Source organism: Sphingomonas sp. PvP018, from assembly GCF_017876865.1.
In the GTDB taxonomy this organism is placed as follows: domain Bacteria; phylum Pseudomonadota; class Alphaproteobacteria; order Sphingomonadales; family Sphingomonadaceae; genus Sphingomonas; species Sphingomonas aerolata.
On sequence record NZ_JAGIOU010000001.1, the window covers coordinates 175515 to 233185 of the forward strand.

At 66.4% G+C, this 57671-nt stretch carries 44 protein-coding genes (2 of these 44 cut by a window edge); 17 read left to right on the forward strand and 27 right to left on the reverse strand.

The annotated features are described in order from the left end of the window. The 3 genes in view from J3A66_RS00670 to J3A66_RS00680 are tightly spaced (at most 3 nt apart) and all read left to right on the forward strand, a layout consistent with a single transcriptional unit that may run on beyond the window. Window positions 1-1087: the 3' portion of a tryptophan 7-halogenase gene (locus J3A66_RS00670; RefSeq protein ID WP_209566545.1), read on the forward strand. The gene continues 410 nt to the left of window position 1, outside the view; the window shows 1087 of its 1497 coding nt (coding positions 411-1497); the start codon falls outside the window, past its left edge; its stop codon occupies window positions 1085-1087. Next, entirely contained in the window at window positions 1084-2595 is a 1512-nt protein-coding gene (locus J3A66_RS00675) for a tryptophan halogenase family protein (RefSeq protein ID WP_209566546.1), read from the forward strand. Before J3A66_RS00670 ends, J3A66_RS00675 begins: the two co-directional genes overlap by 4 nt. A gap of 3 nt (window positions 2596-2598) precedes the next feature. Beyond that, window positions 2599-4104: a tryptophan halogenase family protein gene (locus J3A66_RS00680; protein ID WP_209566547.1), complete on the forward strand. Its 1506-nt coding sequence runs from the start codon at window positions 2599-2601 to the stop codon at window positions 4102-4104. 32 nt (window positions 4105-4136) lie between these two features. Here the strand turns inward: J3A66_RS00680 and J3A66_RS00685 are convergent, their stop codons facing one another. The 3 genes from J3A66_RS00685 to J3A66_RS00695 all read right to left on the reverse strand — a co-directional run bounded on the left by J3A66_RS00685 (window position 4137) and on the right by J3A66_RS00695 (window position 9446). Further along, window positions 4137-5156: a cupin-like domain-containing protein gene (locus J3A66_RS00685; protein WP_348633962.1), complete on the reverse strand. Its 1020-nt coding sequence runs from the start codon at window positions 5154-5156 to the stop codon at window positions 4137-4139. Window positions 5157-5317: 161 nt separating this feature from the next. Next, window positions 5318-6949, reverse strand: a complete 1632-nt coding sequence (locus tag J3A66_RS00690) for an alpha-L-fucosidase (RefSeq protein WP_348634081.1) — start codon at window positions 6947-6949, stop codon at window positions 5318-5320. Between the two features lie 100 nt (window positions 6950-7049). Beyond that, on the reverse strand, window positions 7050-9446 hold the full coding sequence (locus tag J3A66_RS00695) for a TIM-barrel domain-containing protein (RefSeq protein WP_209566548.1): 2397 nt from the start codon (window positions 9444-9446) through the stop codon (window positions 7050-7052). Window positions 9447-9687: 241 nt separating this feature from the next. Here J3A66_RS00695 and J3A66_RS00700 point away from each other — a divergent pair, with 241 nt between their 5' ends. From J3A66_RS00700 to J3A66_RS00735, 8 genes are all read left to right on the forward strand, one after another. Next, window positions 9688-12507, forward strand: a complete 2820-nt coding sequence (locus J3A66_RS00700; RefSeq protein WP_209566549.1) for a TonB-dependent receptor — start codon at window positions 9688-9690, stop codon at window positions 12505-12507. 215 nt (window positions 12508-12722) lie between these two features. Next, the gene (gene galA / locus J3A66_RS00705) at window positions 12723-15647 is read left to right on the forward strand and encodes a beta-galactosidase GalA (RefSeq protein WP_209566550.1); all 2925 of its coding nucleotides are present in this window, start codon (window positions 12723-12725) and stop codon (window positions 15645-15647) included. A gap of 41 nt (window positions 15648-15688) precedes the next feature. Further along, complete coding sequence (locus J3A66_RS00710) at window positions 15689-17350, forward strand: DUF5597 domain-containing protein (RefSeq protein WP_209566551.1); 1662 nt, start codon at window positions 15689-15691, stop codon at window positions 17348-17350. 190 nt (window positions 17351-17540) lie between these two features. Beyond that, window positions 17541-18074, forward strand: coding sequence for a spore coat protein U domain-containing protein (locus tag J3A66_RS00715; RefSeq protein WP_209566552.1), 534 nt, complete (start codon window positions 17541-17543; stop codon window positions 18072-18074). Between the two features lie 5 nt (window positions 18075-18079). Then, the gene (locus J3A66_RS00720) at window positions 18080-18595 is read left to right on the forward strand and encodes a spore coat protein U domain-containing protein (RefSeq protein ID WP_209566553.1); all 516 of its coding nucleotides are present in this window, start codon (window positions 18080-18082) and stop codon (window positions 18593-18595) included. A 17-nt stretch (window positions 18596-18612) separates the two neighbouring features. Continuing rightward, window positions 18613-19350: a molecular chaperone gene (locus J3A66_RS00725; RefSeq protein ID WP_209566554.1), complete on the forward strand. Its 738-nt coding sequence runs from the start codon at window positions 18613-18615 to the stop codon at window positions 19348-19350. A gap of 15 nt (window positions 19351-19365) precedes the next feature. Then, window positions 19366-21645, forward strand: a complete 2280-nt coding sequence (locus tag J3A66_RS00730; RefSeq protein WP_209566555.1) for a fimbria/pilus outer membrane usher protein — start codon at window positions 19366-19368, stop codon at window positions 21643-21645. Further along, window positions 21645-22589 (forward strand): spore coat U domain-containing protein, encoded by a 945-nt coding sequence (locus J3A66_RS00735; protein WP_245336889.1) that lies wholly within the window; start codon window positions 21645-21647, stop codon window positions 22587-22589. Before J3A66_RS00730 ends, J3A66_RS00735 begins: the two co-directional genes overlap by 1 nt. Window positions 22590-22640: 51 nt before the next feature. Here J3A66_RS00735 and J3A66_RS00740 read toward each other — a convergent pair whose 3' ends face one another. The 5 genes from J3A66_RS00740 to J3A66_RS00760 form a co-directional block, all read right to left on the reverse strand. Next, the gene (locus J3A66_RS00740; RefSeq protein WP_209566557.1) at window positions 22641-23813 is read right to left on the reverse strand and encodes a crosslink repair DNA glycosylase YcaQ family protein; all 1173 of its coding nucleotides are present in this window, start codon (window positions 23811-23813) and stop codon (window positions 22641-22643) included. 136 nt (window positions 23814-23949) lie between these two features. Further along, window positions 23950-24228, reverse strand: coding sequence for a hypothetical protein (locus J3A66_RS00745; protein WP_192070941.1), 279 nt, complete (start codon window positions 24226-24228; stop codon window positions 23950-23952). A 66-nt stretch (window positions 24229-24294) separates the two neighbouring features. Beyond that, window positions 24295-24798, reverse strand: coding sequence for a ferritin-like domain-containing protein (locus tag J3A66_RS00750; protein ID WP_031439927.1), 504 nt, complete (start codon window positions 24796-24798; stop codon window positions 24295-24297). 83 nt (window positions 24799-24881) lie between these two features. Continuing rightward, a complete protein-coding gene (locus tag J3A66_RS00755; protein ID WP_042466707.1) occupies window positions 24882-25346 on the reverse strand; it encodes a hypothetical protein in 465 nt (154 codons plus the stop codon). A 77-nt stretch (window positions 25347-25423) separates the two neighbouring features. Next, entirely contained in the window at window positions 25424-26596 is a 1173-nt protein-coding gene (locus J3A66_RS00760) for a zinc-dependent alcohol dehydrogenase (protein WP_209566558.1), read from the reverse strand. 516 nt (window positions 26597-27112) lie between these two features. On the opposite strand from J3A66_RS00760, the gene J3A66_RS00765 reads away from it, so the two are divergent. After that, window positions 27113-27778, forward strand: a complete 666-nt coding sequence (locus J3A66_RS00765) for an HAD family hydrolase (protein WP_209566559.1) — start codon at window positions 27113-27115, stop codon at window positions 27776-27778. A gap of 5 nt (window positions 27779-27783) precedes the next feature. Then, a complete protein-coding gene (locus J3A66_RS00770) occupies window positions 27784-28797 on the forward strand; it encodes an SDR family oxidoreductase (RefSeq protein WP_209566560.1) in 1014 nt (337 codons plus the stop codon). Window positions 28798-28867: 70 nt separating this feature from the next. Here the strand turns inward: J3A66_RS00770 and J3A66_RS00775 are convergent, their stop codons facing one another. The 6 genes from J3A66_RS00775 to J3A66_RS00800 all read right to left on the reverse strand — a co-directional run bounded on the left by J3A66_RS00775 (window position 28868) and on the right by J3A66_RS00800 (window position 36099). Then, a complete protein-coding gene (locus J3A66_RS00775; RefSeq protein ID WP_245336647.1) occupies window positions 28868-29521 on the reverse strand; it encodes a nicotinamidase in 654 nt (217 codons plus the stop codon). A 72-nt stretch (window positions 29522-29593) separates the two neighbouring features. Continuing rightward, window positions 29594-31207 (reverse strand): alpha,alpha-trehalase TreF, encoded by a 1614-nt coding sequence (gene treF / locus J3A66_RS00780; RefSeq protein WP_245336648.1) that lies wholly within the window; start codon window positions 31205-31207, stop codon window positions 29594-29596. Between the two features lie 69 nt (window positions 31208-31276). Then, window positions 31277-33973: a TonB-dependent receptor gene (locus tag J3A66_RS00785; protein WP_245336649.1), complete on the reverse strand. Its 2697-nt coding sequence runs from the start codon at window positions 33971-33973 to the stop codon at window positions 31277-31279. A 99-nt stretch (window positions 33974-34072) separates the two neighbouring features. Continuing rightward, window positions 34073-35053 carry a FecR domain-containing protein gene (locus J3A66_RS19175; RefSeq protein WP_209566561.1) on the reverse strand — a complete coding sequence of 327 codons (981 nt, stop codon included), beginning with the start codon at window positions 35051-35053 and terminating at the stop codon, window positions 34073-34075. Next, window positions 35050-35571: a sigma-70 family RNA polymerase sigma factor gene (locus J3A66_RS00795; protein ID WP_348633963.1), complete on the reverse strand. Its 522-nt coding sequence runs from the start codon at window positions 35569-35571 to the stop codon at window positions 35050-35052. The genes J3A66_RS19175 and J3A66_RS00795 overlap by 4 nt, the downstream gene beginning before the upstream one ends. Before the next feature lie 186 nt (window positions 35572-35757). Further along, window positions 35758-36099, reverse strand: coding sequence for a hypothetical protein (locus J3A66_RS00800; RefSeq protein ID WP_192138802.1), 342 nt, complete (start codon window positions 36097-36099; stop codon window positions 35758-35760). 249 nt (window positions 36100-36348) lie between these two features. Here J3A66_RS00800 and J3A66_RS00805 point away from each other — a divergent pair, with 249 nt between their 5' ends. From J3A66_RS00805 to J3A66_RS00815, 3 genes are read left to right on the forward strand one after another with little or no spacing between them, the layout of a single operon-like run. Next, the gene (locus J3A66_RS00805; RefSeq protein WP_209566562.1) at window positions 36349-38106 is read left to right on the forward strand and encodes a type I secretion system permease/ATPase; all 1758 of its coding nucleotides are present in this window, start codon (window positions 36349-36351) and stop codon (window positions 38104-38106) included. After that, window positions 38103-39476 (forward strand): HlyD family type I secretion periplasmic adaptor subunit, encoded by a 1374-nt coding sequence (locus J3A66_RS00810; RefSeq protein WP_209566563.1) that lies wholly within the window; start codon window positions 38103-38105, stop codon window positions 39474-39476. Before J3A66_RS00805 ends, J3A66_RS00810 begins: the two co-directional genes overlap by 4 nt. Then, window positions 39466-41067: a TolC family outer membrane protein gene (locus tag J3A66_RS00815; protein WP_209566564.1), complete on the forward strand. Its 1602-nt coding sequence runs from the start codon at window positions 39466-39468 to the stop codon at window positions 41065-41067. Before J3A66_RS00810 ends, J3A66_RS00815 begins: the two co-directional genes overlap by 11 nt. Window positions 41068-41091: 24 nt before the next feature. Here the strand turns inward: J3A66_RS00815 and pelF are convergent, their stop codons facing one another. From pelF to J3A66_RS00880, 13 genes are all read right to left on the reverse strand, one after another. Then, window positions 41092-42603, reverse strand: a complete 1512-nt coding sequence (gene pelF / locus J3A66_RS00820) for a GT4 family glycosyltransferase PelF (RefSeq protein WP_245336650.1) — start codon at window positions 42601-42603, stop codon at window positions 41092-41094. Further along, window positions 42600-43514 (reverse strand): hypothetical protein, encoded by a 915-nt coding sequence (locus J3A66_RS00825; RefSeq protein WP_209566565.1) that lies wholly within the window; start codon window positions 43512-43514, stop codon window positions 42600-42602. Before J3A66_RS00825 ends, pelF begins: the two co-directional genes overlap by 4 nt. Next, entirely contained in the window at window positions 43511-44428 is a 918-nt protein-coding gene (locus J3A66_RS00830; protein ID WP_209566566.1) for a hypothetical protein, read from the reverse strand. The genes J3A66_RS00825 and J3A66_RS00830 overlap by 4 nt, the downstream gene beginning before the upstream one ends. A 47-nt stretch (window positions 44429-44475) precedes the next feature. Beyond that, window positions 44476-45948 carry a hypothetical protein gene (locus tag J3A66_RS00835; protein WP_209566567.1) on the reverse strand — a complete coding sequence of 491 codons (1473 nt, stop codon included), beginning with the start codon at window positions 45946-45948 and terminating at the stop codon, window positions 44476-44478. Beyond that, window positions 45945-47669: a hypothetical protein gene (locus J3A66_RS00840; protein WP_209566568.1), complete on the reverse strand. Its 1725-nt coding sequence runs from the start codon at window positions 47667-47669 to the stop codon at window positions 45945-45947. Before J3A66_RS00840 ends, J3A66_RS00835 begins: the two co-directional genes overlap by 4 nt. Beyond that, a complete protein-coding gene (locus J3A66_RS00845) occupies window positions 47666-48562 on the reverse strand; it encodes an endo alpha-1,4 polygalactosaminidase (protein WP_348633964.1) in 897 nt (298 codons plus the stop codon). Before J3A66_RS00845 ends, J3A66_RS00840 begins: the two co-directional genes overlap by 4 nt. Next, window positions 48559-49956 (reverse strand): exopolysaccharide Pel transporter PelG, encoded by a 1398-nt coding sequence (gene pelG, locus J3A66_RS00850; RefSeq protein ID WP_209566569.1) that lies wholly within the window; start codon window positions 49954-49956, stop codon window positions 48559-48561. The genes J3A66_RS00845 and pelG overlap by 4 nt, the downstream gene beginning before the upstream one ends. A gap of 24 nt (window positions 49957-49980) precedes the next feature. Continuing rightward, the gene (locus J3A66_RS00855) at window positions 49981-53376 is read right to left on the reverse strand and encodes a cadherin domain-containing protein (protein ID WP_209566570.1); all 3396 of its coding nucleotides are present in this window, start codon (window positions 53374-53376) and stop codon (window positions 49981-49983) included. A 259-nt stretch (window positions 53377-53635) separates the two neighbouring features. Continuing rightward, window positions 53636-54262 carry an energy transducer TonB gene (locus J3A66_RS00860; RefSeq protein ID WP_209566571.1) on the reverse strand — a complete coding sequence of 209 codons (627 nt, stop codon included), beginning with the start codon at window positions 54260-54262 and terminating at the stop codon, window positions 53636-53638. Between the two features lie 342 nt (window positions 54263-54604). Further along, entirely contained in the window at window positions 54605-55003 is a 399-nt protein-coding gene (locus J3A66_RS00865; protein WP_209566572.1) for a hypothetical protein, read from the reverse strand. A 244-nt stretch (window positions 55004-55247) separates the two neighbouring features. Beyond that, the gene (locus tag J3A66_RS00870) at window positions 55248-56117 is read right to left on the reverse strand and encodes a PHB depolymerase family esterase (protein ID WP_209566573.1); all 870 of its coding nucleotides are present in this window, start codon (window positions 56115-56117) and stop codon (window positions 55248-55250) included. Window positions 56118-56229: 112 nt separating this feature from the next. Then, the gene (locus tag J3A66_RS00875; protein WP_107933927.1) at window positions 56230-56511 is read right to left on the reverse strand and encodes a hypothetical protein; all 282 of its coding nucleotides are present in this window, start codon (window positions 56509-56511) and stop codon (window positions 56230-56232) included. A 187-nt stretch (window positions 56512-56698) separates the two neighbouring features. Continuing rightward, window positions 56699-57334 (reverse strand): TetR/AcrR family transcriptional regulator, encoded by a 636-nt coding sequence (locus J3A66_RS00880; RefSeq protein ID WP_209566574.1) that lies wholly within the window; start codon window positions 57332-57334, stop codon window positions 56699-56701. A 64-nt stretch (window positions 57335-57398) separates the two neighbouring features. On the opposite strand from J3A66_RS00880, the gene J3A66_RS19500 reads away from it, so the two are divergent. Further along, window positions 57399-57671 carry the beginning of an alpha/beta fold hydrolase gene (locus tag J3A66_RS19500; RefSeq protein ID WP_348633965.1) on the forward strand. Its footprint extends 2196 nt past the window's final position, so the window shows 273 of its 2469 coding nt (coding positions 1-273); it begins with the start codon at window positions 57399-57401; the stop codon falls past the right edge of the window.

The following is a 57671-nucleotide window of genomic DNA, read 5'->3' on the forward strand; positions in this document are numbered from 1 at the left end:
CCCGTTTCTTCTCGGTGCCGTCGCCGGAAGCCGGGGCACGTTTGCGCATCCCCCGCGATCACCTGGTGCTGCCGGTCAGCAGCCGCTGGCGCGTGCGGAATATGGCTACCATTTCGACCCGGCAAGCCACGCCCGGTGTTTCGCCGCCGCCGTACCGCCCGGCCGCATCCACCATCTGAAGGGGGCGCTGACCCGGGTCGCGGTGGGCGACGGAGCGATCACCGGCATCGCACTCGATGGTGCCGACATGGTGACGGCCGACCTGTATCTCGATTGCAGCGGACCGTCGGCCGAACTTCTATCCCGGCTCGATCCCGCGTGGCTGGGCGGGCGCGCGCTGCAGATCTCCGCAGACGACGTGGCCGAGGCCCGGCTTGGCCCGCCGGTTCGCAGCGTTTCGTTTCACGACCAGGGCTGGGCGGCACAGACCCCGCTGCGTGGGTCGACGCGATCGCTGACGGTCTCCGATGCAACTGCGTCGTGCAACGCGAGAGGCGGGCTGAGCGCGTCTGCGACGCTCGGGCGGCGCCGTCGGGCCTGGGCGGGGAACTGTGTCGGTATCGGGCACGCGGCCGGCATCGTCGAGCCCCTCACACCGGCGCCCATGATGCTGCTCGAACGCGACATCGAGCGGCTGATGACGCTGATCCCCGTTTCGACGGCGTCGATGACCGTCGAAGAACGCGAGTATAACCGCAGGCATGGCGAGGACCACCATCACGCGATGCGCTTCACCCGCGCGCTTCTCGAAACGTCCGCCTTGCCGGACAGCGATTTCTGGCGCGCGGCGCGCGACACGCCGGACGCGGAGCTCGAGCACAAGCTCGCGATGTTCGCCGAACGCGGGTTGCTCGTCTCCTACGATCTCGAGCCCTTTCATCCCGAGGACTGGCTGATCATGCACTTCGGTATCGGGCGACGTCCGCGACGCCATGATCGCCTGGCGGACCGCGCCGATGCCAGAAGGGTCCGCCGCTATCTCGACGATGCGGCACAGCAGGTCGCGAATGCCGCCGCCGCGTTGCCGTCGAACCACGTCTATATGACCCAGCTGGAACGCTATCTCCGCCAGGATCCACGAAAATGACGCAGGCCCCCCTAGGATCCATCGTCATCGTCGGCGGCGGCTCGGCCGGCTGGATGACCGCCGCCGCGCTTTCCAGCCTTGTCGAAAGCAAGGACGTGTCCATCACGGTCATCGAGTCCGATGCGATCGGCACCGTTGGTGTCGGAGAGGCCACCATTCCGGACATGCTGGTCTTCAACCAGATGCTCGGCATCAGCGAAGCCGAGTTCATGCGTGCCACCGAGGCGACGTTCAAACTCGGGATCGAGTTCGTCGACTGGGGTCACAAGGGCGACCGCTACATTCACCCCTTTGGTCAGCACGGTGTCGACATGGAGGGGATCGACTTCCACCAATACTGGCTGCGCCTGAACAGGGACGGCGGCACTGCACCGATCGAGGACTACAGCCTCTCCGCGGTGGCCGCCGGCGCCGGTCGCTTCGCGCTGCCCGACCCGAACCCGCGATCGGTGTTCTCGCACCTCCGCTACGCCTATCACTTCGATGCGACGCTCTACGCGCGATATCTGCGGCGTTACGCTGAAAAGCGGGGCGTCAAGCGCATCGAGGGCGTGGTGAAAGAGGTTCACCGGACCGCGCTGGGCGACGGCATCGCCGCCGTGACGATGGACTCGGGTGCGCAGGTCAAGGGCGACTTCTTCTTCGACTGCACGGGATTTCGCGCGCTGCTGACCGGGCAGACGCTCGACATCGATTTCGTCGACTGGAGCGCGTGGCTGCCGTGCGACAGCGCGCTGGCGGTGCCGAGCGCGCATGTCGGACCGCCCCCGGCCTATACCCGGTCCACGGCGCGCCCCGCCGGTTGGCAGTGGCGGATCCCGACGCAACGCCGCGTGGGCAATGGCCATATCTACAGTCGAAGCTTCATGGACGATGACGAAGCGGAGAGGGTCCTGCGCAAGGGGGTCGAGGGCGCGCTTCTCGCAGAGCCGCGCTCGATCCGTTTCAAGGCGGGGCACCGGCGGCAGTTCTGGCGCGGCAATTGTATCGCTATCGGGTTGGCGGCTGGTTTCCTGGAGCCCCTCGAGTCGACGTCGCTGTACCTGATCCAGGAAGGGATCAGCCGCTTCATATCGCTTTTCCCCAACGGGGATATTCCCGATATACTCAGAGTAGAATATAACCGCTACATGCAGAAGAAATTCGAGCAGGTACGGGACTTTATCGTTCTGCACTATGTCGCGACGAACAGGGACGATACGCCGTTCTGGCGCTATTGCCGGACCATGACCGTGCCGGACAGCCTCCGGCACAAGATGGAACTGTTCCGCGAAACGGGGCGCATCTTCCGCTACGATGACGAGCTTTTTGCCCGCCCGAGCTGGGTGGCGGTGATGCTGGGCCAGGGAATCATGCCCGAACGATGCGACCCGATCGTCGCGGCGCTGCCCGCGCGCGACGTGGCGAACAGCCTGCAATCCATGGCGTCGGCGATGAAGGACGCTGCATCGCGCATGCCGACACATGCGAGCTTCATCGCGTCCTACTGCGCCGCGACGGAGGGCTGAGCGATGGAAGACCTTGCCATTCGCAGGATCGTGGTGGTCGGTGGCGGCACTGCCGGCTGGATGGCGGCGGCTGCCCTGTCCCGCGTCCTGGGTCGCGCGGTCGAGATCGAACTGATCGAATCGGAGGCGATCGGCACGGTCGGCGTCGGCGAAGCGACCATCCCGCACCTGCAATATTTCAATAGGCTGCTCGGGATCGACGAGGACGACTTCGTCCGCCGCACGGCCGCGACGTTCAAGCTGGGGATCGAATTCGTCGATTGGGGTCGCATCGGCGACCGCTATTTTCATCCGTTCGGCACCTATGGTCAGGAAATGGAGGGTTTGCACTTCCATCATTTCTGGCTGCGTCAAGCTCAGCTCGGCGGGGCCCTCGAACTCGATCGATTCAGCATCGGCGCCGACGCCGCGCGGGCCCAGCGTTTTCAGCGACCCGATCACAGCCGCGTCGGCTCGCCGCTCGGGACGATCAGTTACGCGTTCCAATTCGACGCATCGCTCTACGCCCGCTACCTGCGCGAGCGGGCCGAGGCCAGTGGCGTGCGGCGCACCGAAGGGCGTATCGTCGATGTCGCCCTCGACAGCAGCAATGGTCATGTCCAGGCGGTGACACTGGAGGATGGCAGCCGCGTTGCGGGCGACCTGTTCATCGACTGTTCGGGCTTTCGCGGCCTCCTGATCAGCGAAGCGCTTGGCGCCGGCTTCGAGGACTGGAGCCATTGGCTGCCCTGCGATCGCGCGGTGGCGCGCGCCTGTCGCCGGACCACCGACCCGCTTCCGTTTACCCGCGCCACCGCCAAGGCGGCCGGCTGGCAATGGCGCATCCCGCTCCAGTCCCGCACCGGCAACGGCTACGTGTACTGCTCCGATCACCTGAGCGACGATGCAGCGCTCGCCGGGCTCAACGCCGCGCTCGACGGTGATCCCATGTCAGAGCCCAACTTCATAAGGTTCAAGGCCGGCGTCCGCAAGGCCTGGGACCGCAACGTCGTCGCACTCGGCCTGGCGAGCGGTTTTCTCGAACCACTGGAATCGACGTCGATCCACCTGATTCAGTCGGCCATTGCGCGCCTGCTCACCAATTTCCCTGATCGTCGCTTCAACCAGCACGACATCGACTATTATAATCGCCGCACGCGCGTCGAATATGAGCAGGTGCGCGACTTCATCATTCTGCATTACGCCACCACGACCCGCGATGACTCCCCGCTGTGGCGGTACTGCCGGAGCATGGCGTTGCCCACGTCTCTCGAAGAGCGCATCGCGATATTTCGCGAGAATGGCCGGCTATATCGCCACGACAATGAACTGTTCAGCGAGACGAGCTGGCTCGCGGTCATGCACGGGCAGGGGCTTGTCCCCCGGCGCTACCATCCGCTCGCCGATCTGCTGCCCGAAAACGAACTCGACAAGCGCATGGCGCACATCGCAAATGCGATGCGGCTGGCGGTCGACCGCATGCCCTCGCACCAGCAGTTCCTTAACCAGATCGGTCGCCCTGCGGCCTGACGTTCGGCCGGCAGCGGTGACGCCGGGAAGGCTTATCGCGCGCCTAATGCGTGGAGCAGATACTGCTTGATGCGATCCGTCCGCGATGGCGACGCTGCCCCGAGCACGCCGCGTGCTGCCTCGGGCAGGTGATCGGCAACCCGGTCGGCCGCGTCGTCGAACGCATAATGATCGAACCATTTCCGCCAGACCGCGCGCTCGCGCGGCGGTAGGTCGCGTACCGCCATCAGCGCATGGATCATCGCGGTAAACGGGCTCGTCGCCTCGTGCCCTTCGGCCCAATAATTAACCAATATGTTGAGCGGCTCGTACGAGCGCACATTGTGCCACCACAGTGCCGGAATGAAGATCGCGTCGCCCGGCCCAAGGTCCGCGACCAGCGCATGGCGCATCGCCTCCGCAAAGCGCGGGTAGCGTTCCAGATCGGGCTCATCGGGGTCGACCATGCTCGCCGGCTGCCCCGCCATCGTGTGGTCGAGCGGCCCGACATAGAGATTTTCGAGCTGCTCGGGCGGGAACAGGACGAAGCGGCGACGGCCTGCCACGACGCACGCCATGTTCGCCGATCCGTCGTAATGCGTCGAAATCCGCGTCGCGTTGCCGATCCACACCCGCGCCTTCGCGCCCGGTAGCGTCAGGTCGAGCGGGTTTGCCTCGCTCCAGCCGGGCAGGAGCTGTCCTGTCGGCGCAGACCCAGCATAGAGGACGGGCGCCGCGGGATCGTTTTCAAACCGAAGCAATTCCGACAACAGCAACCGCAACGGAACCATCTGACGGTTGAAGTTGAAGCCCTGGACGGCATCGTCGTAGAAGAAGCGGCCCTGTATCTCGGGCCGCCCCGCCATCACCTGAACGGGGACACCACCGTCGAACTTCTCCATATAGTGCGCTGCGTTCCGGGCGCCGCCGCGTGCCGCCGCGACGGACGGCCAGGCGGAGACTTGAGCACGCAGGACGACCGGCTCACCACGGTTCAGGATCTCGGCTTCGAACGTTGCTGAGTCCACCCGCGCACGCTCGGCAAGCGGGCGCGCCCAGTCCAGATTGCTCACCCCTCGTCATCCTTTCATCCCGCCCCGCCAAGACGTTTGGCGCTGCGCTACCCAGGTTTCTCCGGATATAACTGGCTGGGAAGCTGGTGGCGACCGCGTATTCGATCTTCGAACGCCCGCTCGAGGGCGAGCAATGGCCGAGCCCCGAGAAACCCGACGCCCTAGATCAGGCCGCGGCCCTCGATTTTCACCACCGGAACGAAGCCGTCGCCGCGGTCGGCGGGCATTGCGAAATGCAGGCCGTGCGGGTCGCGGCGGTGCGCTATGCGGTCGCCGCCGAGCAACGTTACGCGCTCGACGACGCCGTCGGCGAAGCGGTGGCGTGCGAGCGCCTCGATCGTCACGTCGCCGCGTGGCCAGCCGAGGAACAGCGCATAGAGCGCGCCCTTGTTCGTGGTGAAGCGCACGTCGCGCGGCGTGAACACCCCTGCAGACTGCTCGTTCTGCATGCCCGTCTGCAGTTTGGTCGGGCCTTCGCCGTAGATCCGCCACGGTCGCGAGCCGAAGATCGCCTCGTCGTTGATCGCGATCCAGCGGCTCATGCCGTCGAGGATCTTCTCCTCCTCGCCGTCGATCGAGCCGTCCCCGGGCTGCGGGATCGAGAGCAGCAAATTGCCGTTCTTCGACACCACGTCGGCAAGCCGCTGGATGACCTGTTCGGCGGTCTTGTAGCTTTTATCGTTCAGGCGGGCGACGTTGTAGAACCAGTCGCCGATACACGTATCGGTCTGCCACGGCTCGTCCCACAGATGGTCGGTGAACCCGCGTTCGACGTCCTGCACCAGGCCAAACCGGGCATAGGGCTTCAACTGCTTGGCGGTCAGCACGACGTCGATCTTGCCGTGCCAGGCGATCGACCGGTTATAGTAATCCGCCGCCGCCTGGAGCCCGATCGGGCCGAACGGCAGCTCGTAATCGTCGAAATAGCAGAAGTCCGGCTTGTACTTGTCGATCAGGTCGGTCTGCCGAAGCAGCCATTTCGCGGCATAGGACGGGTCGTTCGGCGGCGGGGTCTCGATCCACTGGCCGTCATGCGCATCGTGCCAGGCGTTCATCGCCGCTATCGTGTCGATGCCGTTCGGTAGGACCGCGTGCGCGCCCGTATAGAGCTGTTGCGGATCTAACCCGTCCCACCATGTACCGTGGCCATCTGCGGACCGGAGCGTGAACGCGTCGTAGCGCTGGCCCTTGCGCGGCCCGACCGGATCATAGCCATAGGCGGTCTGATACCAGTGCCAGCTATGCGCCGCATGGTTCGAGACGCCGAACTTCAGCCCGGCCTTGCGCGCTGCCTTCTCCCAGATGCCGACGACGTCGCGCTTCGGCCCGACGCGAAGCGAATTCCACGCGTGATACCGACTGTCGTAGCAGTCGAGATTGTCGTGATGATTGGCGAGCGAGACGAAATATTTCGCCCCCGCCTTGGCATAGCGCGCGATCAGCGCGTCGGGGTCCCAGCGCGCCGCGGTCCAGCGGTTCATCACCTCCATCATCCCCGATCGGGTCGGATGGCCATAGGTCTTGAGGTGATGTTCGTACGCTGGATGGCCCTGCATATACATGAAGCGCCCATACCAGTCGCCTTGCTCGGGCACCGATTGCGGGCCCCAATGCGACCACAGGCCAAGCTTGGCATCACGGAACCACTCTGGGTAGCGATAGTGATCGACCAGCGACTGCCAGGTCGGCTGCACCGGGCCCCGCGCCAGCCCCATCGGGCTCTGCGCGAGCGCCTGGGTTGTGGGTCCGAGTGCAGCAATACCGGCGAGAACCGACCGACGGCTGAGATCGATGCTCACGGGTTTGCGACGGATCTGACGGGCACGCCGTCAAAGCGCGCGCCCGCTGCCGTCGGCAACCCGGTCAGGAGCCGTGCGGTGACGTGGATACGGATCACTTCGGTGCCACGATCTGGATCAGGGATGCAGCGTCCTGCCCGGTCGGCAGCTTGCCCGATGCGGTCAGGCGCCGGGTCTTGTCGTCCCAGCGGAGGATCGCCTTGCGTCCGCCCTTGGTGCGATAGTCGTTAGTCACGCCGTCGTCGTCGTAGAGTGCGAAACTGGCATCCGCGCCGGGATAAACGCGAATGGCCTCAAGCGACTGCGCCGTCGCGGTGCTCGGGACCTGGACGCCCATCGGGATGATCGACCCGGCGCGCACGAACAGCGGGATCCTGTCGATCGCTGCGTTCGCGGTAACGGTCTGCCCACCGGTAAAGCGCTGGTTGGTCCAGTAATCATACCAGTCCGCTCCGGCCGGCAGATAGACCTGGCGACTGGTCTTGCCCTGTTCGGTGACGGGGGCAACCAGGAAGGCGGGGCCGAACATATACTCATCGCCCATGTCGGCGACGTTGGGATCGTTCGGGAAATCCATGAACAGCGCGCGCATCATCGGCGCATTGCTCTCATAGGTGTGGCGCCCGAGCGAATAGATGTACGGCATCAGCGAATAGCGCAGCTTCAGGAAGTTCGCGAGAACGGGTTCGGCCGCGGTTCCATATTCCCAGAGCGCGGTGGCGGGGCGCTGGCCGTGGATCCGCAAGGTCGGTGTGAACACGCTATAGGCGAACCAGCGTGTGAACAGCTCGGGATAATCCGCATAGTCGGGCGCCATCGCGGTCGCGCCCGCCGGATCGAGCAGCACCGGACGGGTCGCCTTGGGCCCGTTCGGCCACTGCCAGCCGCCGATGTCGCTGCCCCAATAGGCCATGCCGCTCGCGGTGAAGCCGAGCCCGGCGGGCACCTGCCGGTGCAGCGCCTCCCAGGTCGACTTGATGTCCGACGACCAGAACAGCCCGCCATTGCGCTGGGCGCCCAGATAGGCGGCGCGCGACAGGATCAGGTTGCGCATAGTGGGGCGATCGCGTGCCGACCCGTCCGCGACGCTCATCGTGTGGAGCAGCGGGAAGACGTTGTGATAACGGTCGCCCGAGCCGATCGAATAGAAGCTGCCGTCGGGCACGAGATCAGGCTCGGTCTCGTCGAGCCAGAACCAGTCGAAGCCCTGGCTGGCGATGTTGTCGCGGATCCGCTCCCAGAACCAGTTGCGCGCGTCGGGGTTGGTGCTGTCGAGCAACGCGCCGGCACGATCGGACCGGATCGGCAGTCCGTCGACGGCGTTGCCATCCTTGTCCTTCAGCAGCCAGGACTTGCTCGACAGCAGATTGAAGTAGCGCGATTCCTTTTCGAAGCGGGGCCAGACGCTGATAATCGAGTGCATCCCCATCGCCTTGAGCTTGTCGTTCATGCCCTTGGGATCGGGGAAATAGGTGCGGTCGATGTCGAGCTGACCCATGCGCGACCAGTAGAACCAGTCGAGCACCATGATGTCGAGCGGCAGGCCGCGGCTGCGATACCCGTCGGCGATGCCGAGCAGTTCCTTCTCCGTCTCGTACCGCGCCTTGCTTTGGATAAGCCCGAACGCGGCCTTTGGCGGCAGCGGGGTCGTCCCGGTCAGCGTGGCGTAGCCGGCATAGATCTCGTCGGTGGTGGCGCCGGTGATGACGAAGAACGAGACGCGCTCGCCGACTTCCGACTGCCAATGCGTCGCACTGTGCAGGCCGGGGGACACGACGGTCGAGGATGGATTGTCCCAGACGATGCCATAGCCCTTGTTGGTGACCATGAACGGCACGCAGACCGTCTCGCCCGCGGGCGCATCGTAATTGTGGCGGCAGTCGATCGTGCGGCCGCGCAGGTCGAGCTTGCCTTCCTGGTTCTGGCCCAGCCCGTAATAATGCTCGTCGGCGGGGGAGGCGAAGCTTGCACCGACGCGGAACGTCTTTTCGCCGTTGACGGTATGCGGCCCCATCTCCCACCCGGTCATCTGCGTCAGCATCGTGCCGTCGGGCTTGCGGATCGTCACCGACACCGGCGGTAGCGATGGCGCGAAATAGCGCTCCATCTGCGTGGGGGCCTTGGGCCAGGGCTTGGCATCGACCGAAAGCGACAGCGCGGCGGACGTGAAGATATCGGCCCCTGCATCGTTGCGGTGCGTCCAGCCCGCGGCATTGGGCTTGGCGTTGGGACCGTCGCCCGGGGGGGCGTCGACCTGCCCGCGGTCGGTCGCGATCGTCACGCGGACGATGTTGGGGGCATAGGCCTCGACCGAGACCAGGCTGCCGTTGCGATCGACCGTCGCGATCGGCGCTGCGAACCCGCCCGTCGCAATCGTCGCCAGCGAAGCCCCAACGGCAAATCGCGCGATCAGGCGCGACCAGCCCGGCGATACCGTGCTGCGGGAATCGTCGGACGGCTGCGTGACGACACGGGCTGGGGCGATATGCATTGAAATCCTCTCCGCGGGTCTGTGCCCGTTATGGTACCGCAAACTTCGCCAAAGCGGCAAATTTGTCGTATAATTGCAGGTCCGCGCTACAGATCAACCGAATTCTCTGCCAAAAATATGACTTGTCAGACAATTCGTCCCTTGATACCGATACCACACTTCGACCGCAGAGCGCTTCATGGCTCAAAATGCGGCACAAATTTCGAGCGGTGGTCCGTTCGGTATCCTGGGGAGATGGTGTTTGAACCGCGTAAAATTCCGTTCGGCTTGTGTGCTCAAGGCTCTGGCAAGCGGGGCATCTGCCCTCGCAATTGTCTCGGCATTCACGGTAGCCGCGAGCGCTCAGCAGGCGCCCGCTATCGTTCCCGACACGGCTGAAGAGGTCGCCCCGTCACCGATCGATCAGGGCGCGCAAGCGGGTACCGTCGCACCGAGCGGCGACGTTGCGAATGCGAATGCGAATGCGAATGCGAATGCGGATGCGGATGCGGACATCGTGGTCACCGGGGTCCGCGCCAGCCTTCGGAGCGCACAGGCGCGCAAGCGCAACGCCAGCCAGATCATCGATTCGATCGTCGCAGAAGACATCGGCAAGCTGCCCGACAACAATGTGTCCGAGGCGCTGCAGCGGATCAGCGGCATCCAGATCGAGCGCAACCAGGGCGAGGGCAGCCGGATCGCGATCCGCGGCCTGACCCAGGTTCGTACCGAGCTGAACGGTCGCGACTATTTCACCGCGGGCGACGGCCGCACGATCAGCCTTGAGGATATTCCCTCCGAACTGCTCGCCGGTATCGACGTCTACAAGAACCCCGCCGCCGACGTGATCGAGGGCGGTCTTGGCGGCACGGTCAACCTGCGTACGCGGATGCCGTTCGACTTTTCGAAGCCGACGATCAGTGGCAGCGCGCGTGTCACGCATCACGATCTAGCGGACAAGACCAAGACCTCGTTCTCGGGTCTGATCACCGACACCTACCAGACCGGTCTGGGCGAGATCGGCTTCCTGCTCAACGGATCGCTCCAGCGCGGCGCCTATCGCACCGATGCCTTGTCGATCGAGCCTTATCAATTGCGCACCGGCATCGTCGATCGGACCGGCAATGGCAGCACGGCTGATGCCGCCGACGCGGTGATCGTGCCCAACGGCGTCGGCCAGTTCAACAATGTCGGTGATCGCCGCCGCATCGGCATTTCCGCGGCCGTCCAGTGGAAGCCTGCCGACAATCTCGAAGTCTATGGCCAGTTCGACTATGCCAACTACAAGTTCAACCAAGTCGGCTATCTCGTCTACCCGTTCGGCCGCGGCGGTGCGCCGATCACGCCGGGGCCGGCGAGCAGCTTCACGTTCGACGAGAATGGCGAGTTCCAGAGCGGCACGTTCCAGAACGTGTTCGTCGAGGGCAATACCTATCGCAGCGATCGCCGCTCGAAGACCGCATCCTATTCGGGCGGGCTCAAGTTCAATCCGACGAGCCAGCTCACGCTGACAACGGATGTCAGCTATGTCGACAGCCGCACGAAGACGGAGTTCTTCGCGCTCGGCGTTGGCAGCGACCAGCCCAACACGCTCAGCGTCGACATTACCGGCAAACTGCCCGTGATCGGCGTGACCGGGGTAGGGTCGCCCAGCTTCCTCACCGATCCGGCGAACTTTTCCTATCTCTACATCCTCGATTCCAGCAGCCGCAGCCACAACGACCAATGGTCGGTACGGCAGGACGTCGAATATGAGACCGATGGCGGCTTCTTCACGTCGATCAAGGCGGGTGTGCGGTACACCAAGCTGAACGCGGTCGTCGAAAATCCGGTGTTCGGCTATGTCGACCTGTTCGATACGCCACGCGTGCCGCGTACGCCGCTCTCGGCGATTCCCGGCTATTACAACCCCGTGCCGGTGAAGAACTTCTTCCGCGGCGATGCGGCCGGGCTCGGCAGCTTCCTGATCCCGCCGTTCGACGTGATCCGCGGCGATCTGAACGCAGTGCGCCAGACCTTCGCCTCCTATTATCCCAACGGGCAGGTCGCCGTTCCGGAATATCTGCCGACCGGTCGCAACGACGTCTCGGAGCAGACGATCGGCGGCTATTGGGTCGCGCGGTTCAAGTCCGAGACCATCCTGCCGTTCGACGGCAATCTCGGTGTGCGCATCGTGAACACCAAGACCAACGTCGCCGGCTTCCAGACGCCGTCGGGCGGTCCGACCATTCCGATCGACCAGACCAACAGCTACACCTCGGTCCTGCCGAGCCTGAACATCCGCTTCCCGATCACCGAGACGCTGCAGCTGCGCCTGGCCGCGTCGAAGGGCCTGACGCGACCGGATTACAATCTGCTCAACTCGGTCCTGACGTTCGATCCCGTCAGCCGGCGGGGCTCGTCGGGCAATCCCGATCTGAAGCCGCTGCGCGCCGACCAGCTCGACGTCTCGTTCGAATGGTATTTCAACAAGACCAGCTCGGTCTATGCCGCCGCCTTCTACAAGGCGGTCAACGGCTTCATCGCGCGCGTGGACGATCCGGTGGTGATCGACGGCACGCAATATCAGATCAACCGGCCGGTCAACGGCGCGAACGGCAAGATCAAGGGGTTCGAAGTCGGCTATCAGCAGTTCTTCGATTTCCTGCCGGGGCCGCTGTCGGGCTTCGGAGTGCAGGCCAACTACACCTATGTGGATTCCAAGGCGCCCAATCCGAGCGCCGGTGCGATCCCCGGTGCGCCGATCTCGGTGCCGCTCGAAGGGCTGTCGAAGAACAGCTACAATCTGGTCGGCATCTACGAGAAATACGGCCTGTCGGCGCGTGTCGCGTATAACTGGCGCGACGATTATGTCCGAACCACATCGGCCAGCGGGACGGGCAATCTGCCGATCTACGACCGGGCGTTCGGCCAGCTCGACGCCTCGATCAGCTACGACGTCACGCCCAACATCACCGCGTCGGTGGATGCTACGAACCTGCTCAACACGCGGCGTGAGACGTTCTTCGGGTTGGACAGCCGGCCGCGTGACTATTCGGTCGTCGATCGCCGCTTCGGCGCGACGCTCCGCGTGAACTACTGACCGGCCGAAGCCCGGGGGTCTCGAAAGACCCCCGGGCTTCTGGTGCGATCCCGTGCCATGTCGCGCCCTCGACCTGTAGCGCAGCACCGCGATCGCCGACGTGGGGGTTGCAATGCCGTCGCCAGGGCGCCCACCAGTGTCCGACTGATGCGAACGCCAGCATTGACGGCGCAACGAACGGGGCTCGCCCGGCAGCGATGGATAGGAAGCCAGAGATGACGGATGCGCACGAGACGGGTCGGCTGAACCGGCGGCATTTCCTGGGAAGCGGAACCGCGATCGGCGTGGCGCTGGCCGCGGACGGTGTCGCTCAGGCTGTACCGGTGCGGGCGCCAGCGATCGGCGCATTGCCGATGCCGGCGACCCGCGACGATCTGCCGCTGCGTGCACTGGTCGAGGATCCCAGCCGGCTGCTGCTCGATCGCAGCTGGCGCTTTCACCTCGGCGATATCCCGATGCCGGAGATCCGCGGCCATGGCTGGTCCTACAACAGCGCCAAGGCGGGGCAGGCGCAGGGTGCGGCAGCGATGCAATATGACGATTCGGACTGGCCCGAGGTCGATCTGCCGCATGACTGGGCATCGACGATGCCGTTCGAGGAAAGTGCCAATGTCTCGCAGGGCTATCGCCGGCGCGGCTTCGGCTGGTACCGGCGCGCGCTGCGGCTCGATCCCGCGGATCGGGGGCGGTATCTGGAGTTGCAGTTCGGGGGGATCGCGACGAATGCGACGATCTGGTTCAATGGATCGATCGTCGCGCACAACTGGAGCGGCTATAACTCGGTCTATGTCGACATCACCGATCTGGCGCGGTTCGGCGACGATCTGAACAGTATCGTCGTGCGGGTCGATGGGCAGACGATGGAGGGGTGGTGGTACGAGGGTGCCGGGCTGTACCGCCATGTCTGGCTGGCGAAACGCGATGCGACCTACATCGCGACCGACGGCATCCACGCCGACCCGCGCCGCGCCGCCGATGGCAGTTGGAGCGTCCCCGTCACCGCGACGCTCGGCAATATCGGCAAGATCCCGGCTGAGGCGAGCATCGAGGTGTCGCTGATCGATCCCGACGGCCGCACGATCGCGACGCAGACCGCTTTGGCGCACCTGCCGTCTTTGAAGCCCGGCACGGCCACGCTGACCATCCCGGTCCCTACGCCGCGGCTATGGTCGATCGACACGCCGACGCTCTACACGCTGCGGACGCGGCTGATGCGCGGCGGCAAGCCCGTCGACGAACGCACGTTGCGGATCGGGTTTCGCACGCTGCGCTTCGACGCCGCGACGGGCTTCCATCTCAACGACCGTCCGCTCAAGATCAAGGGCACGTGCAACCACCAGGATCATGCCGGTGTCGGCGTGGCGGTGCCCGATGCGCTGTGGGACTGGCGATTGCGGCGTCTGAAGGACCTGGGATGCAACGCGATCCGCTTCGCGCACAGCGCGATCGCGACCGAGGTGCTCGACGCGTGCGACCGGCTCGGCTTCCTGGTGATGAGCGAGAACCGCAACTTCAACACCAGCCCCGATTACATCGACCAGCTCGAATGGCTGGTCCGCCGCGATCGCAACCGGCCGAGCGTGTTCATGTGGTCGGTGTTCAACGAGGAACCGATGCAGGGGACGCCCGCCGGCTACGAAATGGTCCGCCGCATGTCGGTCGCGGTGAAGGCGCTCGACGAGAGCCGCCCGGTCACCGCCGCTATGAACAGCGGCATGTTCGCCCCGGTCAATGTCAGCCAGGCGGTCGACGTGGTCGGCTTCAATTATCAGCGCGACCAGTATGACCGGTTCCACGCCGCCAACCCGACGCTGCCGCTGACGAGTTCGGAGGACACCAGCAGTTTCATGACGCGCGGGGCGTGGGAGACCGACCGCGCCGCGCACGTGATGGCGTCCTATGACGAGGAACCGGCGGACTGGGGCAGCACTCACCGCGAGGGCTGGAAATCGGTTGCCGAGCGGCCGTTCGTCGCGGGGACGTTCGTTTGGACCGGGTTCGACTATCACGGTGAGCCAACCCCGTTCGAATGGCCGTCCGCGGGCAGCTATTTCGGGATCTTGGACCTGTGCGGCTTTCCGAAGATGGCCTTCTATCTGCACCGCGCGCAGTGGGTCGACGACGTGCCGCTGCTCGATCCGATGCCACACTGGAACTGGCCCGGGCGCGAGGGGCAGGCGGTCAAGGTGATGGCGCTGACCAATGTCGAGACAGTGCGGCTGATGCTCGATGGCCGTCTGATCGGCGAGCAGAAGGTCGATCGCTACACGATGCCGAGCTGGCAGGTGCCCTATGCGCCGGGCCGGCTCGAGGCGATCGGCTATCGCGGCGGACGCGAGGTCGCGCGCAGCGTGGTCGAGACGACCGGCGCGGCGGTGGCGCTGCGGATCACGCCCGACCGGCGTGCGATGGCGGCGGATGGCGAGGACGTGCAGCCGTACACGATCGACGCGGTCGATGCGCGCGGGCGGCATGTCCCGACCGCCAATCTCGACGTCACCTTCGCGGTAAGCGGCGGAACGATCATCGGCCTCGGCAATGGCGATCCCGTCAGCCACGAAGCCGAACAGGGTAATCGCCGGCGCCTGTTCAACGGTTTGGCGCAGGTCATCGTTCGCGCTGGCGGCGGCGGCGCGGGCACCGTCAAGCTCTCGGCCAGCGCGGCGGGATTGCGCCCTGCCACCAGCGTCGTGCGCCGCCTGGCGACACCGGCTCGTCCGTTCGTCGCGCCCGCCCGCATGACGCTGACGGTGCAGGACTGGCGGCAGTCGCCTGCCGCCGCCGCCAAGCCGTCGCCCGACATCGTGCTGGCGGACAATGACATGAACAGCTGGCTGTATGTCCGCGCGGGCGAGATCCAACCGCCGCAGGGCAGTGGTCGCTGGACCGTCCTGCGCGCTAGGCTCACCCCGCACCGCGGCACGCGCGAACGGGGCGGAACGATCGTGTTCAAGGATCTAGTCGGTCGCGGCGAAATCTGGATCGACGGCAAGCGCGCCGCGACGAAGCCCGATTTCGCCGCCACCACGCTGCGCGTCGCCTTTCCGCCAGGACCCGGCGAGCGGACCGTCACCCTCCTGCTCGAAAGCGACGGCACGGTCGCATCGGGCCTGGGCGGGCTCGTCTTCGTCGAGGACTGATCCGGCCCGACTTTCCCGTTTCCCGTTCGAGGTACTGCATCATGATCTTCCGCCCCTCCCGCAAACTCGCCGGTCTGACCCTCGCCGCCGCACTGTTCACCGGCACCGCGCACGCGCAGACCGCGACCGAGGTGCCCAGGCTGGTGACCCGCGACGGGCATCACGCGCTGATGGTAGATGGCGCGCCGTGGCTGATGCTCGGCGCGCAGGTCAATAATTCGAGCAATTATCCGGCGATGCTGCCCAAGGTCTGGCCGACGATCCACGCGATGCACGCCAACACCGTCGAGGTGCCGATCGCGTGGGAGCAGATCGAGCGAACCGAAGGGCAATTCGACTTTTCCTTCCTCGATCAGCTGCTCGCCGAGGCGCGGCAGAACAAGGTGCGCCTCGTCCTGCTGTGGTTCGCGACGTGGAAGAATACCTCGCCAAACTATGCGCCCGCCTGGGTCAAGCTCGACAACGCGCGGTTCCCGCGGATGACGAACGCCAAGGGGGAGACGCATTATGCGCTGTCGCCGCTTCATCGGTCGACGCTCGAGGCAGACAAGCGCGCCTTCGTCAAGCTGATGCAGCATCTGAAGGCCGCCGATCCGCAGAACACCGTCATCATGGTCCAGCCCGAGAACGAGGCCGGTACCTATGGCAGCGTCCGCGATTTCTCGCCGGTCGCGCAGAAGCTGTTCGACGGTCCGGTCCCGGCGGCGTTGCTCAAAAAATTCCGCAAGCCCGCGGGCAGCTGGAAACAGGTGTTCGGCGCTGATGCCGACGAGTATTTCCACGCCTGGTCTATCGCCCGCTACATCGAGGAGATCGCGGCGGCGGGCAAGGCGGTGAAGCGGGTGCCGATGTACGTCAACGCCGCGCTCGCCTCCGCCTTCGGACGGCAGGCGGCAACCACCTATTCGAGCGGTGGGCCGATTCATCACGTGATCGACGTGTACAAGGCCGCGGCGCCGTCGCTCGATCTGGTCGCGCCCGACATCTATGCGCGCGATCATGCCGCGTTTCTCGAATATCTGAAGCTCTACGGCCGTGCCGACAATGCCCTGCTGATCCCGGAGACGGGCAATGCGCCCGAGTTCGCACGGTATTTCTATCCGGTGGTCGGCAAGGGCGGGCTCGGCTTCGCGCCGTTCGGAATGGACGATAGCGGCTATTACAACTTCCCGCTCGGTGCGAAGACGCTGGACGCGCCGACGATGGAGCTGTTCGCGCGCAACTACCGCGTGTTCGAGCCGATGATGCGAGAATGGGCCCGGCTGGCCTTTGCCGGCAAGACCTGGGGCGTGGCCGAGCCGACCGACCCCAAGGCCGAGCACAGGCAAGTCATGGACCTCGGCAAGTACCGCGCCACCGCGACGTTCGGCCAGTATCAGTTCGGCACCGACAAGCCGACCGGCAACCCGCAACCGACCGGCGGTCTGGCTATCGCCGAGATCGGCCCCGACGAATATCTCGTGACCGGGTTCGATACGCGCGTCTCGTTCGCGCTGGCGGATGCGGATAGCGGGCGTTCGATGCTCTACGATCGGGTCGAGGAGGGGCATTACGACGCGCAGGGGCATTGGGTGTTCGACCGTGTGCTCAACGGCGATCAGACCGACTACGGGATCAACTTCACCGATCGTGCGCAGGTGCTCCACGTCAAGCTTGGCAGCTACAAGGGCAATCCGGTCATCCCGGTCGGCAATCCGAATTAGGACGCCCCTCGGCCGTCAGGTCGGGGCCTGTTCGATGACCGGCCACGAGAGCCGTCATCTTATTGGAACCATGTCATAATCGTTGGATCGAAAGCTATCGTCGGCCAGATCGGTTGTTCAACATCCTGTTAACTGGCGACCATTGAGAACAGCCCAAATGGAGGGCTGTTTTATCATGATTTACCGTAAGATGACGAGCAGGGTTCTGGGCATTGCGGTCGGCATGATCGCGGCGTCTGGCGTGGCGACATCGGCACATGCACAAACCGCCAGCGGCACGATCGGCGTGTCCCTGAACATCCTCGCGGCCTGTGCGGTGAATGGCGGCAACAGCGCCGCGACCATGGGGCGGATCGGGACGATCGCCTTTGCCGATCAGTCGGGCGTCTTCGGCAATGCCGATGCGACGATGGTTGCGCAGGGCGGCACGAATGCGGTCACGGTGTTGTGCACGCCGGGCCTCGCGCCGAAGGTCACGGTCGGGGCGGGCGCGAACGACGCGGGCAATGTCCGTCAGCTGGCCTATCTGGGGCAGACCGTCGCGTATCGGCTGTATATGGACGCGTCGCGGCAGGACGAAATCACCATCGGCAGGCAGATCAGCCTCGGCACCGCAGCCACCTCGGCGCTGACGCTGCCGATCTTCGCCCGCGCGTCGAGCAATGGCCTGGCGCTGCCGGCGGGCACCTATACCGACACGGTACAGGTGACGCTCAGCTGGTAGCGGCGGTGCGCGCCGTCCGGGCTTTCCTCGCGGTGTCGGCGATTGCAGGCTGTGCGTCGGGGAGCATGGCCGAGACCAGCCGCACCTTCAGGGTCGGCGCGGTCATCGCCAATGGTTGCGCGATCAGCGCCGATACCGGGGGCAGTTGGGGATCGATCGACCTCGGGTCGGTGAACGGGGTCGATGGGGGAGCCGCGCAAGGCAGCCTGGTCACCGCGGTTGCCGCCGGATTGCAGATCGACTGCACCCCGGGAATGAGCGTCACCCTCACCGCGGACAATGGCACTCAGCCGGCCAACGGGGGGCGCCAGCTCGTCCACGCGACCCGGCCTGCCGATCGCATGCCCTATCAGCTGTTCGCGAATGGCAGTCAGACGCCCTGGACGTCGCAGGCGATCGCGCTGGCATTCCCGATCGGCACGTCGCGACTCTCCGTTCCCGTACAGGCCCGTGCCGTCGTCCAGCGCGGCGTGGCGGCGGGGCGATATTCCGATGTGGTTCGCATCACCGTCACCTGGTGATGCAGCAAGGACAAGTCATGAAGATGCTGCGTATGTTGACCGCCATCGTCTCGCCGCTCCTCCTGCTGCCAGGCACAAGTCGCGCCGCGGCGGTCATCATCTGGCCGGTCGATCCGAAAATCACCGCCACCGAGCGCGCGACCGCGCTGTGGATCGAGAACAAGGGCAACGAACCGATCACGATGCAGGTCCGGACGCTGCGCTGGTCGCAGGGGCCGCAGGGCGATCTGTACGATGATCAGGACGAGGTCGTTGCCAGCCCGCCGATCGCGGTCATCCCGGCGGGGGAACGGCAGATGATCCGTGTGCTGCGGCGCGAGCGGCCTGCTGTCGCGGCGAACGACCAGACCGGCCCGGGGGAGCGCAGCTACCGCCTGTTGATCGACGAAATCCCCACCGCGAACGCGCCGAATGCGAGCCGGCTGCCGGCGGCCGAGCTTGCGGTACAGATGCGCTATTCGGTTCCGCTCTTCACCTATGCGGGGTCCGTCACCGCGGCCAAGCCCGAACTGACCGCGACGGTGGAACGGAGCGGCAGCGGTCGGACGCTGGCGATCCGAAATACCGGCATGCTGCATGCGCGACTCGTCGATATCCGGACAGCGGACGACAAGAAGACCAGTCTTGCTTCGGGGCTCGCGGGCTATGTCCTTGCGGGTCAGACCATGCGCTGGCCGGTGCCGGACGGCGTCCCGGATACCAGTCCGCTGATGGCAAACGTCAATGGCGCCGATCAGCGCATTGCCGCGCGTTGATCCGTCCGACACGCCATGATCCGCGGTTCGCTCCTGTTGACGACCATGCTGGTCTGCCTGCCACAAATGGCACGCGCGGGTGACCCGGTGCAGCAGCTGTTCGTCGAGCTGGTCGTGAATGGCCGTGCCACCGGCGATCTGGTGCCGCTGCGGATCGTCGGCACACGCATGCTCGTGCCGGCCGAGGCGCTCAGCCGAAATGGCGTGACGCTCGAGGGGGAGGGCGGCGGGACGGAGCGCGACGTCGCGTTGCTGCCGCACACCCGCGCCCGCTATGACGCCGCGCTCCAGACGCTTCATCTCGAAACCGCGCCCGATTATCTACCGACCACCCGGATCGCCGCGGGTGACAGGCCCCGCGCAGCCACGCTCGCCAGCTGGGGCGCGATGGTCAACTACCAGTTCTACGCGCAGCGCGCCGACGGTGGCTCCTTTTCATCCTTATGGTCCGAACAGCGGGTGTTCGGGCCGGTCGCGACGCTGTCCAATTCCGGCGTGATGCGGGTCGGGTCTCGCATCGGCGGCTATCTGCGCTACGATACGCATGCGAAAATCATCAACGAGGATCGCGCGCTGACCGTCACGGCGGGTGACCTGATCACGCGGTCCTTGCCCTGGAGCACGTCCGTCCGGCTGGGTGGCCTGCAGCTCACGCGCGATTTCAATACGCGGCCGGACCTGTTGACGATGCCGCTGCCGAGCTTTGCGGGCAAGGCGGCGGTGCCGTCGGCGGTGGACCTGTTCGTCGACGGCTATCGGCAGCAGGGTGCAGACGTCGCGCCCGGTCGGTTCGTGCTGCAGGATGTCCCGGTGATCAACGGCGCTGGCGAGGCCGTGATCGTCACGACGGACGCTGTGGGCCGGCAGATCGCGACCACGATTCCCTTCTACGTCTCGTCGACGCTGCTACGCGCCGGGCTCACCGATTTCGCAGCCGAAGCCGGCGCCATCCGCCAAGGCTATGGCATCCGCAACTTCGATTACGGCACGCTCGCCGCCAATGGCTCGATCCGACGCGGCATGACGTCGTTCCTGACGCTCGAGGCGCATGCCGAGGCGACCGCCCGGCTTCGGCAGATCGGGGGCGGGCTCGTGGTGGCGCCGTGGCGATTTGGCACCGTCGCGCTGTCGGTCAGTGCGTCGCGTTCGGGGCAGGCCGCGGGTCATCGCTGGTCGCTCGGCTACAGCTATACTGCGCGTCGCTTCAGCGTTGCCGCGCAATATGACGATCGCAGCAGGGGCTTTCGCGAGCTTGCAAGCTTCGACCTTGCAAATCCCGCGACACGGCGGCGGACCTATCGCGCGATCGCCAACGTCAATCTGGCGCGGCTGGGCACATTGGGGGCTGCGTATATCTCGGGGCGAACCTTGGGATCGGTCGACGAACTCACGCTACGTTCGCGCCTGCTGTCCTTGTCCTATGGCCGTCCGGTCGGATCGCGCGCGAACCTGTTCGTGACCGCGGATCGCGATTTCGAACGAGGCGCGACCAGTGCTCAGCTGCGCCTGTTCATCCCGTTCGGACGCAATGCGGCCAGCGGCGGGATCAGCCGTTCGGCCGGGCGCAATCTCTATCAGGTCGGTTATACCCGGGCGACGCCGACCGATGGCGGCCTCGGCATCGACGCCGGGATAGCAGCGGCAAGCCGGGGGCCGGCATCGGGGCAGGTGACCGGGACATGGCGCGCGCCCTTCATCGAAGTGCAGGCCGGGGGCGCGACGGCCCAGGCGCGCAGCTCGGCCTGGATCGGCGCATCGGGTTCGATCGTGGCGATGGACGGCGGCCTGTTCGTCGCCAACCAGGCGAGCGATGCCTTCGCGGTCGTCGAGACTGGCGTGGCTGGCGTTGGCGTCAGTTATGAAAACCAGCCGGTCGGCGTGACGAACCGCAAGGGCCATCTCTTCGTGCCCAATGTCGTGCCCTATCTTCCCGTCCGCTTCGCGATCGATACGCTGTCGCTGTCGGAGAACCATGTCGCATCCGCGGTGGAGCAGCGGGTTGCCGTGCGACAGGGCAGTGGTGCCGTCGTGCGTCTGAACGTCCGCATGACGCGCAACATCCTTGCGGTGCTCGTCGACAGCACCGGGGCGACACTCAAGCCGGGCGGTCGCGTCCAGCGTGAGGGGCATCCCGACGTCGCCATCGGCTGGGACGGCATCGCGTATCTGGAGGATGTCGGCGAACAGGTGTCGCTCTCCGCGCTGACGTCGGACGGGACGGTGTGCCAGGCGACGTTCGGCGTCTCCGCAGACGTCGCGGCGCTGTCACGGATAGGACCGGTCTCGTGCCGGTGATGGTGTCGCTGCGGCTGTTCTTCGCACTGGTCGTCCTGAGCATCGTGACGGGCCCCGCATTCGCCGCCTGCACGACATCGTCCGGGGCGCTCACCTTCTCGCCGGTGTCGTCGTACGACGTGCGAGGGGGCACGGTGCCGCAGGTTGCCGGGTCAGCAGGTCTTTCCTGTACGGGGTCCGTGCTGACGCTCATCGGCGGCAATTCGGCGCGCGCGACCATCACCAGCCTCAACCAGTTTCGCCTCGTAAAAGGCGCCGACGCGATCGCCTATCAGGTATCCGCCGATGCCAGCGGCACCACGCCGTTCACGCAGGGATCGACCGTCAACTATATGAGCGGCAGCCTGCTGGCGGTGCAGGGCGGTGGCAGCAGTTTCACCACGCCGTTGTTCGCGCGGTTAACGGCGGCTCCCAATGTGGCCGCCGGGACGTATAGCGACACACTGACGGTGCAATGGGACTATAGCGTCTGCAACGGGCTGAACGTGCTCGGTGTCGTCTGTACAGGCTATGATAGCGGGAAGGTCGTCGTAACGCTTCAGGTGACGCTGGTGGTCGGCAACGACTGCAAGATCACCGCGCCCGACCTGTCCTTCGGCAGTGCGGCGCTCGTCACGCAGTTCGGGCCGGTGACCTCGGCCGTCCAGATCGATTGCACTCGCGACGCCGTCTACCGGATCGGTTTCACACCCGGCGGCGCCGGCACGGGCGCGGCGTGGCGGCAGATGACCAGCGGCGCGGGCGCGACGTTGCAGTATCAGATCTATCATGCGGATGGCGTCACCGTCTGGAACGAAGCCAACCCGCTTACCGGCGCAAGCCCCGGAACGGGCAGCCTGACCCCGGTCAGAACCTATCCCTATGTCGCCAGGATCAATCAGGCGCAGGTCACGCCAACGGCGGGAAGCTACCAGGATACCGTCAGTGTGGTCGTGACATTCTGATCGATCGGCCACTGACCTTTGGCGGCAATCCTGCGATCGCGGCATCGCGCATCACGCGGGGCGGATGATGTCGCCGACACGAACGTCAGACAGGCCGAGCCATTGCGCCATCCGCTCCAACTCGACCTGCAGGCGCGGCAGCGTGTCGTCGGGCGCCCCCGGTTCGAACGTTATGCGCTTCGCCAGCAGCGCGCCCGCTTGCCGGTCCGCCTTGAGATCGACCCGCGCGACCAACGCCTCGTCCATCAGGAAGGGCAGCACATAATAGCCGTGGGTGCGTTGCGCCTGCGGCACATAGATCTCGATACGGTACCGGAAGCCGAACAGGCGTTCGGTGCGGCCGCGTTCCCAGATCAGCGGATCGAAGGGTGCCAGCAAGGCCGCACCGCGCACCCGGCGGGGCACCGCGGCGTCGCGGTGGAGCCAGACCTTCTGGCTGCAGCCGTCCACGCGGACGGGCACCAACACCTGATCCTCGACCAGATCGGCAATGGCATGATCCGCCTCGACGGGCTTCAGCCGGAAATAATCACGCAGCTCGGCAGCGGTCGCGATGCCGAGCGCGCGGGCGCTCCGCTCGATCAGCGCCCGCTGCGCCTCGGCGACGCTCGGCGTGGGCATGGCGAGCACGGCAGGGGGCAGCACCCGCTCGGGCAGGTCATAGACCCGCGCGAAACTGCCGCGCCGCGTCGCCGTCGTGATCCGGCCCGACCAGAACAGCCATTCTAGCGCGTGTTTGACGTCGCTCCATTCCCACCAGCCGCTGCGGCTCGTCCCGTTTTCGAAATCGGCGGCGGTCAGGGGGCCCTCGGCTGCGATGCGCGCCAGCACGGCGTCGGCTTCGCTGCGATGCTCTGTCGCAAAGCGGCGAAGCGCGGCGTAGCCGATCTCGCCTCGTTCAGCGCGGGCCATCCGCCATCGCAGCAGCGGATGAAGCTCGAGCGGCAGCAGCGACGCCTCATGCGCCCAATATTCGAAGAATTGGCGATGCGGCTTTGGACCCCAGGCGGCGCGCTCCAGCAGCGCCCGGTCGTAGCGGCCAAGCCGGGAAAACAGTGGCAGGTAATGCGCGCGGGCCAGCACGTTGACGCTGTCGATCTGGATAAGGCCCGTCCGATCGGCGACCTTGCGGACATGCGCTGCCGTGACCCGAGGAGGCGGTGGACGGTCGAACCCCTGGGCTGCAAGGGCAATGCGGCGCGCATCGGCCTGCGAGATGATCATGCGGTGATGATGGTCGCAAAAGACAGCGACGGTCAATGTTACCCCGGCTGCCCCCGCCGGGCTACAGCGTACCCCGTGTGATGCGGGAGTCGCGGGGCGTAAGGGCAATCGCGAAACGCCGCGAGCGCCTTAGTCGCTACTGGTCGGCGACCTTGATCTCGGTAATTTCCGCGTTTGAAAGACCCGGTTTCTCCGTACGGAGGTAGTGGAGAAGTTCGCCGATCTCCCGCGCATCGAACCGGAGGTCGAGATCGTCCATGTGGATGGCGACGGAACGCTGCCGCGCCTCCGACAGACCAGCGACGATATCGACGCATGCCTCGAGCGTTCCGCGTCCGACTTCCGTCGATGTCGCGCCGGCGGACGATGCGTCAGCGAAGATCCGGGCCGGCTCGCTCAAGGGGTAGGTGGTCATGACTGTCGCGTCCGTCGTCTACGGGGCAGGACATCGCCCGCCGGGGTGAGCCGGCGGGCGATCATTTCAGGCGTCTTCGGCGTCGATGTTGACGCTCGTCTCGGCGAGCTTCGTCATATATTCGTCGCCACCGTAAATGTCCTTGGTGGCCGCGTTCAGCGCCTTGTGATCATCCTTGAGACCCAGCGCCTTGGCATAGGCTGCGGCTGTACCAAAACCGGCGATCCCGTAATGCGTCATCCGCTGATATTGGGCGATGATCATGACATCGAGCAACGGACCCTTGGCCGGACCCTCTTCGACGACATGCTTGGTGGCTTCGGCCACAAGCCCTTCCATACCCTTGCAATGCTCCTTCGAGACCTTCTCGTCGTTCGACGCGATCAACTCCTTGAGGAGGTCGGTATGCTTCTCGATATCCGCCTGCGACTTGGTCAGCATGTCCTTCAGCGCGGCATCGCTGGCCTTCGACGTGATCTTCTTCAGGACCTTCTTCATCTGGTCGTTCGCCGACCACAGGTCCTTCAGCTCGTCGGTGTAGATGTCTTTCAGATCTTCGGGTGCAGACATGGGATGGTCCTTGCTGGACCACCGGATGAAACGTCCGGTGGCGTGGTTGACGTTGAATAAGGGTGTAGCGTGTCGTCCTGGCGTCAGCCGGCGCCGGGCTTTGCCTGTTCGTGCTCATAGCGCGCATCGGTACCGACCTTGCCGGTTGCCTCGGCCTCGGCGATACCGGACGTCTCAACGACCTTGATCGTGCCATGCTCGGCTGCGATCGAGTGCGGGGTCCGATCGGCATCGGGGTCGGCCGCGATCGTCGTACCGCCGCCGCCGTGCGAGCCGGCGACGGCGTTGCCGGCGCTGCCCCCGTCTTCACCCGCCTGACCGCCGCCATGATAGGCGATGTCCGTCTGGCCGCCCTGCGACGCGGGGCTGGTATCGGCGTCGATCTTGCCTTCGTGCGGGTTGGGATAGGCGCCGCCCGCGCTCTCACCGCCGTCGCTGCGACCGTGAACGCGGCCGTCGGTATCGCTGCGAGGCGACTCCGAGACGCCATCCGGCGCGCCCTTGCTCGCGGGATTGCCCGGGACGGGGGTATGAACCTTGTCGCTCATGGAAACTCCTCGTGACGGTCGTGGATAGGAAGCGGCCACCCCGATCGGCATGCCGAGCGGACCGGGGTGGGGCAGGGTTACGGCCGCAGCACGACCTTGATGACACCGTCCTGCTTGTCGCGGAACTTCTGGTACATTTCGGGCGCATCCTCGAGACTTGCAGGGTGAGTCACAACGAAGCTCGGATCGATATCGCCGGCTTCGATCCGCGCCAGCAACGGCTTGGTGTAAGCCTGAACATGCGTCTGGCCGGTCTTGATCGTCAGCCCCTTGTTCATCATCGCGCCGATTGGGATCTTGTCGCCCATCCCGACATAGACGCCGGGGATCGAGACCGTGCCACCCATCCGGCAGCTCATGATGGCCTCGCGCAGGACATGCACACGGTCGGTCGCGAGGAACGTCGCTGCCTTCACCTTGTCGATCACCGCATCCATCGCGCCATGACCCGAGGCTTCTGCGCCGACGGCGTCGATGCAGCTGTCCGGGCCGCGGCCCTTTGTGCGGAACTGGAGTTCGTCATAGACGCTGTCGACCTCGGCAAAGTTGATCGTCTCCGCCCCGCCGGCCTCGGCCATCGCGAGACGCTCAGGCACTTCGTCGATCGCGATCACGCGGCCTGCGCCGAGCATCAGCGCCGATCGGATCGCGAACTGGCCGACCGGACCGCAGCCCCAGATCGCCACGGTGTCGCCTTCTTCGATGTTCGCATTCTCGGCGGCCATATAGCCCGTCGGGAAAATATCGGAGAGGAACAGCGCCTGATCGTCGGTGATGTTGTCGGGCACCTTGATCGGGCCGATATCAGCCATCGGCACGCGCAGAAACTCTGCCTGGCCACCGCAATACCCACCGAGCATGTGGCTGAAGCCGAACAGGCCGGCAGGCGAATGGCCCATCGCCTTGATCGCCATTTCGGCATTCGGGTTGGTCCGCTCGCACGCTGAGAACAGGCCCTTGCGGCAGAAGAAGCAGTCGCCGCAGCTGATCGTGAACGGCACGACGACGCGGTCGCCGATCTTCAGGTTGGTGACCTCGGAGCCCAGTGCGACGACGACGCCCATATTCTCATGGCCGAGAATGTCCCCGGCCTGCATGGTCGGCTGATAGCCGTCGAGCAGATGAAGATCGGACCCGCAAATCGCGCAAGACGATACCTTGATGATCGCGTCGCGCGGATGCTTGATCTCTGGGTCCGCGACAGTGTCGACCCGAACATCGCCTTTTCCATGCCAAACCAGTGCGCGCATCAGAAAGTCTCCGTCTTGTAAGTAGCGTGCCGTACCTTCGAAAGTACAAGCCGCCGTCAGAAGTCATCAGCCATCGGGCCATCTCGAGGAAGCATAGTCAGCAGAAACAACAACGCGAACGCCAGGCGGCGTCATCGCGTCATGTGTCCTACCGTCAAGCCACACGTCAGGCCCCGGATATTGATGGAGACATAGCGATTTGGATGTCCTCATCGTTCCTGACGATCTTGACTATTCGTCGGGAATATTTTGTATTGATCCTCATCAGTGTGACTAAACGCATGGGATCATTGGCAAATTGCCAAAAATGGGCGTCGGGTTGGGCTCCTCGCCGGCGAAAAATCACACCTTCAACCGTTTCACGGAGGATGCGCGCGCCGCCATGCTTGCCGTCGTCGGGGCCAATTCGGACAGCGGACCGTTGGGATGTCAGCAACCTTCGCCGACACTCACCGGCGCACCTGCGCGACGCTGGCATGCCGGCTGGCAAACGCGACTTCGATTCGGGAACAAGATATGCAGATCAAGGCCATCCTCTTCGACATCGACGGCACGCTGGTCGATACCAATGACATGCATGTCCTCGCCTGGGAGGAAGCCTTTGCAGGCGTCGGGGCGTCCTTCGACCGGCAGGTGATCCACGATCAGATCGGCAAGGGGACCGACATGCTCGTGCCGACCCTGTTGCCCGGTGCCGACGCGGAGGAGCAGGAGAAACTCGGCGATACGCACGGCGCGATTTTCAAGGCAAAATATCTCGAGACTGCCAAGCCGTTCGCTCGCGCGCATGATCTGCTGGCGCACGCGCATGGCCTGGGGCAGCAGGTCGTGCTCGCCTCGTCGGCGTCGGGATCGGAGCTCGATCATTACATCGCGCTGCTCGAGGCGCGCGACCTGATAGGCGCGACAACGAGCAGCGACGACGTCGAGCGCACCAAACCCGCCCCGGACATTTTCGCGACCGCGCTGAGGGCGCTGCCGGGGATCGATCCTGCTGAGGTGATGGTCGTCGGTGACACGCCTTATGACATCGAGGCGGCCGCCAAATGCGGGATCGCCGCGGTTGCGGTCCGATCGGGCAAGTTCAGCGACGAGCAACTGAACGGCGCGGGTGCGGTCGCGATCTATGACGATGTCGCGGCCTTGCTTGCCGATTACGCCCAGTCGCCGCTGGGACGCTGATCGCCATGGCCGTCACACTGAAACTCCTTCGCGATCAGGTCATCGTCGTTACCGGCGCGACCAGCGGCAACGGCCTCGCAATCGTCGAGGCCGCCGTGCAACGCGGTGCGGCCGTGGTCGCGACCGCGCGGAACGACGCCGCGCTCGAGGCACTCCGCGTCCGTTTGTCGGCCGATGGCGGACGCATCGCGGTCTGCGTCGCCGACGTCAGCGACCTGGCGGCGGTCGAGCGTGTCGCCGCCGTTGCAGTCGCGGCGTTCGGCGGCTTCGACAGCTGGGTCAACAATGCCGCGACAGGCACGTACGGCACACTGGATCAGGTGCCGGTCGCCGATCACCGGCGCGTGGTCGACGTCAATTATTTTGGCGTGCTGCACGGATCGCTGGTCGCGGCCCGCCATCTGCGCAAGCGAGGCGGCGCGATCGTCAACATTGGCTCGATCCTCAGCGACCGCGCGATCGTCGAGCAGGGGCCCTATGGCGCGACCAAGCATGCGGTTCAGGCGCTGACGGACACGTTGCGGATGGAGCTGGAGCAGGAGGGGGCCGGCATCTCGGTCACGCTGATCAAGCCCGGTGCGATCGACACGCCATTCCCCGAACATGCGCGCAATTTCATGGATCAACCACCGCGCCTGCCACCGCCGCTCTACACCCCCTCGGTCGTCGCCGACGCGGTGCTGTTCGCGTGCGAGACGCCGCGGCGGACGCTGTATGCTGGTGGTGGCGGGCTGCTGGCATCACTCCTCTCGCGCGCCGCGCCGCGGGTGAGCGACCGGATCATGGAACTGGTCGGCACGTTCGCGCAGCAGAAGCCCGGGGATCCCGGTGATCCGGCACGCCGCGACAATCTTTATGATCCGCGGGTCGACGCGTTGCGCGGGACCCAGAATGTCCACGCGCGCACGTCGAGCAGCGTGCTGCAGGTGCAGAAGCTTCACCCGGCGGTTGTGATGCTCGGTGTTGTCGGCACTGGTATCGTCGTCGCGCTCGGCCGACCAAAGGATGCCCGCCGGTAATATCAGGCACGTAAAGGGGAGGGAGCGTGCGCGGCCTCGCCATGCGCGTCCTTCCGCGCCATTTAGCAGTCTATATCAAACGAACTCCGGCTTCGCGGAACTGCGCTTCCGCCACGTCTACCGTCGTTCCGTCGCCGACCGGCATTGCGATCGCTCGGGTGTAGTCCTTCAGGATAGACGCTTCGAAGCCCTCGCGCCGCGCATCGAGTGCCGACCAGGCAACGCAGAAATCATAGGCCAGCCCAACGAACACGCACCGCCGAACCTGCTTGTCCCGCAGATACCCGGCCAGCCCCGTTCTCGTCGTCTTGTCGTTCTCGAAAAAGGCCGAATAGGAATCAATGTCCGAATTAAGCCCCTTACGAACGATGACGTGTGCGCGGCGGATGGTGCCCTCCACCCCGGGATGGAACTCGGCACCAGCGGTTCCCTGGACGCAGTGATCAGGCCAGAGGACCTGCTCGCCATATGGCATCGCCACGGTATCGAACGGCTTTCGACCGGAGTGGCTGCTCGCAAACGACAGGTGCCCGGCCGGATGCCAGTCCTGCGTTACGACGACATGCTGGAACCGCGGGGCAAGTAGCTCGATCTCGGCCATGATCTCGGTTCCGCCCGCAACGGCCAGCCGGCCGCCCGGGCAGAAGTCGATCTGCGGGTCGACCACGATGAGCGCGTCCGACCCCGTGATCGCTGCGTCGCCGGTGAACTGCTCGATACCCAATGTCATCTCCTGCAAAGCCGACAGGTCGCGTCAAAGGCGGCCTATTACAAGAATGATCGTATCGCCGAATTCCTATCTGCGAACACTGGTCGACGGCCGGGCCAGGTCCGGGAAGCGATCGAGGATCGCGCTGGTTACGCCGTTGGTCCAGCCGAACCCGTCCTGGACCGGATATTCGCCGCCCCCGCCGGGTATGCGCTGTTCGATATTATACTTTTCGAGCATCTTGCCGGTATCGGCATAGGCCGCGCCGACCGTCCCGAGCCAGCGTCTGGCGATGTCCTTGGCCAGCGCCGGTTCGCCGTTTCGCTCGAGCCCAGCGACAGCGACCCATTGCAGCGGTGCCCAGCCATTGGGTTCGTCCCATTGCTGTCCGGTGTTGAGCGTCGTCGTGCGCAGGCCCCCCTCGGCGACCAATGATTTGCGCACCGTCGCGGCGACGGCCTTCGCCTGGGCCGGCGACGCAAGCCCGACGAACAGCGGGTGCAGCATCGCCGCATTGATGCTGGTCGTGGGCATGCGCGTCGACAGGTCCCAGTCTGCGTAGCGCGCGGTCGTCGCCTGCCAGAGATAGCGGTCGATCGCGGTCTTGCGCTTGGTCGCCAGGGTCGTGAATTCGGTCACGCAGGGGGTGTCGCCGGCGGTCTGGCAGCGCGCGGCGATGCGGCGTTCCATCGCCCAGATCAGGCTGTTGAGATCGACGGGCACGATGTCGGTGGTGTGGATTGTGGCGAGCGACCGCGGATCGCGGAGCCAGCGCGAGCTGAAATCCCACCCGCTCTCCGCGCCCGCGCGCAGGTTGCGCTGCGTATCGGCGGCGGCGCGGGGTGCCGCCCTGGCCGCGGTCTCGACATCCTCGGCATAGGATTCGTCGCGCGGCGTATCGCGGTCGTCATAATAGCGGTTGAGCACGCTGCCGTCGGGCATCCGCACCACGCGGAGACAGGCCGGATTGCCGTCGAGACAAGTTCCGCCCTTCATCCAGAAGGCGTGCTCCGCGCGCAGCGCCGCCAGTCTACGCTTTGCGACAGCGGGATCGGTGTTGGTCGAGAGATCGAGCATCAGCGCATAATAAGGCGGCTGCGACCGGCTAAGATAATAGGTCCGTGTCCCGTTCGGGATATGCCCGTAGCGCTCGATCAGGCTGGTGAAATCGTCGAGCATCGCTTCGACGAGCGGCTGCTGGCCATCGACCTTCAGCCCGAGCATCGTGAAATAGCTGTCCCAGTAATAGATTTCGCGGAAGCGTCCGCCCGGCACGACATAGGGTGCCGGCAGCGGCAGTGCGGAGCTGCCTGCGACGGGGGCGACCGGCTGACGGGCGAGTTGCGGCCACAGGGCGCGGACATGCGACCGGAGATCGCTCGAGCCCCGGTCATTCTCGCCGGGAACCACGAAGTTGGCGAGCACGAACGCCTTCAGCGCAGGGCCGGCGGGTCTGGTCCGCGCATAGTCCGCCATGATCGCCGCGGCGGCGCGCTTGGGGACGGCATCGACGAACGTCTTGCCGTCCGCGAAGACGTGACCCTGCTGCACGGCCTGGAACAGCGGGCCGTAGATATCGGCTGGCGATTGGGCCTTCGCGGCAGAGAGTGCGGGAGAGGCGGTCGGTCGGGACGGAGCGGTCTGGGCAGGCGCCATCGCGGCGACCGAGGCCAGGGCGGCAAAACGGCAAAGGGTTTTCATGAAGATCGCAACCATTTCGCCAGGGTGATCGATCCCCCGACGGGGCGGGATCGATCACCCTGGGCTGTGTCAGAACTTGAACGCGGCGGCGAATCGGATCGAGCGACCCACGATCGGCCTTGCGAGGATCGTGCCGCTTCCCTGCGATCCGAGCGTGCGCGGATTGCCCTCGGTCAGCCCGATCTCGTCGGTCAGATTGTCACCGATCACCTGGAACTGCACCTGCCGGTTCAGATCGAGCGTGATGCCTGCGTCGAGCTTGTAAAAGCTCGGCAGCACCTGCGCGTTCTGGACGTCGGAGAACCGGTCGCCGATATAGCCGATCGTTGCATAGACGCCGGCCTTCGCATCGCCGCCGAGCTCGAGATCATAAGCGGGGGTCACGCGCCATTGCCATTTCGGCTGGCGCTGAACTCGGTTGCCGGTGAGATCGGTCCGGCCGCCATCGGTGAAGAAGTCGCGATAGGTCGCGTCGAGATAGGTCGCCGACCCGCTGAGCGTGAAGCCGCCGAACGGCCGCAACTGCCCCTCGAACTCGACGCCGGTCGCCTTGGCGCCGCCGACCGACGCGATCGGGGCGCCGCTGGTGATGACCGTCGTCGCAAGGCCGTCGAACGTGTTGTGGAACAGCGTCGCGTACAGGTTGGCGATGCCGGTCGAGACCTTCACGCCGCCCTCATAGCTGTCGACCTGCGGTGCGACGTCGATCCCGTCGCGCAGATTGTCGAAGAACGGAAAGCTGTTGCCGCGGCTGTAGCGGACGAACGCGCCGACCTGCCTGGTCAGGTCGTAATTGACGCCGCCGGTCCACGACCAGGCATCGCCGCGGTAGCGGATCGTGCGGAAGGTGCCGTTCAGCTGCGCATCGCCATTGTCGTAGAGCGTCAGCGGATTGCCGTCCGCACCCGCCGCCGGGACCGTCGCTGCAAGGTTTTCGAGCGTGCCGTCGACCGAGTGATGCTGCCACCGGACGCCGCCGTCGATCCGCAGCTGGTCGGTAATCTGCAGTTCGTCGACCGCATAGCCCGCGACGTCCTCGCCGGTGTAGCGCGCGTTGACCTTGAACGTCGATCCGCCCGAGAAGCCGTCCCGCGTGACGATCCGGCCATCCGCGAATGTCAGATTCAGTCGGCGGGCGTTTGGCTCGGCGGTGAGCAGCATGCTGTTGCCGAGATTCCATCGGTCACGCGACTTGTACCGCGTGTAGTAGACGCCGCCGGTCAGCGTGTTGCTGCCCGATTTCCACTCGAGCGCGAAATCGTTGACGAAGGCCTGGATGTGCTTCTCGACGCTCCAGAGGCCGGCCTCGACGACCGCCTGGTTGGGCGAGGCCGCCGCACCGCCGGTCGCGAAGGTGAGCGATCCGATCGTCCCGCCCCGGCCGGCCGCATAGGCGGCGGCGGTGACCGGCGCGGCGCCGCCGGGGACGAGACCGATCGTGTTCGCATCGCCCTCCATCCAGCTGCCGCGATCGCGCACCGTGATCCCGCTGCCCAGTTCGTAATCGAAATTGCCGCCCAGATTATAGATTTTCGCGCTGCGGCCATCCGCCAGATCGACCCGGCTGCCGTCATTGCGTACGCCGATCCGCGTGTCGCGTCCGACGAGCGTCCCGGTCCCGGCATCGAAGCCGGGATATTCGCGGATCTTGTCGCCGTCCTGGACGACCGGGATGGGCAGCAGCCACTGGCCGCGATCGTCGAGATAGCGGCCGAAGACCAAGATCGAGCCCTTGTCAAAGTCATGGCGGATATTGCCGGTGATCTGGCCGCCGCGCTCCGCCTCGAACTGCGCGTCACGGATCCCGCGCGAGGTCGAGTAATAGCCGCCGAGCATATAGGTGGTGCTGTCGTCGATCGGCCCCGAGACATAGCTGTCGACGCGGAACTCACCGAAATCGGTGCCGCTGAGTTTCAGCAATCCGGCCGGCGTCTGCTTCCCTTCACGCTGGACGAGGTTGACGGTCAGGCCGGGCTGGCCGTTCGAGAACAGCGCGCCGGTGCCGCCGCGCACCGCTTCGACGCGCTGGATCGTCTCATCGATACGGATCAGCTGCGTGTTTTCGAGGAACGACAGCGTCGGCGGCGGGAAGAAGGGCACGCCCTGCGTCTGGAAGGTGACATATTCCGCATCGCCACCAGATGGATAGCCGCGCACGAAGATGTTCGCGCCGGTCTTGCCGCCCGAGCTTTCGGTGCTGACCCCCGGCACCGCGCGGAGGACCTCGGCGGTGCTGGCAGTGCCGAGCCGCTGCGCCATGCTGCTGTCGATCGTGGTGACCGCGAACGCGGCATCCTGGCGCCGGGTGCCCGCGCCCGCGGTGCCGATGACGACGATATCGGGGGCGGTTTCCTCGGGCACCTGCGTCGCGGCGGGATCAGCGGCCGCCTGTGCCGGGGCGACCTGAACCGCCGCGGGCGTGGCTTCCGCCGCCTGAGAGTGCGCGTCGATGATCAGATAGGCCCCGCTCGGCGTCAGTCGGTGGCCGAGCCCGGAGCCTTTCAGGATCGTCGTCAGCGCAGCGCCGACGTCCATCCGGCCGGCCACCGCGCGTGCGGTCTTGCCGCGGACGAGGCTGGGGGAGAACAGGATCTGCCTGCCGCTCTGGCGCGAGAAGGCGAGCAACGCGGTGCTCATGTCCTGCCGCGCGATGCGGATGCCGATAGCGGCCTGCGCGGTGACGCCGATCGGGATCCCGCCTGCGCCGAGCGCCAATGCGGTCAACATCACGCCGCGTATCAGCACGGCCCTGCCTGTGGATGTCATGCAACCCTCCCTGTTCGTGCGATCCCTCTGCCGGGGTCGATCTGACGATAAAGACGCGGCACGTTGGAAAACCCGAACCGGGTTTTGCCCTAGGGTCGATTATTTTTTCGACGCGATCGTGATGCTGCCGTTAGGGTGCCGATCGACGCTGACGGGAAAGCCTAGTTCGAGCGCGTTGAGGAACGGCTGGACATCGCCCGTCCGGAATGCGCCGCTGATCCGGACCCGGCCCGCAGCGGCGTCGGCGATCGCGATCTGCTGGACGCTGTAGCGATTTATCTCGGCGACGGCCTGACTTAATGCCTCGTCCTCAAACACGAGCCGCCCTTCGCTCCAGCTTGCCAGCCGCTGCGCGCTGCCGGGCATGTGGCGAACCGACACGCCGCTGGCCGATGCGGTCAGGACGTCGTCCGGCACCATCGCGACGGGCTTGCCGTGCGCGCCCTTGCCGGCGACGCTGACGAGCCCTTCGAGCAGCGCGACGCGCACCGCACTGGTTTCGAGCCGCACGTCGAACGCGGTGCCGTGCGCGGTGACCGCCTGCGCGCCGGCAGTGACGACGAACGGCCGGGTCTGGTGCTTGGCGACCTCGAACAAGGCCTGTCCGCGTTCCAGCACCAATCGACGCTCGGTGCGCGTATAGGCCATCCGGACCCGCGTGTCGGTATCGAGAGTCAGCCGCGACCCGTCGGACAGCGTGACCATCAGGCGCTGACCCGTCGCCGTCCGGTACACGGGTGTTTCGGCGACCTGCACGGCAGGCGTATCATCGGCGAAGCGCCACAGGGCCAGCGGCGCGACCACCGTGGCACAGGCGGCCGCGGCCAGTATCCACGGCGCGACCCGTCGCGGCTCGCGGCGCAGCGCAGCGCGTGCCACGGCCGCGTGTCTCAATGTCAGCAGGTCGGGATGGTCCGCCAGCGCTGCACTAGCCGCCCGTGCTTGGGCTATCACCGCCCAGGCTGCAGCGTGGTCCGGTCGCGCATGCCAGTCTTCGAACCGCGCACGCATTGCGGCGCTCGGGTCGCGGTCGAGCCGTTCGGCCCATTCCGCGGCTTCGATCATGACCGGATCGCTCACCGATGCCAGTCCTTCAGGCGTTCCGCGACATGCGCGAGCGCGCGCGCCTGGTGCTTCTCGGCGGCGCGCGTCGAGATCGCCATGGCATGCGCGACATCGGCCATCTTCAATCCCTCCAGCATCCTGAGCACGAACACGTCACGTGTCCGTTCGGGCAGTTCGGCAAGCGCATGACGCAACGCGTCCGCGATGTACTTACTCGCCAAGACGCGGTCGGGCGCGAAATCCGAACCTTCAAGCGAAAGATCGTCGATCGGATCGGACAATCCCGCGCCCCGCGCCTGATTGCGCCGGGCCTGATCCTTGAGGACATTGGCTGCGGTGACGAAGATGAAGCTGTCGTGCTGGCGAATGCCGTTCGGGTCTTCCAGCCGACTGAGTCGCAGGAAAACCTCCTGGACCAGATCGGGGACGTCGTGTGGCGCGGACACGCGCCGCGTGAAGTACCGGCTGAGCGGCCGGGTATAGGTCTCGACCAGCGTGCGAAGGATCGTTGTCCTTTCGCCAAGGCCGGACACTTGCTCCCCCTCCATAGCCATGACCGGTTTCTAATAGCCGGGTCTGTTACGTCAATGTGTCTCGCTGCTCGGTATTTGACGCGGCCAAACGTGCGGTGCTCGAAATCTATATTGAAGCCGGAAATCCGTCAGTGTCCCAATAGCCGTGAACACCGTTTTCTGGGTCCCTCCACGAGGCATAGCTGGTCAGCGCTGCTTCTTTGTCGTCGTCGCGGTGAAATCAGGATCCTTCTTCGCGACCCAATCCACGAATTTGCGGACCGTGGGATCGGCGAGCAGCGCGTCGACATTCATGCCGTGGCGTTGCAGTTCGGAATTGGTGAAATTCGCCATCAAGGTCTGCTGGCAGATCGGATGCATCGGCACGACATCGCGACCGCCCCGGCTCTTGGGCACGGGATGATGCCAGACAATGGTCTTGCCGAGCGCGCGGCCGCAGAGCCAGCACGGCGCGACCGGTGCCGGGCCTTCCTCGTCTTCGCGATTGGGCTCCTCATACGGGGCATGTTTCGAATGTTTGCGGGCCATGTCGCTGCGTAATCTTTCGGTGGATGTTTGCACGCCGTAGCGGCGGGCCCGGCACCACTACACCTGTGACACGCAGGATGACCACAGGAACGGATGTCGGGATTGGGTCGCGACGGTCCCGGGCGAGACGCTGCGCTTCGCACGGAGCGAACCCGTACGCGCGTTACGACAGAGATCGTCGAGCGGCAGATCGGCCTTGGGGAGCGCCTGAGAAACCGTTCGTTTAAACTTCGTGGCTAAGACGACGCGATGCCGACGTCCTCCCCAGCGCCCATAACGGCACCATCCGACCATGGGCATAATGCACTGGCGCGTGCCGTCCGGGGGTGTCGACGGCATCTGGTCTTCGCCGGTCTGTTCTCCGGCCTCGTGAACATCCTCTACCTCGTGCCGTCGATCTTCATGCTGCAGGTGTATGACCGGGTCGTGCCCACGCGGGGCGGGACGACGTTGCTGCTGCTGACGCTGATCCTCGTGCTGGCGCTGGTCGTGTTCGCGATCCTCGACGCGGTGCGCATGCGGTTGCTGTTGCGCGCCAGCATGCGGCTGGAGCGTCAGGCGGCACCGGGGATCCTGCTGCGGATCCTCGGCACCGATGGCGCGACGACCGGCCAGCGCAGCCAGGCGATGCGCGATTTCGACACGGTGCGCGGGACCCTGACCGGGCCGACGATCATCGCGCTGTTCGATGCGCCCTGGGCGCCGATCTATATCGGCATCGCGTTCCTGCTTCACGTCTGGATCGGCGTGCTTGCGCTGGTGAGTGCGCTGCTGCTCGGCGGGATCGCGATCCTCAGCGACCGCGTGACCGCGGGGGCCGCGCGCGACACGCAGGCCCGGGCGGTTCTCGCGACGCGCGAACAGGATGTGTCGATCCACGGATCGGAGGTCGCGCGGGTGATGGGGATGCGCAACGCGCTGATCACCCGGCACTTGCTGGAGCGCGCCGAGCTCGTCCGCCGCCAGGCCGCGCTCGCCGGCACGTCGGGGCAGTTTCTCGCGATCACCAAGTTCCTCCGCCTGCTGCTCCAGTCCCTCGCGCTCGCGCTCGGCGCGCTGCTGGCGATCCGGCAGGATATTTCGGGCGGCGCCATCTTCGCGGCGTCGCTGCTGCTGGGGCGGGCACTTCAGCCGGTCGAGCAGATCCTCGGGGCGATGAAGCCGCTCGCTGCCGCGCGCAACGCCTTTCGCGATCTCGATGCGTTCTGCCGGATGCCGGGGCCCGCGATCGACGCGACGACGCTGCCCGTGCCGACCGGCCAAATCGACGTCCGCGGTATCACGGTGCGCGCGGAAGGCAGCGACCGCGCCTTGCTGTCGGACATAAGTTTCGCCGTCGCGCCCGGCGAGATCGTCGCGCTGGTCGGCCCGAGCGGCGCGGGCAAGTCGACGCTGCTGCGCGTGTTGTCGGGTGCGCTGTCGCCGGACGCCGGCGAGGTGCGGATCGACGGTGCGAGTCTCGCGGACTGGAACCGTGAACAGCTCGGCCGGCACGTCGGCTACATGCCGCAATCGCCGTCGCTGTTCCCGACCACGGTGCACACCAACATCTCGCGGTTCCAGTCGGTGCTGGCGGGCGAGAGCGAGCAGCTCGACGCCGCAGTGGTCGAGGCGGCACAGGCGGCGGGTGCGCATGAGGTGATCCTGGGCCTGCCCAATGGCTATGCAACGATGCTGAGCATGGCGGACGGGTCGGGGCTGTCGGCGGGGCAGAACCAGTCGGTCGCGCTGGCGCGCGCACTGTTTGGTACGCCGACGATCCTGTTCCTCGATGAGCCCAACGCGCATCTCGACAGCGATGGTGAGGCGCGGCTGGTGACGACGCTCTCGACCCTTCGCGCTCGCGGCGCAACGGTGATCGTGTCGACGCATCGGACCGGGCTTCTGCAGGCGGTCGACAAGATCATGGTGCTGCGTAACGGCACGATCCAGCTGTTCGACGACCGCGCCAAGGTGTTGCGCCCGGCCAATGCCGCGCCCGTCGCGGCGACCGGAGGCGCACGATGATCCACGCCGAACTGGCCAGCCCGGTCCCCGCCGCCGGTGGCGCAAGCCTCGCGGATCGCCTCCGCCTCGATGACTCCCCGCGGCATGCGATCCTGGTCGGCGGGCTGGTCGCGATCCTGTTCTTTGTCGTGGGGCTCGGCTGGGCGGCGTTCGCGCGGCTCGATGCGGCGGCGGCGGGCGAGGGGCAGGTGGTCGTCGCGGGCAATCGCCAGACCGTCCAGCACCGCGAGGGCGGGATCGTCGCGGCGATGGCGGTGCGCGACGGCCAGCACGTCCGTGCAGGCGACGTCCTGTTCCGGCTCGAAGGCGCCGAAGTCACCGCCAGCGAGCGTGCGCTGGCCGCCAGCGTCATCGACCTCCAGGCGCAACGGGCCCGGCTCGAAGCGGATGTTCGCGGCGGCGCGGTCGTCTGGCCCGCGGATTTCGCGTCCGCACAGGGCGACGACCTTCGTCTCGTCGAGCGGGCGAAGTCGCTCCAGCTTGCGCAGCGGTCGGCACGCTCGGCCGCGCTCGCCGCCAATGGCGCGGTCCTCCGCCAGCAGGAGGCGACCGTCGCGCAGCAGACGACCGGCTTCAACGCGCAGGCGCAGGCGACCGCCCGGCAGCGCGCCTCGCTCCGCCAACAGCTCGACAGCACGCGGGCGCTCGCCGACCAGGGCTATGTGTCGCGCAACACGGTTCGCGCGATCGAACGTTCGATCCAGCAGCTCGACGGGACCGACGCCGACTATGTCTCACGCTCGGCGGCCGCGCGTGAGCAGATCGGCCAGACCCGCGCGGAAGGCGTTCAGACCCGCCGCAAATATGTCGAGGAGAGTGCGACTTTGCTGCGCGACACGCAGTTCCAGCTGAACGAGGTTTTGCCCAAGCTGGCCGCGGCGCGCGAACAGCTGGCGCGCACGATCATCCGTGCGCCGGTGGCGGGCCGCGTGGTCGGGCTGCGTGTATTCTCGGTGGGGGGCGTGATCCAGCCGGGCCAGGCGATCCTCGACATCGTCCCCGACGCCGCGCCGCTTGTGGTGCGCGCAAATTTCTCGCCGGGCGACATCGACGGGGTGTTTGCCGGGCGCGAGGCGGAGGTAAAGTTCCTGTCGCTGCACGAACGCGACCTGCCGATCCTGCTCGGCACGGTTCGTACGGTCTCCGCGGATTCGCTTCGCGACGAGCAGACCGGTCGCAGCTATTTCAGTGCGGAGGTCACCGTGCCGCGTGCTCAGATCGCCAAGATCGAGGCGGTGCGCGGTCGCGACACGGGGATCCGCGCGGGCGTACCGGTCACCGTCCTCGTCAAGCTGCGGTCGCGGACTGCACTCGACTATCTGCTCGATCCGTTGACCGAGGCCTTTTCACGGTCGCTTCATGAGCGCTGAGAGGATCTGCCTCGCCGTCGCCATGCTGCTGGTGCCGGCCATGCCCGCGCGCGCGCAGACGGCACAGGAGGCAGCAACCGCAGCGCCCGAGACGCTGGGGCAGGCAATCGCCGATGCCTATAGGAGCAACCCCTCGCTGGAGGGACAGCGCGCCCAGCTTCGCGCGCTCGACGAGCAGATCGTCCAGGCGGGGGCCGCGTACCGGCTGACCGCGGGCATCAACATGACGCTGCAATATCAGTCGCAGGACCAGCGCGGGCTGCTCGGCGACTTCGATACGGCGCGGGGGCGGACCCTGGGGGCGTCGCTGACCGCATCGCAGATCCTGCTGAACGGCGGGCGGACCGCGGCGCAGGTGTCGGCGGCCGAGGCGACCGTCCTCGCCGGGCGTGAACGCCTGCGCGAGGCGGAGAACACGATCCTGCTCGAAGTCGTCGATGCGTTCGTTTCGGTGCGGCGCGACCAGGCGCTGGTGGCGATCCAGCAACGCTCGCTCGACTCCTATGGGCGACAGGTGACCCAGGCGATCGCACGCGAACGGGGTGGCGACCTGACCCGCACCGACATTGCGCAGGCCGAGGCGCAGCGCGAGATCATCCGCGCGCAGCTGGCGCAGGCCACGGTCAATCTCCAGGCAAGCCGCGGCCGGTTCGCGGCGGTCGTCGGGCGTAATCCCGGGACGTTGCTCTTGCCGCCGACGCTGCCCGGCCTGCCGCGCTCGCTCGATGCCGCGTTCGCCGTGGTGGAGAAAGAGAGCCCGAGCCTGTGGCAGGCGATCCTTGCCACCAGGGCGGGGGACGCGCGGATCGCGGCCCAACGCGCTGAACGTGCGCCGATCGTCGCGCTGTCGGGCAGCTATGGCTATGGAAGCCCCTATTCCTACCGCTTGCGCGATGCCGGTGCGCAGGCGACCGGCGGAGTCACGGTGACGATGCCGCTGTTGACCGGGGGCGTGATCGGCTCGCGCGTCCGGGCCGCGGTCGCCGAACGCCAGCAGCTCGGGTTCGAGGTCGAGACGGCGCGGCGCGCCGCACTCGCCAATGCCCAGAACGCCTGGAACCAGGCGGTGGCGGGTGGCGAACAGATGGCGGCGGGGCAGCGCGCGACCGAGGCGGCGGAGTCGGCGCTCACCGGGGTTCAGCGCGGGTTCGCGGAGGGATTTCGCTCGAATTTCGAGGTGCTGGACTCGGAGCAGCGCCTGCTGACCGCGCAACTCGTGTTCGTCAACGCGACCTATGGAGCCTATGCCGCCGAGGCGCGGCTGTTGGCGACGCTGGGGCGATTGCAGGCGGCGGCGATCGATCAGGCGGTGCCGACCTATGATCCGGCGCAGAACACGCGGGTGGTGCGGGCCAGGACATTCGGACCGTTCGATCCGGTGCTCGCGCCGATCGACCGTGCGCAGAAGCCCGCTGGCACCGCCCCGGCGGCACCCGTAATCGCGCCCGCCACCGACGCGCGGATCAGGCCGGCGGCCGTCCAGGCCTTGCCAGGGCCGATCGGCAATGTGCTGCCGATCGCGCCGGTTCCGGTGCTTGCGGGTCCGGTCGCGGCCGATCTGAGCGATGCGGTGGTCACGAGCGGGAGATGATCCGATCCGGCCCACTCGCGTCGGCTACCGCTGGATCAAGGTTTCGTAGAGTTTCGCATAGGCCCCGATGATCGTGTCGTGATCATAGTCGCGGCGGACGCGTTCGCGCATGGTTTCGCCCATTGCCGATCGCATTGCCGGATCGCCCGCGATCGCGAGGATCCCCGCCGCGGTCGCTGCCGGATTGACCAGCGGCGTGACGATGCCGCCATGGCCTGAGTCCGCCCCGCCGCGTCCCTCGATCATCTCGCGGCAGCTGCCGACATCAGGCGCGACGACCGGAATCCCGCAGGCGCCGCCTTCCAGGATCACCAGCGGTTGCGCTTCGGAAAGGCTGGTGAGCACGAGCAGATCGATCTTTGCCATCCAGTCCTCGATCCGCACGCGCCCGGCGAAGTGGAAGACCGGCGACAGGCCCAGATCCTCGACCAGTCGCGAGCATTCCGCGGCATATTCCGGGTCCTCATCCTCGGGGCCGAGCACGACGAAGCGGATGTCGGGGCGTTCGGCATGCGCGATTGCGGCGGCGCGGATGAACGTCTTCACGTCTTTGATCGGGACCACGCGGCCGAGCAATGCGACCAGCGGGTGTGCCGGATCGCGCTGGTCGGGGAGTGCGGCGAACCGCTTTGAATCGATCCCGTTGGGGATGACGCGGACCCGGTCGGCGGCCGCACCCAGCCGGCGCTGGACCGCCGTATTCTCGCCGTACAGCGCCACGATCGGATCGCAGCTGTCATAGCAGGCGGTCGCATAGCTGGTGAAGGCACGGACCCAGAGGTCGCGCAGATCGCGCACGCTGCGTTCGAGCTCGAGCCCGGTGTCGACCTGATCGCCGATCCAGTCCGCCATCATCACCTCGATCTGGCGTTCGAGCAGGTAGATGCCGTGTTCGGTGATGAACGCCGGGCGCCCGGTCTCGCGCGCGGCGCGGGCAGCGACCAGGCCTGCGAACCCGGTCGAGATCGTGTGATACGCCTTGGCGCGCGGCAGGGGCGCGGTCAGGACCGCGAGCAACCCGCCGAGCAGCACGCGCATCGCCCAGAAATAATGGTGGAACGAGGCCTTCGGCAGCATCGCCTGATAATGGCGCCTGAGCCGTGCAAAAACCGCCGGGTGCGACAGGATGTCACCGGGGGCAAGCGGTCGCGCGATGCCGCCGATCACGTCGATCAGCGTCGCGAGCCGGTCCGCGCCACCGGTCGCGACGAACGCGACCAGCGCGTCGGCGATCGGCACCGCGATCCGATCCGGGATTGAGCGCGGCATCGCCGGCGCGGGCGCCAGGCCGATTTCGACCACCGCGACGACGTTGGGCGGCGGGGCGAGCTGGAACGCGAGCAGCCCGGCACCCGGCTTGATCGCGGCGATCACGAACCGGACGTCGGGCAGATGCGTGATCAGATCCTGCAGCCAGCCCGATACGCCGCCGATCACATAGGGATAGGCGCCCTCGACGATCAGGCAGATGTCGGCGTCCGGCATGTCGAGCGACGCGTGCCGGGACGTTTCGGCCAGGGCGGACAGCGGGATCATGCCACCGCGCCCGTCAGCCACCAGTTTGCCAGCGTCGATGCGCCGCGGTCGTTCGCGCCGGTTGGAGCATCGGTCCGGTCCACCGAGGCCTGGATCGCGGTCGCCATCCGGTCGATCGCGTCATAATCGCCCGCGGCCCAGAACGCCTCGATCATCAACGCATCGCGCGTGTCCGCATGCCGGTCGTCCGCCCCGTCCGATCCCGCAGCGGCCATCGTCGCAACCGCGTCCTCGCGCAGGTGGAGGCGCTGTGAATCGGACAGCAGCACATCCGAACGCGCGTGGTCCCCGAGCAGCCGCGCCAGGTTCGTCGCGGCGTCCGGATCGCCGCCATCGGCAACGCGGGCTGACAGCCGTGCACGGGCGAGCACCAGATTTTCCGCGACGCGCGCCGACGCGGCCGCCGCAAGCGCGCGGATCGTCTGGTCGCTGTCGGTCAGCGCCAGCGCGATGAGCGGCGACAGCGCGGGCTCGAACGACCGCACCACGGTCTCCAGTGCCCGCCGCCGCTCGGCGACCGCGCCGTGACGCATGATCGTGACGAGCGAGCTCAGCGTATCGGGGGTGGCATGATGAACCCGCCCGTCGAGCATGCGGGCCACCGCGAGACTCGCGCCGCGCTGTGCGGAGCGCCCGGCAACAGGGCCGAACATTTCGTCGTCGCTCCGGTGGGCGGCAGGTCTGACCAAGCGAGCAAGGGGCAGGGCAACGAGCAGGCCAAGCGGGCCCGTCACACCCAGCATCGCCGCCGCAAAACCGGCCGCCGCGCCGCTGCGGAGCCACAAAATGAGCCCAATTCCGCTAGCCACGGCATGGACTGCGAGCGCCCAGCCGGCCGCAAGTTCGAAAAGCCAGCACGCCGTCAGGACGACCATCTCCAGCAGCGCGAGCGCAGCAAGGCGGCGGATCACGCGACCAGCCCGGCAGCTCTGACCGGGCGCTGGGTCGCGTGCAGCGTATCAGCGAGCAGCGGCGTCAGCCACACGGCGATCTCGGTCAGTTCGGCGGTACGGCTCGCGTTCAGCGTCTCGAACGGCAGTGTGTGAAGGACGAGGCACCCGACGACCTCGCCGGTCTCGCGATCGGGCAGGGCGATCGCGGCGACGCCGATACCGTCGAGCAGGCTACGATCGCTGCGCTTCGCGACGTGCAGGATCCCGTGGGGCCGTGCCATCCGCTCCATCAACGTCGCTGGCAGGGTGTCTCGCCGTCCCGCGGTGACCGGCCCTCGGATCCATGCGCGGGCCTCGGCACCTGTAATGCGGTAGCAGGTGAAGTCGGGGGTCCGCGCGGCAAGTGCGATCAATTCGCCGATCGCGCCGCGTCGTTCGGCAAGGTCCTGCGAACAGAGTCGCGCGGCCGTCTCGATCGCATGGCCGACGGTATGCGCCTCGGTCGCGATCTGCACCTGCAACAGCCGGTTGGTCCGCGACAGCGCGGCAAACGCCTCGGTCAGCCGTGCCAGGTTCCGCGCCGCAACCCCGCCGCGCTTTTCCAGCCGATCGTGCCGTGCGGTCCGCATGATCGTCACCTCGCCAATGACTCCGGCAGCGACGAACCACATCAATGGCTGGAGCGACAGATGGAACAGATGGTCGAGATAGTCGCGCGCGCCCGTGTCGTCGTGGACATGCGCGAGCCATAGCCCCGACGCGATGGCGGCGGCGACGACGCCGGGGCCGGTGCCATAGGCGAGCGCCATCACCAGCACCGGCAGCCAATAGGGGTTGGGCTGGACGCGCGTGAAGCCGGTTTCGCCCGTTAGCCACCAGTCGAGCGCCGCCAGCGCGGCGGAGGTGAGCGCGATCTCCAAGGCAATCCGCAAGGGGCGTCGCCACCGGGCCTGCCATTTTGGCGCAGCGTCGTCGTGCGTCACTGCGTATCCCCGAGGCTGCGTGTCAGCAGCGCGCGCGCATAAAGCTGGCGGCCGGCAAAGCCCTGCCGCGCGATCGACGTGATGCCGCCGCTGCCCTCGACCCGCCACGCGACCGCGATCGGGGCGGCGAGACCCAGGCTGGCGGTGGGGCCATCGCCGCCGAACCGATCGACGGTCCAGCCGACCAGCGCAGTCATCTGCACCGCGCCGACCGCGCCGCTGGCAAGGCCCTGGATGGTGTGGTTCTCGCGGGTGGCCAGCGGAATGACGGCAAGACGGTCTGCGCCAAGCTGCATACGCTGAACATATTCCGCGTCGAAGCGGTAGGTCAGCCCGAGCGCCGGGAACTGGCGGCGAATGAGATAATCCACCCCGGCGCTCGCGACGATGGTGTCGCTTGCACCGCTACCGGTTGCGAGGCCGTACCGGTAGGCGCCGAAATCTCCTTGCGCGACCACGCCCGGCGTCAGGCGGTAGGTGACGCCGATCAGCGCGCGCGAGAGATATCCTCCCGCCAGCACCTGCGCCGGGGTCGAATAGTCCGGCATGTGGCGGCTCAAGGTCGCGCGGAACTGCGCGTCGGCGGCCCCTGCCGTAATCCTGGCACCGCCACCCGTCACCGCATCGTCGAGCGCGGCGGAGGCGAAGAGCTGGATGCGGACCGCGCCGTCGAACGCTGCGGCCAGCGAGGCGTCGACGACGGTGTCGCCGGATCGCACGGTCGGCGCGGCGGTGGCGACGTTGCTGACGAGATGGCGAACGCCGCCTCCCACGTCGAGCGTGCCGCCGACCGCTGCGTCGATCCGCGCGGCGAACTCTGTCTGCGCGAGGTCGCTGCCGTCACGCGCGGTGACGCCGATGCTGGCGGCCCCCGCCGCGGCGGCGATCGTACGCCGTGCGGTCAGGTCGTCTGCCTTGAGCACGCGGTACTCGCGCGCCGCGCCGCGGACGTCGCCCTGCGCGAGACGCGTGTCGGCGAGCAGACGGGCGGCGCGTCGGTCGGCCGGATAGCGCTGTGCAAGGCTCGTCGCCGCGCGCAGGGCCGATCCCGGATAGCCGGCGGCCACGTCCGCCTCGATTGCGGCCAGTGCGGCGTCGGACGCGCTGTCGTCGGTAGCCTCGAGCAGTGCGCCGTCCGCGGGTGGAGAGAAGGCGAGCGCGACGACCGGGCCCGTCTGCCGCCAGCGCATCGTCCAGCCCGCCGCGGGACGGAGGACCAGGCTGTCGTCGTTCCAGCGCAGATCGCCGATCGCGTCGCCCGCCGCCTCGCGGAACGCAGCGAGCCGCGCCGGCGCGATCGGTCGATCGAACCGCGCGACCAGTTCGCCGTCACGATCCTCGATCCGGACGACGGCGTCGTCGGGCCAGACGAGCCGGGACTCGGACGTGACGATCCGGCCATCCGCAAAGACGGTCAGGGGTATGGTCAGCACCGGCGCATCCGCGAGGCAGAAGAACAGGATGATCACTGCGCCAGCACCGTCCGCGCCCGGCCCGGCTGGCCCTGCGTGATCAGCAGCCGGGCGTGCAGCGCGGCGAGCGATCGGTCCTGCGGCGTTTCGGATCGCAGCGTCTCGACCAATTTCACTGCCTCCGCCCGACGCCCGAGCTTCTCGAGCACTTCCGCGCGCGCCCTGCTGTCGGCGGGAGTCTGGGCGAGCGCGCGTTCGAGCCAGGGGCGTGCCCCACGCACACCATTGATCCGCGCTTGCACGTCGGCCATCAATCGCAGCGCGGGCAGATCGGTCGGGGTGGTCGCGAGATGCGCGTCGAGCCATTGTCCCGCGGCCTTCGCATCGCCCGCGTTCCACGCTGCCCAGGCGAGATCGAGCTGATCGCGCGGCGCAGCAATCCCGGCCGCGACACGGCGTTTCGTGATCGTCGCCGCCTGTGCCGGATCGATCCGCGCGGGCGCCGCAGCGGACACGGCGCGGACCTGATCGGGGGACAGCGTGCGGCCGTCGAGCAAGGTCGCCAGCACCGTTCGACCAGCGGCGTCACTGCCCGACGTGCGCGCCAACGACAGCCGCATCAGCATCACGTCAGTCTCGTCCGCAAGCGGATGCCGGGACACGAATGCGAGCGCCGCGCCCGGTTGATCGCGTTCGGCATAGCAGGCCAGCCAGCTGCGCTGCCGGGTCGCGCTGCCTTGCAGGCTCTGCTGTTTCAGCCAGGCGAGATCGTCGGATCCGGGACGCGGGCCCATCAGGTACAGCAGCCGCTGCGCTGCCGGCGCTGTTGGTGCGAGCCCGGCCGCCGCACGCCGCAGCACCGCCGTTGCATCCCCGCGATACCCGGCCGCTACCAGCCGCTCCGCAATCTGCTCTAGCGGCGCACCGGGCGCGGCCGCATGTGCGAGCAACTCGGTCCGCAGACCGGCACGGTCGCCCGCTTCGGTCAGGATGGCCTCGCGCGCCGCCTGGCGTTGCTCGACGGGGAGGTAGCCTGCTGCCCGCAAGCCTGCCGCGGTATCCTTGGAACGCGCCGCCACCCGGATGGCGAGCCAAGGGTCTGCGGCGCGCCAGTTCGCGGTCGTCGTGGTGTCGAGCAACGCGATCAGATCGCGCCGCCCGGCCTTGTCGGCCCGCCGCGCGAGATCCAGCGCCAGCGCGGGATCGGGCGGCGGGATGACGTGGTTCGCCGCCGCCACGATCACCAAGTCGGGTCGATCGATCGCATAGGCCGCCGCGACGATATCCGCGGCGGGCAGGGGGCCGCGCTTCTCCGCCGCACGCGCGACCAGCGCGACGGCGTTCGCATCGTGTCCGGTCTGGTGAAGCAGGTCGACCCGGAGGCGCCACGTCGCTGCGGCCGCACCATCGGGCCGGGCCGCAAGATAATCGAGCGCAACCGCCGGTCGCTTCGCAGCGACCAGATCATAGGCGACCTGCAGCGTGGACACCGGCTGGCCCTCTGCGATCAGCCGCGTCGTGAGCGCGGCGAGCGTCGCTGCGTCCGCAGTCGCGATCTGCGCCGTGATCGACGGATGCGCAGGCGGCAGCACCGGCGATGCTGGCGCGGCGGGCATAGAACTGCGCGCGGCCGAAACCGGTACCGGCTGCGCGCGACGAACGGCGGGAAGGATTTCACGCTCCTTCGGCAACAGCATCAGCCCGCCCGCGAGCAGACCGATCCCGGTCAGCGCGGGCAGGAGGAGCGCGAGCCGTGCGCGGTGGCGGTCGATCCTCACCCCGCCGGCTCCGGCATGAGCCGGTCGAGCGCCAGGGTCGCGACATAGGGGCTGAACCCCGCCGCCCGCTCGCGCGCATACAGTGCCGTGACCTGTTTCGTATCCCCCGGATTCCAGTAATCCAGCGTCATCAGCGCCAGCGCCGGGTTCCGCGCCTGTGCGGTGCGCAGGCGACCCGCTTGCCAGGCCCAGTCCGAATCGCTCAGCAACTCATAGTGTTTGGCCGTGAAATTCCACCGCGACGCCATCGCCTCGCCGAGCAGATAGTCGATCTTCGGCGCGACGTCGGGCAGCAGCGCATAGCCGCGGTTGAGCATGATGCGGATCTGGGGGAAGCGCGCGCGCACAGCGGCGATCAGCGATACGCCTGCCGTTACCATGCCCTTGTTGGCCACCGGATCCTGCTGTTCCATCGCCTCGGCATTATCCATCGTATCGATGAAGATTCCGTCATAGCCGAGCGCGAGGATCGCGGGGACGAGCCGGTCGAGCACCGCTGCCCGCCACGCCGGATGACGCAGGTCGGCGAGCCGCGCATCGGGCCAGTTGGGGTTGGCGGCCTTGAGCGCGCCGGCCTTGTCCAGCGCGGCGAAATAGGGTCGGTTGCGTTCGACTTCCCCGAAGCTGACATAGCCGAGCAGCGTGCTGCCCGGGCCACGAAGCGCCGCGATCGGCCGCGCGTGATGCGGCTCGAGGACCAGCAGCGCGCAGCCGCGTGCCAGCACGGGGTCGGTCGCAGCCCCGTAATCGACGCCCCAGCGCAAGGCGGCGTTCGCGGACGGTCCGGGCGCAGCGTCCGACTGGTGGCGGCCGCCCAATGCCCAGCCGGCCGCGCCGAGCGCGAGCAGCCTCTGGACTACCCCGCGGCGGCGCATATCCGTAAATCCCGTCACAACAGACGTCCTCCATGCCCCACGACGGAGGGATTGTTGCCGACGAACAGCAGATAGGTGAGGTTGACCGTGGCTTCAGCGACCAGCGCGAGGCCGACTGACGCCCCGACGACGGCGCCGGCCATATAGCCCCAGCCGAACGCCGCGAACCCCGTGTCCCATTGGAGAAGCGTCGCGAGTCCGCTGCCGATGGCGAAAGCCGTCCAGGTCAGCAGGATCCGCCCGAACAGGTCATAATAGGCCAGCACGACCGTGGCCGCGATCACCACGAGGTGGAAGACGGTGCCAAGCGCGGTCTGGCGAAACGCGAAGACCGCGCGTGCGTCCGCGCCGATCAGCTCGAACAGCGGCACCGCGAACACCCAGGCGAGCGCCGCGACGAGGGCCTGCACGAGCAGCATGATCCGCAGCCCGTCGAACATCGTCCGCGCCAGGTCACTGCGCGCCTCCTCGATACGCTGCAGCGTCGAGGTGCCGGTACACCGGACGATCATGTCGCTGAATGCGCGATCGAACCGCGTCTCGGCGACGATCAGCAACAGCGTCAGGCCCGGCACCATCGTCAGCAGCCCCAGAAAGCTGCCCTGATCGTTGATCGGGTTCAGCCGGAGCAGTCCGATCGCGCGAATGCTCTGCGGCCCCGTCCACAGGAGCCATTTGTCGATCCAGATCGCCGCGACCCCCGCAATGCCCGCCGCGGCGACGATCCATGCGAGGCGCGGCGCCATCGCGTCTTGCGTCGGCAAGACGGGCGTGGTGGAGAAATGTCGGCGGATCACCGCCATGATCGCGGCGAGCGTCAGGCCGACGCCCCCGGCAATGATTGCAAGCACGGCAGAGACGCCAGGCCTTGGAAGGAGCGCCAAGAGCAGCGTCGCGACGCCGATGCCGAGCAGATAGGCGAGGGGTATCGCTCGGTACCGACGCAATGCGGTGAGCAGTGGCGCGGCGATCCAGACCTGCGTCAGCCAGGCGAGGATCAGCGTCGCGAGCGCGGCCTCGCCAAGCGGAAGCCCGGCAAGGGTTCCGAACACGATCGTCCCGATCGCCAGCGCGATCCCGCCGCCGGCCGCCAGCGCGACCAGCATGATGCCCGACACGCCGCCTGCGTCCCGCGCGAAGATCCGATCCGCGGCGATCCGCGTCGCGAGGATGCCGACCGGCGCCGCAGCGAGCGCGGACAGGCTGAACGCATAGACGAGGATCGTCTGGACGGTCCGCGCGCCGCGTGCGCCGAGATGCGTACCCAACCAGTGGGTGAGCAACGCCATCGCGACCGCGGTGATCAACCACGGTCCCGCGCTGATCACCGCACCGAATGCAGCGGCGCCGACGATTCCGCCGACACCGCCCTCGCGCGCGGTTTTCGCTAACTGGAAGCCTATGCCCGCCATAACTTCGCCGGCCTATGGCGCAGCTTACATGAAGAAATCGTTCGCGGTCAGCACATGTTGACCGGCCAGCGCGATCGAGAAATCGGCGCCCGCACCGCTGTCGATATTGCCCTCGACCACGGTGAATTCCTTCCCGCCGATCATCTGGTAGCTGTACCGCAGCTGCCCCGGCGCGGTGAATCGCGCGCTCGTGCCGATGAAGCTGAACGCCTGATCGCCGCGCGCGAACAGCGACGTGTTGGCGTCGATCATCGACAGGTCGATCTTGTCCTGCCCGACGGTGAAGTCGGTGATCACGTCGCGCGACGCCGATGCGAGGCTGTCGCCCCTGGCCTCGAACCGGAAGATGTCCGCGCCGGCACCGCCGGTCATCTTGTCCAGGTCGTCGCCACCGATCAGGATGTCGTTGCCGTCGCCGCCGCTCAGGATATCCCTGCCATTGCCCCCGATCAGCGTGTCGTTGCCCGCGCCGCCGTTGAGCGTGTCGTTGCCGAGCCCACCAATGAGCCGGTCGTTGCCGCCGAGCCCGTTGAGCACGTCATTGCCCCAGCTGCCGTCGAGCACATCCTGCTCGCTGGTGCCGTTGATCGTCTCGGAGAATATCGTCCCGGTCTTCGTGATGCCGACCACGTCCGTCACGCCGATCGTCAGCGTCTGCGTGTCGATCGCGCCGCGTGCGTCGGTCGCGACCACCGTCACGGCGTAGATATTGTCGCGATTGGCATCGGTCGGTGCCTCGAAATCGGGCGCGGTGACGAACTTGAGCACACCGGTCGTCGCGTCGATCGAGAAATTTGCGCCGTCGCCGCCAGCACCGATCGAATATTTGATCGAATCGCCCCAGACAATGTTGGCGTCGGTCGCGGTGATCGTCGTCAGTGCCGTGCCGTTCTCGGCGATCGACAGCGATCCCGTCGTCCCGCCGCCGAACGACGTCAGCACCGGATCGACATTCGCCTGATGACCGATCTTCACATCGTGAACGCCGATCGCGCCGAGGTCGATGGTCAGGATCTCGCCGATCTGGCTGGCGATCGTCCCGCCGCTCACCGTCGTCCAGTCGGTGCCGGGCGCCTTCAGATCGACGGTGACCTTGCCCTCGCCTTCGACCGTGAACGCCAGGTCGCGTCCGTCGCCGCTCACCGTCGTCAGCGTCGCGCGCATCGGCAGCGCGGTGATGTGGGTCACGTCGTCCGCCACCGCGCCCATCGTGATCGCATAGGTCCCGCCCGCCTTGGGCAGGAACACGGTGTCCGCGTCATAGGCGTACCAGCCCGCGACACCCTTGATCACCTGGCCGCTGCTCTGGCCGTCGACGTCGAGCGAGAAGCTGCCCGTCGTCGCGCCGACCGTCGCGGTGATCGTGTTGCCGACGACGGTCGAGGTGATCGTCGCATTCTGGAACGCGCTGACCCGGCCTGCCAGATCGGCAAGCGTCACGAACTCCACCCCCGCCGCGGCGGCCTGCGCGATGAAGCTGGTAAACATCTGCATGGTGTACGGGCTGGTCGCGCCATCGCTCGCCCACATGGTCGGGCCGTAATCATGCCACGGCCACACCACGACCGGCGCATCGCCACCGGCGGTCAGCGCGGCGAACTCCTTGGCCCAGATGGCGCTGGCTTCGGCGACGGTCTTCTTCTGGAATTCGATCAGCGAAAAGTCGAACGACGTGTTCGGCGCGATATACACCTTGTCGTCCGCGGCGTTCTGCGGCGTCATATACCCGACCGCGTTGGGATAGCCCGCACCGACGCCCGAATAACCGCCGCTGAGATAGGTCACGTATTTCAGGATTTCCTGGCTCGTCGCGATCTGCTCAGGTGCACCCGGCACCGCGGCACCGCCGACCGTCACGGTCTTGCCGAGATACGCGCTCAGCTGCTTTTCCAGCTCGGCACGCGACTGGCCGAACTCGAACGCGATCTGCGCATCGGTCAGCAGATTGGTGTTCTCGGGATGCGTGTAGCTGTGCGAGCCGACCTCGTTGCCGGCATCGAGCAACGCCTTGTAGACGGGGAGCGAGACCGCCCAGTCGGTTGTCTGACCGTTCGTGGCATCGTTGCCGACATTGACGTAATAGCTGCCGACGAAATTATAGTCGGTCTTCCATTCGGTGAGGATCGGCAGCAGCTTGTCGTAGATGCCGGGCGCGGTACCCGCCGGATTGACCTCTTCGCGCTCCTGGCTCTGGTCCATGTCGACGCGCGACGCGAACAGGCCGCTCTGCCGCGTCATCTGCAATCCGACGGACAGCCCGTTGCCATGGACCGAATAATCGATCGCCTTCTGGAGCAGATTGTCGTCGGCCATCACCGCTTCGCTCGAGAACAGCACGTTGCGCCCGCCGGTCTGCGTCGCGATCGCCGCCGCATAGGTCTGGCCGTTGACCGTCTCGGTCGCGATCGTCGTGCCGGTTCCGCTGACGCTGGTGAACGCATTCCAGCCGATGCCGGTATATTGGCGGATGACCTGCCCGTCGGCATAGCCATCGAGCACCAGCTGTGACGTATCGCTCGCCTTCACGGTCACGTCGGCCGGAAAGCCGCCGGTCACGCGCGTCGCGTCGAACAGCAGCTTCATCCGCGAATAGGAGTCGCCGGCCAGCGCGGCATTGTCCGCGCCGTTGGTCATGAACTCACCCGCCGCGACCAGACCGATGCCGAATTGCGTGGTCGCCTGTTCCAGCGTCTGCGCAATCTGGTCGGCCTTGCCCGCCTCGACGTTGCGGAACGACGGGAAGACGATCGTGTCGTATCTCGCGAGCGTCGCCAGGTTGGTGAGATCGCCTTCGGTCAGGATGTCGAACGGCACGCCCGCCTGCATCGCCTGGCTCTGCGCCGCCATGAACAGCTGCGAATAAGCGGTCTTGCTGAAATAGGCGTTGGCGGTCGTATCGGACCAGACGATCGCGATGCGGTGGGAGGGATCGGCGACGACGCCGGTGTCGTTGAACACGGTGAACGCGGGGTTCGAATAGCTGCCGGGCAGGAATGCGGTGTCGTTGACGTCGTAGATCGTGTCCATCGCGTTCGGATTGCCGATCGCCGCCTTTGGGACCTTGAATTCGACGGTGGTGCGATCCGCCGACCACGCCGCCTGCAGGCCGCTGGCGATCAGCGTCTGCCCCGCCGCGCCGCTGTACAGCGAGACCGTGCCGTCGGCGGCGAAATTGACGTTGAATTCGGCACCGCCTGCGAACCCGAACACCTGATAGCCGGTGGCGGCGTTGCGATCGGTGTTGAGCCACGCGGTGGTGTTTGCGCCGATCGCGGTCGGCGCGGTCATCGCAAAGGCAAAATCCGCGCCGTCGCTGCGGGCATAGATCGCGTAGCCCGCACCGAGGCCACGGTCGATCCGGTCGCCGGCGGTCCAGTCGTTCAGAGCGCCATCAACGATCACTGGTGTTGCGTTCGCCATTCTTCGTCCCCGCCTCGGTCACGAGCTTCATGCGAGGGCCAGGCCGCTCGTCTCGAAGCTCGAGCGTCAACTAGCGAAGACCGTCGGGCTTTCGAACAACTTAGATGAATGGTTAACGCAGAACGTGTATCACCATGGTACGTGATTACTGGCGGTATACCCGAGCGCCGGGGCGGCGGCCTCACGTGCGCGAACCCGGAAGACTGGCAAAGTGCGCCAACGGGTAAGAACATTGATCAGAAGAGCCTATTGGGTCAGCCTAACCTGGTTTAGCCAAGGTGAATTCAATCCGCTGCATCCGAATGACTGGCCACGCCTTGTCGGCTTTGTCCTTGGCCGGCGCGTATCGATAATGTTTTGTCATCGAGGAACAGGCGCCGGTATCGAAAGGCGCAGAGCCGCTCGACGTTATAACCGAACAGCGTCGGATCGCGCCGTCTTCCCCGACCAGATAGGCCAGAGTGACAGCAACGGACCTCCGCCCCGCCGGCAGCTTCGCGACTTCCAGCACGATGTCTGCCGGCACCTTGGGTGTAGGGGTCGAAGCATCGAAGAAGAGCTCCATGTGCCACCGAACCCGCATCCGGTAGACACCGTACATGGCCGACCCGGTCTCGTCCGTAGCGGGCGCATATTTACCCCGCAGCACCCCGGCAGCACACGCCTTCAGGTCCAGATCCTTGGATCCGCTGGTCGAAACAACGCCGCACGTCTGCGGCTTTCCGGTCGGATCGATCAGGATTTCGACCACCGTGTAGCCGCTCTTGCCCGTACCGACTGCGCGCGAGACGTAATCGTCGGACGTGAGCATCTCACTCGCGTTGCGGACGATCACGGGCGTCAGCGTGCCCTGTCCCCCCAGCACGAGCATCACCAGCCAGAACATTCGCCTCTCCCCGTTGCGGATAGTGCTTCGTGGTAGCTGGAACCCCAGGCTGTTGACGCTCGTCTCGCTGGTAGGGTCGCCCACCCGACCCGATGCCCGCAGGTGATATTCTTCCCGGCATCGCACCCAACGGCGATCAGGGTTCCGGCAGCTGAAGCATGATCATCTGACCCTGCCGCGAGCCCGGGGCTCCGCCGGACGAACCGATCGCATTCAAAGGGGTGCCCGTCAGGCGCGGGCGGCATGGTGCGGCGTCCCGTCGCGGCGGAAGACATGGCATAGTGCGACCCGAGACCGGCGGCTACAGACGCCCCTCTATTGGCGTTTAGGCCCAACGGCGCGTCATGGGGCCGGATGACCGTGCGCCATCATGACGTCGAGCTTGCTCTTGGGCATATTGATCAAGAGCCCGTTCTTGTTCTTTGCAAAGGACGGAAAGTCCACCTCGACGCTCCCGATCGCACTCGAGACCACTGCAAAGCCTTTACCGACGGTCTCGATCTTGCCGACGACGAGTCCCTTTGCGTCATGGACTTCCAGCCCCTGAATGATGTCCTTGGGTCCGGCCGGGACCGGCCGCATTGTCAATCGATTGGCGTCGGTAACGCTGACTGCGAAATCCCGGAAATTTTGCTGACGGTTGAATTCCCCCGTACCGCTGTCGTTCGCCCCGACTCCCTGCGCCGAAGGAAATTGTTGTCCCTGGGCTCCGGTTGCCATTGCGAGAACAGATGCGATCATGCCAAGCAAAAGCCCCCGCATTTCATCCCCCCATTATCTTATGTCATCAGTTTATCCTTATTTCATACCGCGGACAATACATCGAGTCAGCTTGGTAGTAATATGCGGCAGGTAATTAAATACAAAACAACTGGCAAATTAACCTGGCAATCAACCATCGAAATAGAGTTGGGATGGCGAAGTATCTGATCTGGCAACCGAACCGGGAATTGCCGAGACGTTCTGGCAGCTGCCGACTTTTGACTTAGCGCCGGTGGCGGGAGAAGAACGCCCACATTGCCTCATTGTCGACGACCGACCAGCTATGCTGCCCGCCGCGCGTCACACGCGCCGCGACGCTCGTGCCGTGCTGACAGCGGGCATAGCCCTGTTCGTAAACCGTCGCGCCGAGGTTGCGGGCATAGGGATCCGAGCAGCCGTTCAGCACGGCCCAGCGTTGCAGCGCGGCGGCCTGTGAATATTGCCAATAGGGCGCGCCGCCGCCGGTGATGGGGTTTGTGGTGTCGGCATCGCCGGCGAAGGCGAGGAGGGGCAGCGGCGCTGTCGAGCGACACGTCGCGGGATCGGCGCGTGACACATCGGATGCGAGGGGGCGTCCGGCACGCAGTCCGACCACCGGCGCGATCGCGGCGAAACGTCGTGCGGCGACGCAGCCCAGCCAGGACGTCATCCGTCCACCACCCGACAAGCCGGTCGCGTATACCCGCGTGCCGTCGACGCAGCCTGTTGCGACGAGCCGGTCGATCAGACCCGTCAGATACCGGACATCGTCGCGTGCATCGCGTGCCGGCATGCTGCCCGTGACGGTCGGGACGCCGGGGATGTTCCAGACGAAGCCGCGATCCGCGGCGATACCGCCATCGGGTGCTGCGACGACGAAGCCGTGGCGATCCGCCGTCTCGGCGAGGTGGCTGTCCCGCAGCATCTCCGCCCCGGTGCCGGTGCTGCCGTGGAGCAGAATCACGAGCGGTACGGGCCCGGTCATGCTCGCGGCAGGAAGGTGAAGCATCGCGCGTTCAGGCAGGGCCTCGATGCTGCCAGGACGGCACTCGGCGCGCGAGACACCCGCAATGAAGCAGAGGGCAAAGGTAATAAGCAGACGAAATACCACCATGTGTCCGATCCTCGACGTCAGCCATCCGCGCTGAAAAGTCCCTGTAATAGCAAGGAACGCGTGTCCAGACGCGCGTCACGTCCCGCGTCGTCGGTGGATCGAGACCCCAGCGCTAGGATTGCGGCAAGTTGGCGAGGCGGCGTTCCACGCCGTTCCAGAACCGCTCGAGCCGATCGAGCGCGTGTCGCTTGATACGGTTGACCTCGTCGTCGGTCATGACCTGTACCCCGGTTGCCTGAAGGCTGCCGAAATCCTTCAACATGCGATGCGCCGTAGCCTGACAGGCCCTGACCGGATCAGTGTCGCTGGCGAGCAGCAAGGCATACAGGTTTTCCAGCACGAAGCCCTGTGCAGCCAGTGCGCCGGCCACGGCTTCGGCAAATTCGTCGTCCACTGGGCATCTCCGTCCGCCGTGCCGCGGTGTGTAGCGAAGCGCTAAGCGTTCGGAAACCGCGCTTATCGAGCGTGTTGCAGCGATGACGTCGTCGTCACGACCGCCGCGAATGATCAGGTGGCTGATGTGGGCGGTGGCAAAGGGCAGGGGGCCTTCTCAGATCGGGCGTTCCCGTGACATCGCGCCGCTAATCATCACCCCCGCGGCTGACCAGCATCCGGCAGAGTGGATCGACCGTGCGCACGACCCCCGCTACGGGTTCGTCGCACCCCCGCGCTACCCAGTCGCGCGCCACCGCGAGCAGCCCGTGCATGGCGCCGGCACGGCACAGCGGCTCGATCGAGCCGGGGACATGGGTCGGCACCAGCGTGCCGGCGATCAGGTCGGCGAAGCTGGCCATCGAGCGTTCGAACAGCTCGTCGACCTGCGGGTCGATGCCGGACAATTCCGAAAGGAAGACGCGCGCGCTGGCCGGCTCGTCGCGCAGCAGGTCGTAATAAGCGGTCAGGAGCGCGATCAGCCGATCCCCCGGCGTCCCTCCCGCCGCATCGGCGGCCGCGGCGACCCGCTGCGTCACGAACTGTGTGACCTCGCCGAACGTTGCGAGAAGCAGCGCCTCGCTATTGGCGAACGCCTCGTAGAAATAGCGCGGGGTCAGCCCGGCTGCGCGGCAGACCGCGGTCACCGTTGTGTGACGATAGCCCTGCTCGCCATAGAGCGCGATTGCGGCGCGGATCAGCCGGCCGCGCCGCTCGACGCGCCGCTCGCTAGCCGATGCACCGCCATAGCGCCGTCCGCCCTGGCTTGCCGCCCTCGATTTCAAGTGATAACTCCTGTTTCCAGATAACGGCGGTTGCTGTCGCATCCTTCTATCGGAGCACTCCGGCATGGCAATTGAGACTGCGTCCATCCCCTCCGGCGCCGGCACTTCGGAAGAGCTCGACATCGTGATCGTCGGTGCGGGTCTGTCGGGTATCGACGCGGGCTATCGCTTCCAGACCGAATGCCCGGGCAAAAGCTACGCGATCCTCGAGGCGCGCGATGCGATCGGCGGCACCTGGGACCTGTTCCGCTACCCCGGCATCCGTTCGGATTCGGACATGTACACGCTGGGCTTCCCCTTCCGCCCCTGGCCGAGCGATCAGGCGATCGCCGGCGGC

What these genes read in the sequence shown, in the direction of transcription:
- J3A66_RS00680 (WP_209566547.1), top strand. Translation starts at nt 2,599, where the DNA reads ATGGAAGACCTTGCCATTCGCAGGATCGTGGTGGTCGGTGGCGGCACT.
- J3A66_RS00770 (WP_209566560.1), top strand. Translation starts at nt 27,784, where the DNA reads ATGGCCGTCACACTGAAACTCCTTCGCGATCAGGTCATCGTCGTTACC.
- J3A66_RS00785 (WP_245336649.1), bottom strand. Translation starts at nt 33,973, where the DNA reads ATGACATCCACAGGCAGGGCCGTGCTGATACGCGGCGTGATGTTGACC.
- J3A66_RS00805 (WP_209566562.1), top strand. Translation starts at nt 36,349, where the DNA reads ATGCCGACGTCCTCCCCAGCGCCCATAACGGCACCATCCGACCATGGG.
- pelG (WP_209566569.1), bottom strand. Translation starts at nt 49,956, where the DNA reads ATGGCGGGCATAGGCTTCCAGTTAGCGAAAACCGCGCGCGAGGGCGGT.
- treF (WP_245336648.1), bottom strand. Translation starts at nt 31,207, where the DNA reads ATGAAAACCCTTTGCCGTTTTGCCGCCCTGGCCTCGGTCGCCGCGATG.
- J3A66_RS00870 (WP_209566573.1), bottom strand. Translation starts at nt 56,117, where the DNA reads ATGGTGGTATTTCGTCTGCTTATTACCTTTGCCCTCTGCTTCATTGCG.
- J3A66_RS00710 (WP_209566551.1), top strand. Translation starts at nt 15,689, where the DNA reads ATGATCTTCCGCCCCTCCCGCAAACTCGCCGGTCTGACCCTCGCCGCC.
- J3A66_RS00725 (WP_209566554.1), top strand. Translation starts at nt 18,613, where the DNA reads ATGAAGATGCTGCGTATGTTGACCGCCATCGTCTCGCCGCTCCTCCTG.
- J3A66_RS00810 (WP_209566563.1), top strand. Translation starts at nt 38,103, where the DNA reads ATGATCCACGCCGAACTGGCCAGCCCGGTCCCCGCCGCCGGTGGCGCA.
- J3A66_RS00755 (WP_042466707.1), bottom strand. Translation starts at nt 25,346, where the DNA reads ATGAGCGACAAGGTTCATACCCCCGTCCCGGGCAATCCCGCGAGCAAG.
- J3A66_RS00735 (WP_245336889.1), top strand. Translation starts at nt 21,645, where the DNA reads ATGGTGTCGCTGCGGCTGTTCTTCGCACTGGTCGTCCTGAGCATCGTG.
- galA (WP_209566550.1), top strand. Translation starts at nt 12,723, where the DNA reads ATGACGGATGCGCACGAGACGGGTCGGCTGAACCGGCGGCATTTCCTG.
- J3A66_RS00865 (WP_209566572.1), bottom strand. Translation starts at nt 55,003, where the DNA reads ATGATCGCATCTGTTCTCGCAATGGCAACCGGAGCCCAGGGACAACAA.
- J3A66_RS00730 (WP_209566555.1), top strand. Translation starts at nt 19,366, where the DNA reads ATGATCCGCGGTTCGCTCCTGTTGACGACCATGCTGGTCTGCCTGCCA.
- J3A66_RS00745 (WP_192070941.1), bottom strand. Translation starts at nt 24,228, where the DNA reads ATGACCACCTACCCCTTGAGCGAGCCGGCCCGGATCTTCGCTGACGCA.
- J3A66_RS00855 (WP_209566570.1), bottom strand. Translation starts at nt 53,376, where the DNA reads ATGGCGAACGCAACACCAGTGATCGTTGATGGCGCTCTGAACGACTGG.
- J3A66_RS00765 (WP_209566559.1), top strand. Translation starts at nt 27,113, where the DNA reads ATGCAGATCAAGGCCATCCTCTTCGACATCGACGGCACGCTGGTCGAT.
- J3A66_RS00675 (WP_209566546.1), top strand. Translation starts at nt 1,084, where the DNA reads ATGACGCAGGCCCCCCTAGGATCCATCGTCATCGTCGGCGGCGGCTCG.
- J3A66_RS00750 (WP_031439927.1), bottom strand. Translation starts at nt 24,798, where the DNA reads ATGTCTGCACCCGAAGATCTGAAAGACATCTACACCGACGAGCTGAAG.
- J3A66_RS00715 (WP_209566552.1), top strand. Translation starts at nt 17,541, where the DNA reads ATGACGAGCAGGGTTCTGGGCATTGCGGTCGGCATGATCGCGGCGTCT.
- J3A66_RS00815 (WP_209566564.1), top strand. Translation starts at nt 39,466, where the DNA reads ATGAGCGCTGAGAGGATCTGCCTCGCCGTCGCCATGCTGCTGGTGCCG.
- J3A66_RS00740 (WP_209566557.1), bottom strand. Translation starts at nt 23,813, where the DNA reads ATGATCATCTCGCAGGCCGATGCGCGCCGCATTGCCCTTGCAGCCCAG.
- pelF (WP_245336650.1), bottom strand. Translation starts at nt 42,603, where the DNA reads ATGATCCCGCTGTCCGCCCTGGCCGAAACGTCCCGGCACGCGTCGCTC.
- J3A66_RS00695 (WP_209566548.1), bottom strand. Translation starts at nt 9,446, where the DNA reads ATGCATATCGCCCCAGCCCGTGTCGTCACGCAGCCGTCCGACGATTCC.
- J3A66_RS00860 (WP_209566571.1), bottom strand. Translation starts at nt 54,262, where the DNA reads ATGTTCTGGCTGGTGATGCTCGTGCTGGGGGGACAGGGCACGCTGACG.
- J3A66_RS00760 (WP_209566558.1), bottom strand. Translation starts at nt 26,596, where the DNA reads ATGCGCGCACTGGTTTGGCATGGAAAAGGCGATGTTCGGGTCGACACT.
- J3A66_RS00800 (WP_192138802.1), bottom strand. Translation starts at nt 36,099, where the DNA reads ATGGCCCGCAAACATTCGAAACATGCCCCGTATGAGGAGCCCAATCGC.